The sequence below is a fragment of the Streptomyces sp. NPDC050164 genome, from assembly GCF_044459945.1.
GTDB classification, from domain to species: domain Bacteria; phylum Actinomycetota; class Actinomycetes; order Streptomycetales; family Streptomycetaceae; genus Streptomyces; species Streptomyces coeruleorubidus_A.
The window spans coordinates 1-53798 of record NZ_JBITJK010000032.1; the positions used below are offsets into that span (position 1 = coordinate 1).

Sequence of the window (53798 nt, forward strand, 5' to 3'; positions counted from 1 at the left end):
CATCGACACATCACATCAACGACCACACCGACAACCAGACACCGCACGTGCCTCGTTCCAACCGATCGAGGCACGTGCGAAATCCGGGTCTAGACCGATTCAGGCGCCCCGCACCACTTGGCTCCTGCGCGGCCTGCTCAGCGGCCTTTTCGCGGGCGACGCGCACCATCTCGTCCAGCCCGTCGGCGACCTCCCGCCTTCTCTGAGGACTGGCCGATCCGCACCATCGTGTCCTTCAGCGTCGCTCCGGCCCGCGTCGACAGGGTGTGCCCTGTGTGGCGAAGGTCGTAGAACCTGAACGACTTCGGCAGGCCGACCCTCAGCCGGGGTCGTAAGACGCACGTCGAAGCACTCGGGACGAGACGGCACGACGACGGCGAGGCGGCCCCGGCGTCACGCGCCCGCGACCCTGCGCGCTGGCGGAATTCGGACCTCGCTCCTCTGTACCCGGCCATTCACAGACGAGACATACCGAGGCTGCGCACCACCTCCGCGAGGGCGCGAATGAGGTCGTTCTCGGTCTCGCTGCGCCACACCAGGGCGTACGGCAGGGCCGGCATGTCGGGGAGCGGCAGCCACCGGATGTGGGACATGGCCCAGTACTTGGTGACGTGGGCAGGGAACGTGTGGACGATCTCGCCGGTGCCGACGAGATTGATCAGGGCGTCGGGGGTGGTGACGGTGTCGACGCGTTCGATGGATCTGCCTCGGGGGGTCTGGAAGGGCAGGTACGCGTCCTCCCAGTAGTCCAGCATCTGGGGGGCCGTGGCATGCGGGAAGTCGGCGACCGCCTCCAGCGATACGGAGGATCGTTCCGCCAACTCGTGGTCGCTGGAGACGGCGAGCACGCGCGGGTCGCGGAACAGGATCGGGCCCACGGTGAGGTCGGGTTCCTCCACGGGCAGCCAGGCGACCAGGACGTCCATCTCCCCGGCGCGGAGCCGGCCGAACGGATCGACGAAGGAGGCTTGGCGCACCTGAAGCTGCCATTGGGGGTGGCGAGCCCGGAAGACTCGCCAATGGGGATGCAGATCAGGCAGGTTGAAGGGCATCATGCCGATGCGCAGCGTGGCGGTGACGCCCTGAGCTGCGAGCCGGGCCCGTTCCAAGCTCGCCAGCAGATTCGCGTACACCGGCTTCAGATCGTCTCGCAGGAGTTGGCCCAGCGGTGTCAATCGGATGTCGCGACGGCTGGAGCGGTCGAACAGCTCGCCGCCGAGGCGGCGTTCCTGCTGCTTGATCGCCTGACTCACACGCGCCTGACTCACGTGCAGCCGCGCGGCGGTACGCCCGAAGTGCAGCTCCTCTGTGAGCGTCAGAAAGATCTCGATGTCCCGTACTTCCACGATGCCCCCGCCTCGCGTCCTCACGTTCCCCGACATAACCCTCCGGTTATCGGGGCCATTCCTGATCCGGCGTTGATCACGTCCACCGCCCCGAGGGAGCCTTGAAGCCACCGGAGAGCGACGCGTCGAACGACGCCTGCTCACAGGAGATTTCACCATGCAGACGCGTATGAAGGACCTCGCTGTCGTGCTCCCGGCCGGCAAGGCGCCCTTCTTCACCGACGCCGAGCGGGCGGCGATGCGTCTGGCGGAAGCGGTCACCCGCCCCGCGGGCACCACCTGGGGGCTGAGCTGGCCGACGGGACACGGGCGCGGTCACGAGCAAGGAACGAGGACACGATGAACGACCGGCTCGACATGACCGTGATGTACGCGATGCACCACGCGCTTCGGCGCGACCTCCAGCACGTCGCCCGCATCACCTCGCGCGCCGATCGCCACCCGGGCGAGGCCCTGCGTGCCGCCGCGGGCTGGGACCTTCTCAAGGTGGCTCTGCACGTCCACCACCGCGCCGAGGACGACGCCCTGTGGCCGGCCCTGCGCGGCAACCTCACCGGGAGGCCCGACGACCTCGCCCTCCTGGAGGCGATGGAGGCCGAGCACGCGGCCCTCGACCCGCTGGTCGAAGCGCTCGACAAGGCCCTGGCGGACCCGGGAACGACGCCTAACCTGGTCGGCGACCTCGCGGACTCCCTCGTCACGGGCTTGACCGGGCACCTCGCCCACGAGGAGGAAGCCGCGCTTCCGCTCGTCCAAGAGGTCGTCACGCCGGAGCAGTGGGCCCACTTCGGCCAGGTCCACGCCCAGCGGATCGGCCCCGCCGCGCCCCGGCTCCTGCCCTGGCTCCTGGACGACGCCGACGAGAGGACGATCACGAAGATGCTGGCCCCCCTGCCCGGGCCGGCACGCCATGCCTACGAGCACCAGTGGCGGCCGGCCTACACGGCGCTCGACCCGTGGGCCGGAACCCCTGAGGCCTGACCCGGCCCTGTGGAACATCAGCACCGCCCAGGCGGCGGACGCGAACTCGGCGGGTTCTGTCCCTTCCAGCGCTGACTCGCGGATGTTCTCCCGCTCGGTCTCCCTTTGTCTCCGCCATCGCGGCGAAGAACGCGGACAGCAGCTTCCCGTGGCCGGTGGGGTCGTAGATGCCGGGCAAGGGACCGGCGGCGCCACGCCGGGGCGGGTCTTGAAGATCGAACACTGTACGCAAGGAGATTCATCATGAGACAAAGCAACAGCGGCTTCTCCGAAGCAGGGCTGCGCAGGATGCGCGACGTGCTGGCGCGGTATGTCGAGTCCGGGAAGATTCCGGGGCTGGTCGCGCTGGTCAGCCGGGGCGAGGAGACGCACGCCGAAGCGCTCGGGACGATGCGCCACGACGGCGGCCCGCCGATGCGCCGGGACACGATCTTCCGGATGGCCTCGACGTCCAAGCCGGTCGGGATGTCGGCGGCGATGATCCTTCTCGACGAGTGCAGGCTGCGGCTGGACGACCTGGTGGATCCGTGGCTGCCCGAACTCGCCGACCGTCAGGTGCTGAAGCGGATCGACGGCCCGCTGGACGACACCGTGCCAGCGCGGCGGCCCATCACCGTACGGGACGTGCTGACCTCCACGTTCGGGCTCGGCATGGATATGACGTCGCTGGGAACTCCGATCATGAACGCGGTCTTCGAGCAGGGGCTCACGCCCAATCTGCCGACGCCGATGCCCGAGCCGGACGAGTGGATGCGCCGCCTCGGCACGCTGCCGCTGATGCACCAGCCCGGAGAGCGCTGGCAGTACCACATCGCCAGCGATCTCCTGGGCGTGCTCGTCGCCAGGGTCACCGGCCAGTCGTACGAGACGTTCCTGCGCGAACGCATCTTCGACCCCCTGGGCATGAAGGACACCGGTTTCCACGTGCCCGCCGACAAGATCGACCGGCTGCCGCCCCTCTACGCCCCCGACCCGCAGAGCGGAGAGTTCCACGTGTGGGACGAGGCCAAGGGCGGCCGCCACAGCCAGCCTCCGGCGTTCCAGGGCGGCGGCGGCGGACTGAACTCCACCGCCGACGACTACCACGCCTACTTCCGAATGCTGCTCAATGGCGGGATGCACGGGACCGAGCGGATCCTGTCCCGGGCCGCCGTCAACCTGATGACCACCAACCGACTCGCGCCCGAGCAGCAAGCCGCCCGACACGCCATGGCCGTCAACAACGTCCATGTGTCCTTCGGTCAAGGGCAGCACGGCGGCTGGGGCTTCGGGATGGCGGTGCGCACCTACCGCGGCGACTACGCGCCCGTCGGCCAGTTCGGCTGGGACGGCGGAAGCGGCACCTCAACCTACGCCGACCCGGAAAACCAGATCACCGGAATCCTGCTCACCCAGGTCGGGACGTCCGTCCCGGACCCGGCGCGGCTCTTCCACGATTTCTGGACCACGGTCTACCAGGCGATCGACGACTGACACCGAGCCGGCGTCCCGGTCCCGGTACGCCCGAGGGTGAGAGATCCCCTCGGGCGACCCCGACCTGAACGATCCATATACCCCGGGCACCACAGACCGCATACCCGACCACCCTCGGCGAACCACATCCACCGTTCCACCGCAAGAGCCAGGGTGGGGCCACTTCGCCTCGCCACTACCCCTCAGTGCCCCCGAACGCCCCTCCCGCTGGAGCCATTTCGAGTCGCCTTGGTGGGGCCGCTGAACGTCGCCCTAGCCAGGCTCATGCGAAGTTCCTCGATGATGTCGTCGCGGAACGCCTCGGCGTAGAGGGAAACCCCTGGGGCGATCTGGTCTGGGCCGACGTCATCGAGCCGACTCCAGACCACGGTGCTTAACCCGCCGCACCACAAGCGCACCAGATAGAGCGGGGAGTAGCGGGGAACCACGGTCAAAGCCGCCCTGCCCGACGCCGCCATGCCCAGGGCGTTCGCCCAGGTCAGCGCCCGAACCAGCCTCAAAGATCGCAGCTTCCCAAGCTGAGATCATCAGCGCTTGGGACCGCCTCCTTCTTCACAGCGCGCAACAACGTGTGCTCAATACAGTCGTATGGACTGGACTGCACCTCTGAGCGCCATAGCCGGCGCACTCGCTGGCATCGTCGCGACGTTCGTTGTGGACCGAGACCGCTGGAAGCGTGCCCAACGAGCAGACGCGCAGACCGTTCTGCGCGAAGCCTTCGTGACCTACCTCTCTCACCTGGCCCGCGCGACAGAGAGCATGCGCTTCGCCTCAGAAGCTGCCTACGACACACCTGAAGATCGCAGGCGTGCAGTCCGTGCCGCCTTCTCAGAGTCCGGTCTGTTCGAGCAACGGTTCAGCCTGACGATGCTTGCCCCGCCTCGCGTGGTCGAGCTGGGCGTCGAAGCGTTCCGCACCGTCCGAACTCTGCGCGATCTACTCGCGGACGGCTCACACGTCACGGATGGCACCTTCCAGACCGCACAGCACACCTACTACAAGGCCGTTCAGGCCACCGCATCCGCCATGCGCCAAGAACTCGGCATCCCTGAACTACCCTTCGATCCCTTGGGGCCCAGCCACGACACCCGCACTCAGCGGCACCCCTGAGCACCACTCCAGGACGTGCCTCTGTGAGAGGAAGCCGACCTTCGGGGCAGCTCGGCGCGGCCCGGGCCCCCGTCTCAGTTCCCGTCTCATTCAGCGCCGTTCACGGCCGTTCATCAAGGACCGCGCGCTGAATTCGCCTCACGGGCCAGCCGCCCATGAACGCAGGTGAACGCCCTCAAACCGAGCCCAACACCCCACAAGCCCATCGACCTCGCGGAGGATCGTCCCGGGTGCCGATGGCGGCAGGCCATTGCGCATCTCGGCGCCCGCATCGAAGCACCGGCCGCGTGCCTGAGCGGGTGGGTTCAGAAGATCGGCGTCTGCGCTTCGATATCGGTGAGTCCTTCCTCCATGGTCAGCGACGGCAGCACGCGGACGCGGTTCCATTGGGGGAGGCGAGACTCCGTCAGCAAGCGGTCGACGTTCTCGACCTTGTCGGACTGTACGACCACGACAATCGTGTGTTCACGGTTGACGAAGGGGCCGGCCACGATCTCGACGCCTGCCTTCTGGGCGAGGTTCGGGATATCAGGGGCGCTCTGCAGCATCAGGTCGCGCGTTGTCGCGTTAGAGGTCGGACAGACTTCCGGGGTGTGGGTCGCGATCAGGACGAAATGCATCTCGAGGTCCCCTTCCACTCGCGGGCCCTTGATCTCAGCCTAAGCCGCCCCGAGGTGCTCCGCGACCGGCGATCCCGGCTCCGGCAGGCGGAGGGAGGGTTCACGCCCAGAGGTTCCGTATCGCGGATCGCATGGGTTGGTTCGAGGCACTGCGTAACGCGGTAAGCCGACGCTCATAACGGTGCTGGCTGGGCCGTCCCTGGGCCGTCCGAGGCCGCTCGGCAGTGGCCAATGACGACCAACGACGACCGCCAGGCGCACGATCCCACCGCCCCTGACCAGCAAAAGCCCAGCTCCCCAAGATCCCCGACAACGCCCAGGGCAAGAAGAAGTAGAGTTAGTGATCATGCCTCCCACCTGCGCGAATGGCGCGGATGGGAGGCATTTTTCCGCCCCGGAACCTATCTGGAACCTTAGAACTCGTAACACGATCTTGGTAGCGGGATTGGTGAGGTACGCCGGTCGCATGCGGCTGGGATGATTGCGGGCATGACACTGGACTGGTCCGGTCTGAAGCATGCTTTGGACTCGGCCCACCTGATTTGCGACGAGCGGTGCCGTGACCTGCTGCGATGCCTAACTCCCACAGGGCCTCCGGAGCCGTTGCGGTGTTGGTGCCGCGGAGTTCAGCGCAGGGACCGCCGCTCGTCTACACGACGTGCCGGCACACCCAGGAACACGTCAGGCATCGCAGGGCCATAAAGGATGTTGAACGTCTCCAGTCGATAGAACCAGGCCCCGTCACAACTGCCGACGAACCGGTAGTTGATCTGCCATTGCAGCCATTGGCCGGGAGCCAGACGAACGGCAGGTGGGCGCCGATTGCGTCGTGGCATGGCAACCATGCTCACCTCTGGCGGATCCACGCGCAGCAGCCCATCGACCTCGCGGAGGATCGTCCCGGGTGCCGATAGATCCCGCACCTGCATACGAGGCTCGAAGGAATCGGACTCCCGCATGGCGACCTCGTGGAGGGCAGAACTCAAGCCCGGAGGCAGCAAGAAGGCCGTTGGGACGGCGTTTCTGCGAGCAGCTTCAGAACCGCCGCGCGACTTCTTCGTCCACGACGTGCGCACCCGCTGCACCACAGCATCCATGGGCCTAATCATCGGGCGTGACGCCGCACTGCGGCCACAGAGTTACGTGTCGTGTCAGAACCGTGCCAGATCCGGCGGGAAACCACGGGGAACACCGGGCAACGCTTCAGCGCTAGCCCACGCGCGGTCTGGGCTCCGCCGCAGGTCATCCCAGCAACGGCTCCTAGATCACCTGAGCTTCCCAAGCTGAGGGTTCGGCCGCACAGCGCCTGAGTCCATAGAGTCACCGCGGAGGAGGGCGAGATGTCGTCTCTAGCGATCACGTGGACGTTGGGCAGTCAAGGCTGGGCCGTCGTCAAAGTGGCTGATGATCACGGCGAGGCGGAGGCCATCGCTTCTTACATTGCCGACGGACCCGAGCAGTTCCTCTACGCCGTTGCCCGGCTCGTCCTCGGTGACGAGGAAACACGCGCCGAGTTGGAGGGAGAGCCACAGGTGTACCGGTGGTTCTTCCACAGAGACGGATCTGTGGTCGACGTCCGCCTGGTCCTGGCCGACGACGCCCAAGCTCCGGACAGATCAGGGGAAGTTCTCTGGTCAGGCCGCCACACAATCACGGCACTCGCACGGTCCGCCGTCCGAGCCTTCGACCGAATCGATCACGAGCAGGGCGAAGAAACCTATGAGGCTCAATGGGGCCGGCCGTTTCCACGAACCGAACTCGAAGCTCTGCGAACCGCAATGCGGTCGCACTGACCCGGTGGACGCAGTCGACCGTCTACCCCGACATGTGGGTGGATCCGGACGACGACCCGCGGGAGACCGAGGCCGAAGTCGTCGATGAGCGCGACGTGTTGCTGGAGAACCTCCGTCACTATCGGCTCACTCTGGAAATGAAGTGCGCGGGGCTGGATGCGGAGCAGATGGCGCGGCGGTCGGCGGCGCCGTCCACGATGTCGCTGCTCGGGCTGGTGCGGCATCTGACCGAGGAGGAGCGGCACTTCCGGCGGGTGATGGCCGGGGAGGACGCACCGAAGCTGTACCGCACCGAGGAGGACCGGGACGGCGACTTCAACGGTGCGATCGCGGACCCGGCGGTCGTGGAGGCGGCGTGGCGGCAGTGGCGGGCCGAGGTGGAGCTCACCGACCGGTATCTGGCCGGTGTCACCGACCTCGCCACCCGGAACGCCGGGTACTCCGACCTCGGGCCCGAGCCTGGTGGGCAGCTTCAGCTCCGGGACGTCCTGGTGGCGCAGATCAGGGAGTACGCGCGCCACTGCGGCCACGCCGACCTGCTGCGCGAGCTGATCGACGGCCGGGTCGGGCAATGACGACGCCGTGAAGTGTCAAGTGTCCCGGGCTGCCGGCCCTCATTACTCCTCGGGTAATCGACCGCTCTTCCCCTCCCCCGGCAGGATCGGACACGTCCCCACGAAACCCGTCCGGGATCCGGTCGGCCGCAGTCGCGAGGAGAGTGCCATGTCCGTCAAGTCCAGCCCCGTGAAGCCGACTTCCGTCGCCGAGTCCACCCGGGCCGTCGTGCAGGAGTTCCTCGCCGCGCGGCTCGCCGGGGACACCGAGCGGCTCGTCGAGCTCTTCGCCGACGAGGTCGACTGGGCGCTCGCCGAGAACCCGGGTGTCCCCTGGATCCGGCCCCGGTCCACCGCCGCCGAATGTGCCGCGCAGTTCACGGAGTTGATGGAGCACACCGTGCCCGAGGACGCCCGCGCCTTTCTCGACGCCTTCCTCGTCGACGGCGCCGACGCCGTGCTCATGGGGCACTTGTCGGGGACCGTACGGGCGACGGGGAAGTCCTTCGAGGGGCCGTTCGCGCTGCGCCTCACCGTCGAGGACGGCCGGATCACCCGGCACCACCTCTACGAGAACAGCTTGTCGATCGCCGAGGCCTGCACTCCTTGAGCGGTGCGGCTGCGCCTCAGTTGTGCCGGGCCAGGCGCCAGTACTGCCGCTTCTCCTCGTCCCGTACGACCACGCCGAGCCGCAGCAGCTCACGGCGCAGCTCACGGGCGTCCTCGGCGTCGTCGTCGCTCTTGCGGGCCTGGGCGCGGGCCCTGAGCAGGGCGTCCGCGCCCTCGGGGAGACCGGGGGTGCTGGGGACCCAGCGGCGGAACTCGGCGCGGTACGGGTCCTCCTCCGCCCAGCGGTAGCCGTGCTCGACGAGGGCTTCGGCCAGGCGGGGCCAGGGCAGGCCGCAGTGCTCCCGGGCCAGTTCCATGCCGTCCGGGGCCAGCACCACGAGTTGCTTGCCGTCCCTGCACAGCACCGCGATCTCCTCGCGGATGAACTCCTGCGTGCTGTCCCTGATGGTCAGGGCCAGGTGCGTGTCGCAGACGCGGACCGACAGCGACTCGTGCACGGCGGTGAGGCCCAGCAGCAGGCCGCCGAGTGCGCCCACCGCGACCGTGCCGAGGGTGAGGGCGGGTTCCGGGATCGAGGTCAGCAGTTCGGCCGGGCCCTCCAGCGGTGCCCACGGCAGCTTCAGCAGCAAGCGGGCGAGGAGCGGGAGCACAGCGCCGATGCCGGCGCCGCAGGCCACGCAGAAAAGTGTGATCACCCAGGCCGACTCGGCCAGTTCCGTGTCCTTGCCCGTCGGCGGCACCTGCTTCTTCCCCGTCTGAACGTTTCTCGCGTCCTCCATGAGGAGAGTCTCGGCGGGCAGGGCCTGCGCTGTCGTCAGTCGTTGGTCTACGCGTCCGCGACTTTGGTCGCCGGCCACAGCCACTCCCGCCTCACGACCACGCGCCGCCTCACGGGTGCATCCGAGCCCCCTTCACCACCTTGTCCACCGCGTTCTTCGGGCCGTACACCGCGAGCCCGACCAGATCCAGATCCGCCGTCGGCACCGACCGTACGGCCGCGCGGTTGTCGCGGTCGTTGCCCGTGGCGAAGAGGTCCGACGTGAAGACCGCACGGGGCAGGGAGCGGGACAGGGCGCGGGCGTGGGCCGTGGTCAGGGTTTCCTTCGTGGCCTCGAAGACCAGGACCGGCTGGCGGAACATCGGCAGGTAGGGCACGCCGTCCGCGTCCTCGTACGGTTCGCCGATCACCTCGGGGAGCTGCGTTCCCAGGCCGCTGACCAGGAACGACGTCACGTTGAGGCGCTGCCAGGGCTCCAGGTCGGCGCGCAGCAGCACGGCGATCTTCGTGTCGAAGCGGATCGGCTCCGGAGCCGGTTCGGTGTGCGTGTTCATGATGCGAGCGTGCCCGGCGGCCCCTGCGAACGTCTTGTACGTTCTTTGCATGGCCTCACAGCCCGCCCGGATCGTCTCCGCCTGGCGGCCCGCCGTGCCCGGTGTCGTCGAGGTCTTCCACGCCCGTTTCACCGAGTACGCGTACCCGATGCACGTCCACGACGCCTGGACCCTGCTGATCGTCGACACCGGCGCCGTGCGGTACGACCTCGACCGGCACGAGCACGGCACCCCGCACGACACCGTGTCGCTGCTGCCGCCGCACGTGCCGCACAACGGCTCCCCCGTCACCCCGGAGGGCTTCCGCAAGCGGGTGCTGTATCTCGACGGGACGTATCTCGGGGACGAGTTGATCGGCGCCGCCGTCGACCGGCCCGATCTGCGCGATCCGCTGCTGCGGAAGCGCGTGGGGCAGTTGCACGGCGCGCTGGTGCGGCCCGGTGAGGAGCTGGAGGCCGAGAGCAGGCTGATGTTCGTCGGGGATCGGTTGTGCGGCCATCTGCGGGGCGAGGGGGACAAGCCCCGACCGGCGGATCCCGTCCTCGCGCGCCGGCTGCGGCAGTTGCTGGACGAGCGGGTCGTCGAGGGCATCGGGCTGCGTGAGGCCGCCGGGCTCGTGGGTGCCCATCCCGCCCATCTCGTACGGGCGTTCAGCACCGCCTACGGCATCGCCCCGCACCAGTACCTGACGTCCCTGCGCGTGGGGCGCGCCCGGCGGCTGCTCCTCGAAGGGCGCTCGCCGGGTGACGTGGCCGCGGCGACCGGGTTCTACGACCAGTCCCACCTCACCCGGCACTTCCGCAGGCTGGTGGGGGTGCCGCCCGGGCGTTACCGGGCGGGCTGAGTCAGCGCTCCGGGCGCTGTGTCAGGTGCGCGAACGCGTCCAGGTTGCGCGTCGACTCCCCGCGGGACACCCGCCACTCGTACTCCTTGCGGATCGCCGAGGCGAAGCCGACCTCCAGGAGGGTGTTGAAGCTGCCGTCCGCGGCCTGAAGGACCTGACCGAGCAGGCGGTCGATCTCGTCGGCGGTGACGGCGGACAGGGAGAGGCGGCCGGTGACGTAGACGTCGCCGTGCTGGTCGACGGCGTAACTCACGCCGTAGAGCTTGAGGTTGCGTTCCAGGAGCCAGCGGTGGACGCCCTGCTCGTTCTCGTCGGGGTGGCGGATGACGAAGGCGTTGAGCGAGAGGGAGTGGCGGCCGACGATCAGGGAGACCGTCGTCTTGAGCTTGCGGGTGCCGGGGAGCTGCGCGACGTAGGTGCCGGGCTCGGGGCTCTCCCACTCCAGGTCGGCGTCCTTCAGCACTCCCTCGATGACCTGTGCCGCACGCTGTTCCAGATCGGTTTCACCCATGCTGCGAGCGTACGCGACGGCGGTGGGCCTGCATCGCGGCCGTGTAGACGTCCGCCGTGCCGGCGGCCGCGGTGTCCCAGCCGAAGGACTGGGCGTGGCGGGCGGCCTGCCCGCCCAGCCGGGGCGACAGCTGCGGGTCGTCGGCGAAATCGCGCAGCACGCGCGCGTAGTCGGCGGGATCGTGGCCGCGTACGAGGAAGCCTGTGTGGCCGTCGCGCACGGCGACCGGCAGGCCGCCGACCGCTGCCGCCAGCACCGGGGTGCCCGCCGCCTGCGCCTCTATGGCGACCAGGCCGAACGACTCGCTGTAGGAGGGCATGACCAGGACGGAAGCGGCGCGGAACCAGTCCGCCAGCTGGTCCTGGCCGACCGGCGGGTGGAACCGTACGACGTCCGCGATGCCGAGGCGTGCGGCCAGCTTCTGCAGGCCCTCGGGCTTGGCGAGGCCACTGCCGCTGGGGCCGCCGACGACGGGGACGAGGACGCGCGAGCGCAGCTCCGGGCGCTCGTCGAGGAGGACGGCGACGGCGCGCAGCAGCACGTCGGGGGCCTTCAGGGGCTGAATGCGGCCCGCGAAGAGCGGGATCAGCGCGTCCTGGGGCAGGCCGAGACGGGCCCGGGCGGCGGTGCGGCCGTCGGCGGGCGAGAAGCGGCTGAGGTTCACGCCCGGGTGGACGACGGCGACCTTGTCGGTGTCGGCCGCGTAGTGCCGTACCAGTTCGTCGGCCTCTTCGGTGGTGTTGGCGATGAGGCGGTCGGCGGCGGCGACGATCTGGGTCTCGCCGATGACGCGGGCGGCCGGTTCGGGGGTGTCGCCGTCGGCCAGGTTGGCGTTCTTGACCTTGGCCATGGTGTGCATGGCGTGCACGAGGGGAGCGCCCCAGCGCTGGGCGGCGAGCCAGCCGACGTGGCCGGAGAGCCAGTAGTGGGAGTGGACCAGGTCGTAGTAACCGGGGCGGTGGCCGGCCCAGGCCTGCATCACGCCGTGGGTGAAGGCGCACAGCTGGGCGGGGAGGTCCTCCTTGTTGAGGCCCTCGTAGGGGCCGGCATCGACGTGCCGGACGAGGACGCCGGGGGCCAGCTCGACGGTCGGCGGGAGGGCGGCCGCGGTCGCGCGCGTGAAGATCTCGACCTCGATGTTGATCGCGGCCAGGCGCTGCGCCAGCTCCACGATGTAGACGTTCATGCCGCCGGCGTCGCCGGTGCCCGGCTGGTGGAGCGGGGAGGTGTGCACGGAGAGCATGGCCACCCGGCGGGGCCTGCGGTGCAGCCGGAGGCGCGCGGGCGCGGCGGCGGAGCGCCGCCCGAGCCTGCCGATGTACTGGCTCACGTGGCGTTCCTCCTCGCTCCGGGCATGCCTGGGCAGGGCGGACGTGCCCTCCAGGGGGCTCCAACGCCGGAGGGGCAAATTCCATTTCCTGATTCGCGAGTTTTACCGAATCATTACCGCTTCCCGCTCAACCGCTCGAGACGCGCGGGCTCCCGCATCCACCGAGTCCGGGAGCGCGACAGGCAGCTGAACGCGATCGGAAATCGCAGGTAGGACGCGCTGTCTGCGCAGTGAAAAGGCTGACGAATCCGGCTCTGCGGACAACCGGGCGCATGCCTCACAGGTCACACCATGCGAAAGCATCCGCCACCCCTCACGGAGGTTATGCAATGCCCTCTCGCCTCGTCAGCCGCCGCCTGTTACGCACCTCATCGGTTCTGGCGTCGGTTCTCGGCATAGGTCTGGCCGTTCCGATCGCCGTGGCCGGCCCGGCCGGTGCCGCGGAGCCGACCGCCACCGCCGCGGTGAACGAGTACGGCTGGCACCTCACCTACACGGCCGCCCCCGGGCAGGCCAACAAGGTGACCATCACCCAGGCCTTCACCGGCGACCGCTCTCGGTTCACCTATGTGATCGACGACGTCGTCCCGATCAGCGCCGGCACCGGTTGCAGCCACCCCGACAGCGCGGACACCACCAAGATCTCCTGCACGGTCGAGGCCCCCGAGAGCCAGTCCCCTCTCAACTCCATGGAGATGGACCTCGCCGACGGCGCCGACATCGCCTCCTTCCACAACGCCACCGACCAGGTCTACTACTTCAACAGGGTCGAGCTGGGCGACGGCAACGACAAGTGGACCGGCGCCACCGGCGACCGAGTCGACGGCAGTTCCGCCCTGGGCGGGGCGGGCGACGACATCATCAGGGTGGGCGCGCTGGGATACGCCGGCGGCGGTGACGGCGACGACACCCTCCACGCCGGCATCGACGGCGAGATCGTGGACGGCGGCGCGGGCGACGATGTCCTCCGCGGCGGCGCGGGCGACCAGGTCATGCGAGCCGACGACGGTGACGACACGGTCCACGGCGGGGCCGGCGACGACGAGATGTACGGCGGCAGGGGCAACGACATCCTGCACGGGAACGGCGGCGCCGACCGGATCTGGGGGAACAGCGGCGACGACGAGCTGTACGGCGGGCCGGGCGCGGACACGCTCTCCGGGGGCCCGGGCAAGAACATCGTCCGCCAGGACTGACAGCGACGGCATCGTCCGCCAGGACCGACGCTTCTCACCGTCCGGGGAACCGCGCTGTTCCCCGGACGGCCCACCGATGAGTTTCCACCTCCCCCGGCGTCGGAAGTACCGGTGACGACGAGCGAGAAGAGAGTGGTGCGTGATGAAGCTGGTGGTGCAGGAGTTCCTGTCGCTCGACGGTGTCTCCCAGGGGCCCGGCGCCCCGGACGAGGACACCAGCGACGGTTTCGAGCGGGGCGGCTGGTTCGTGCCGTATCTGGACGAGGAGTTCGAGCGGCTGGCCGGCAGCTGGCTCGGCGAGGCGGACGCGTTGCTGTTCGGGCGCCGCACGTACCAGAACTTCGCCCGGGACTGGCTGGCGATGACCGACCATCCCCTCGCCCGGATCATGAACGGCCTGCCGAAGTACGTCGCCTCCCACACCCTGACCACGGCCGGCTGGGACCCGACCACGATCCTGTCCGGCGACGTCCCCGCCCAGGTGGCGGAGCTGAAGCGGCAGCCCGGCCGGGAACTCCAGATCCACGGCAGCGCCCGGCTCGCCCAGTCCCTGCTGGCCGCCGGCCTGATCGACACGCTGCGGCTCGTGATCGCCCCGGTCGTGGTCGGCCAGGGCCGCCGCCTCTTCCCGGACAGCGGCGCACCGGCCGGGCTGCGGCCGGCCGGCCACCGGACGACGCCGGGCGGTCTGTCGGTGCATGTGTTCGAGTCGGCGGGGGTTCCGGTGTTCGGGACGTACGGGGGCGGGAGCGGGTCCGGGGCCGGGTCCTGAGGAGCCGTTCAACCCTGGGGCCGTTCACCTCTGGGGGCCGCTTAACCTCGTACGCATGACATCCCGCGCGGCGACCCTCCCCCACTCTCGGCTTCGCTCGAGCGGGGGGACCCCCATCCTGGGAACGGTGACGCGCGGGACGACCAACCCCAACCGTCTGCGCCGTATGGACCGCTGGATCGCGGCCACGCACGGCGCCGAACTGCGCCGTGCCGCCGATCCCGTGGCGGTCGACCTCGGGTACGGCGCCGCCCCCTGGACGGCCGTCGAGCTGCTGCACCGCCTCCGTACGGTCGCGCCACGCGCGCGCGTGGTGGGTGTCGAGATCGAGCCGGCCCGGGTCGCGGCGGCACTGCCCTACGAGCGGACGGGGCTCGTCTTCCGGCACGGCGGCTTCGAGATCCCGATCCCGCAGCGGCCCCTGCTGGTCCGGGCGGCGAACGTGCTGCGGCAGTACGAGGAGGGCGAGGTCGCGGCCGTCTGGCACCGACTGTGCGGGCGGCTCGCGCCGGCCGATCCCGCGACCGGTGCACGCGGCGGGCTGCTGGTCGAGGGGACCTGCGACGAGATCGGACGCCGGCACGTGTGGGTCGCGCTCGGCCCGGAGGGACCGCGCACGGTCACCTTCGCGACCCGGCTCGGCTCCCTGGAACGCCCCTCGGACCTGGCCGAACGCCTGCCGAAGGCGCTCATCCACCGCAACGTCCCGGGCGAGCCGGTGCACGCCTTCCTGCGCGACTTCGACCGCGCCTGGGCGGCCGCCGCGCCCTACGCGTCCTACGGCGCCCGCCAGCGCTGGATCCGGGCGGTACGGCACCTGACCGCCGACTGGCCGGTGGCTGACGGGCCGGTGCGGTGGCGGCAGGGCGAAGTGACGGTGCGGTGGGAGGCGTTGGCGCCGCGGGGCTGAATCCCCCTGGCCCGCCCCGGGTCGGCCCGACCTGGCCCGACCCGGCCCGCCGGGAACGATCACTTTGAGTCGTTCGTCACACAGACGGGGAGATCTCATGCCGGGGGCATACCGGGGCGGGGACCGCGGGAAGTACTACCCCTGTCGCTTCGCGCGCCGACGTGGCAGCATCCCCGGGCGAGCCGGACGTTACTGACGGTTAATCAGTTTGGGGGCTGAAGTATGGGAACGGGCAAGCGTGGCCTGATCGCGACGGCGGTGACCGTGGTCTGCGCGGTCACCGTGCTGGCGGCACCGGGCACGGCGTTCGCGAGCCCCAGTCCCACACCCACCCCCAGCGCGGGCCCCACACTCGCGCCCGGCAAGGACCTGGAGGCCGTACGCAAGAAGCTCGACACGCTCTACCGCGCCGCGGCCCGCGCCACCGACGAGTACAACGCCGCCGAGGAGAAGGCGGACAAGCAGTCCGCCGAGATCGTCAAGCTGGCCAAGAAGATCGTCAAGGGCCAGGAGAAGCTGGAGAAGCTGCAGGACCGCGCGGGCGCCTCGGCCGCCGCCCAGTACCGCGGCGGCGGACTGCCGCCCGAGGCCCATCTGATGCTGAGCGACGATCCGCAGGAGTTCCTCGACGGGGCGGGCCGGGTGCGCCAGGGCCAGCACGCGGCCAAGGGCCTGATCGGCGAACTGACCCGCACCCAGGAGGACTTGAAGCAGTACGCGCAGGACGCCTCCGCCCAGTGGAAGAAACTGGAGGCGGGCCGCAAGGCCAAGGCCGCCGCACAGAAGAAGATCGAGAAGCAGATCGCGCTGGCGGAGAAGCTCGAGTCCGAGCTCCAGAAGGAGGAGCAGGAGCGCCTCGCCGAGCTGGAGAAGGAGGCGGCCCACAAGGCGCAGACCGCCTGGCTCGACTCCGGCATCCTCGACGAGATCAGCACAAAGGCCTCCGAGCAGGGCAAGAAGGCCGTCGCGTACGCCACGGCGCAGATCGGCAAGCGGTACCAGTGGGGCGCCGAGGGCCCGAGGACCTACGACTGCTCCGGCCTGACCTCACAGGCCTGGATATCCGCCGGACAGGGCATTCCGCGCACGTCGCAGGAGCAGTGGAAGCAGTTGCGGCACATCGACATCCAGGACATGCGACCCGGCGACCTCATCATCTACTTCGACGACGCCAGCCATGTCGCGATGTACGTCGGCGACGGGGCGATCGTGCACGCGCCGCGGCCCGGGCGGACGGTGACCATCGCTGGGGCGGGGACGATGCCCATCCTCGGGGTGGTACGGCCGGACGCGGACGCCGGCACCGACTGAGCGGAACCGACACCGGCCGGGCGGGTCTCGGCACAGCACCGGACGCCGGATATCGGACAACAGGTCGCAGTCCCCCTGCCGGTGACCTGGCGCACGTAACCCAGCCCACCCCGCCCCCGCCGCCAAACCGCGTGCCGACGTGACGTTCGTCATCCCCACAGCATCCCGGCGGTGTCCAACTGCGGGGCATATCGCGGCATATGACACTGGCCGATGGCGCAGCGGCGTGGCTCACACCATTCCAATGCGGCGCCGACACCCGCTATGGTCCCGGTCGGTGGGTCGAGGTCCCTCGCCCCCGCCGTGCCCTCGGGGGGAGGGAAGGAACCCAAGACGATGCCCGTACCCATACCGCGGCAGAGAGCGATCCCGGCCGTGGAGAGTGGTCAGGCGCAGGCCGAGTCCCCGTGCGACGGCCCCGCCGAGCAGTCCGTCACGGACGCCTCGACAGCGGCCCCGCGCACGCCGGACACCACCGGGAACACCACGGACCAAGCTGGGAGCACCAGGGACAAGGCCGGGAACACCAGGGACAAGGTGGAGAACAACACCGCCCACAGCAACCTGACCCTGCTGCTGATCGAGGACGACCCGGCCGGTTCGCCGATCGTGCCCGACATGCTCGACCAGGCAGGCAAGCCGATCCGCGTCCGCACGGCCCGCAACCTGACCGAGGCCGGGCGGCTGCTGACCGACGACGTCCACTGCATCCTGCTGGACCTCGCGTTGCCGGCTCCGGGCCGCAGCCACGCCGATGACGAGCTCGCCGTGCTCAAGCACGTGCTGGAGCTCGCGCCCCGGCATGCCGTCCTGGCGCTGACCGCCTCGGGCGACGCCGAGCGCGGCGCTGAGGCGGTGCGCGTGGGCGCCCAGGACTATCTCTTCCGCGACGAGCTGGACGGCCGGCTGCTGAGCCGGGCGATCCGCTACGCGGTGGAGCGCAAGCGCTCCGAGTCGGCCGAGCGCCGGCTCGCCGAGGGCAAGCTGCGGGCCCAGGAGAACCGCCGTCTGGAGCGCGGTCTGCTGCCGACCCCGCTGCTGGACGGCTCCCCGCTCCGGTTCGCCGCCCGCTACCGCCCGGGCCGCTCGCGCGCCCTGCTCGGCGGCGACTTCTACGACGTCGTACGCACGCCCGACGGCACCGTGCACGCCATGATCGGTGACGTCTGCGGTCACGGCCCGGACGAGGCCGCCCTGGGCGTGGAGCTGCGGATCGCGTGGCGCGCGCTGACGCTGGCGGGCCTGTGCGGGGACCAGCTGCTGGGCACGCTCCAGCAGGTGCTGGAGCACGAGCGGGCCGACGACGAGATCTTCGCGACCCTGTGCACGGTGGACATCGCGCCGGACGGCCGCCGCGCCGGCCTGTGCCTGGCGGGCCACCCCTCGCCGCTGCTGGCCCGCCCGGGCAAACCGGCCCGCCTGCTGCCGTACGACAACAACGGGCCGGCCCTCGGGCTGCTGCCGGGTGCCCGCTGGCCTCGTATGCAGGTGGAGCTGGGCGCCGAGTGGAGCCTGATGCTCTACACCGACGGCCTGATCGAGGGCCATGTCGGCGAGGGCCGGGAGCGGCTCGGCCAGGACGGCATGACTCAGATGGTGCGCCGCCAGATCGCCGAGGGACTGCGGGGCGAGCAGCTGCTGAGGGCGGCGGTGAACGAGGTGCGCGATCTCAACGGTGGCGAGCTGACGGACGACGTGGCGGTACTGCTGCTGGACCGGGTGCCGTAGCCCCGGCTCCAGTGTTGTCAGGGGGGCTTACCGGCCGCCGTTCCAGGGGCCGTACGGACCGTCGCTGCTGGAGCCGCGCCGGCTGCGGCCGCCGCCGGGGAGCGCCCGGATGGCGGGCCGGACGTCGACCATGTACACGATCGTCGCGATGAGCCCGATGATCGGCAGGAACGACAGGATCGGGAAGAGCAGGTTCACCACGAAGGCGAGCCCGAGGATGATCAGCCAGAACGGCTTGGTCTTCTTGTCGGCGGCGCGGTAGGCGTCCTCCCGGCGTACAGCCGCGTCGATCAACGCGAAGCCGCTGAAAACGATCAGGGCCATGCTCAGAAGCCACATCAACCCTGCGAAGCCCTGCATCAGCACTACGTCCACCACCTGACTCGGCTCGTCCCTACGCGGTCACCGTACCCGTACAACGGGCCGGACACCCCCAGGGTGCCCGGCTCGCTCGGTCGTGCTCCGCCCTTGGCCGTCCTACTTGACCGGCGGGGTGGTCTTCTTGGCGGTGGTCTTGCGCACCGGGGCCTTCTTGGCGGGGGCCTTCTTCGCCGGGGCGGTCGTGGCACCGGCGGGCTTCGCCGGCTCCTCCTTGACCTCGACCGGCTCGGCCTTCGGCTCGACGGCCACGGCCAGCTCCTCCACGCCCTCGGCGACGTCCTCGATGCCCTCGGCGGCCTCGCCGCGCCAGGTCCGCACGGCCTGCTCGCCGTGCTCGGCGACCTTCTCGTAGGTCTCCCGGGCCTTGACGGCGTACTCGGCGGCCACGCCGACGCTGCGCAGCGCGATGTCCTGGGCGGTCTCGCCGATCTTCTTCAGGTCCGCGTCGATCGTGCTGCCGAGCTTCTTGATGTCGACGTCGATGGAGCCGATGAACTCCGTGACCTTGTTCTGGAGGGTCTCCTGCGTCTCCTTGACGCGGGTGGTGGCCTCCTTGGCCCGGGCGGAGGCCTTCTCCTGGACGGCCTGGGTGTCGGTGTTGCGTACGGCCTCGATCCGCGCGGGGGCCTCGGAGCGCAGCTGCTCCACCAGGGCCGGCACCTTCTTGGCCTGCTGAAGGGCGAGGTCGGCGGTGCCTGCGGCGAAGTAGAGCGGGGTCGGGTCGCTGAGGGTCTTGCGCAGGTCGTCGGTGATGGCCATGGTGATGGTCCTCCCGGATTCTGTTTCGCTTGAGGGTTCGGCTGAGGGTGGTGTGATCCGCGGCAGTACGGCCGGTGCCCTGGTCCGGCTCAGCCGGCCGTCTGCTGCGGGTCGGTGTCACTGCCGCCGGTGTCCTTGCGGGCCCGGCGGGCGGCTGACGTACCGCCGTTGCCCTTACGGGCACGACGGGCGGGCGACGGTGACGTACCGCTGTCGTCCTTGTCGTCCTTGCGCGTACGGCGAGTGGCCGGCGGTGACGCGGACGCAGCGCCGTCGCTGTCGCGGGTGCGGCGCTCGGCGGGCCTGCCGCCGTCGGCCGTGCGGGTTCGTCGTATCCCGGTGCCGCCGTCCGGAGCGTCCCCGTCCCTGTCCGCCTCGCCTTCGGCGACCACGAGGTCGACGACCGCGGAGCCATCGCCGGTCCCGAACCCGTTCTCCTTGCGGAAGGACTCGTAGATCTGCAACAGCACCTGTTTCTGCCGCTCGTTCAGCGTCGGGTCCGCGAGGATGACGGCACGCGTCTCGACCTCGTCCCGGTCCCGCTCTGCGTCGAGGATTCCGGCCCGGACGTACAGCGTCTCGGCGGAGATCCGCAGGGCCCTGGCGACCTGCTGCAACACCTCCGCGCTCGGCTTGCGCAGCCCGCGCTCGATCTGGCTCAGGTACGGATTGGACACCCCGGCGGCGTCGGCGAGCTGCCGCAGCGACAGCTGCGCGTTGCGCCGCTGTTCGCGCAGGTAGTCACCGAGATTGCCGACGTTGAGCGATGCCATGGCTCCACAGTGCCGCACCGCGCTAACTATTGCAAGCACCCGCTTGCAAAAGTGCGCCACGCCACGCACCGCGGGGCGCGTCACGCAAACTGCCCGTTCCCGCGGCCCGCGCAGCGCTAGCGTGGGGTCCCGTGATCGTATGGATCAACGGCACCCACGGCGCGGGCAAGACGACGACCGGTGCACTCGTGCAGCGGCTGACCCCGGATTCACGGGTGTTCGACGCCGAGAAGGTCGGCGAGACGCTCATGGACATCAAGCCGGGGCTGCCCGGGACGGACAACTTCCAGCACTGGCCGCCGTGGCGGCCGCTCGTGGTCGAGACCGCCCGCCGCGTACTCGACTACACCGGCGGCACTCTGGTGATGCCCATGACGGTCCTGGTCGAGCAGTACTGGCGCGAGATCAGCACGGGCCTCGCCCGACACGACATCCCGGTGCGGCACTTCGTCCTGCACGCCGACCAGGACACCCTCCGCGGGCGCATCCTGGGGGACACCGTTCTCGGCCCCTCCCCCTTCCGTCTCAAGTACCTCGAGCCCTACGCCGAGGCGGCCCGCACCTGGCTGCACAGCGAGGCCGAGGTCGTCGACACCACGCACCTCACGCCCGCCCAGGCCGCCCAGCGGATCGCACAGGCCGTCAAGGGCTGACGATCAGTGCAGTCCCTGGGCACGTCCTGGCCGGGCCGGCAGGCTTGGAAGTGACCGACCGGCCCCCTTGGAAGTGACCGGTCCTCAAAACCGTTCGACGAGCCGGGCCCTGCCCAGTCATGATCCGCACTCGTGACGACTTCACAGCAGCCCCTCGTCCGGGCCGCCGCCCGTAACAACGCCGAGTGGTGTGCGGCGATGTGCCGGGCGCACGGGGTGGCGGGGGAGTTCGGGAGCGAGGCGTGGGCCGCCGCGGGGCGGGCGCCGCTCTTCTACCCCGACGCCGTGACGCTGGAGCCGGGCGCCGACCCGGACGCGCTCGTGGCACGGATCGACAGGGGCTCGCCCGGCGCCTCGGTCAAGGACAGCTTCGCCGATCTCGATCTGACCGGGGCCGGTTTCCGGGCGCTCTTCGAGGCACAGTGGATCCACCGTCCGGCGGGTGCGGACGCGCTCGCCCGCCCGCCGGAGCCGGCGGATCTCGCGTGGGACGTGGTGGGCGGTCCGGACACGCTGCGGGCCTGGGCGCTGGCCTGGGACGGCGGCGCCGGGCACGCCGGCCTCTTCCGGGACGGGCTGCTCGACGACCCGGAGACCTTCCTGATCCTCGGGCGGTCCGATGACGGGCGAGTCGTCGCGGGAGCGGTGGCCGGCCGTGGCGAGCACGTGGTCGGCGTCTCCAACGTCTTCGGGCGGGACGGCGGACCCGGCGCGGCCTGGCCGCTCGTGCTGCACGCGCTCGACTGGCTCTTCCCCACCCTGCCCGTGGTCGGCTACGAGAGCGGCGACGATCTGGAGACCGCCGTCCGGCACGGATTCGAGCCGGTCGGTCCGTTGCGGGTGTGGCTGCACGGCGGGTAGCGGAGGCGGGGCCCGGGTCCGCTACCGCGGCTTGTACGCCAGGAACGTGCCGGTCTGCCTCTTGGTCCCCTCCTCCGGCTCCTGCACCACACGCGTCGTGACGACCAGCCCGGCCCGGTGGAGCAGTTCGGCGATCCGGTCCGGCGGCAGCAGGTACGACTCGTAGGACACCGGGTGGTCGCCGTAGGCGTGCGTCGGGCGCAGGTGCTCGCCGTGGCCCACCGGGCCCGCCAGCATCAGCCGGCCGCCGGGCGCGAGGGTGCGGTGGAACTCGGCGTACACGGTCGGCAGCCACTGCGGCGGGGTGTGGTGGGTGGCGTAGTACGCCAGGATGCCGCCGAGTTCGCCGCTGCCGATCTCCAGCGCGGTCATCGAGCCGACGGTGAAGCGCAGATCCGGGTACGCGGCCCGGGCCACTTCGACCATCTCCGGCGACACGTCCACGCCGAACACCGGCACTCCCAGCGCGGCCAGGTGTGCCGTCACCTTGCCCGGGCCGCAGCCCAGGTCGGCCACCGGCCCGGGGTGCGGCGGCCGTACGAGCTCGGCGAAGGCGACCAGCATCGCGCGCGATACCGGGTCCAGCTCGGCCGGCTGCTTGACGAGTCGGGCGTACTCGGCGGCGACGGTGTCGTAGGACTGTCGGACGGCGGCGACGTGGGAGGGTTCGGTCATGCCGTGAAGCTAGACGACGCCGCTGACAGGGCTGGGCCGTCACGCCGGGCGAGTACGTGCTGGTACCCCACCCGTACGCCGACGCCAGTACGCCGGTTTACTCCCGCCGTCAGACGCCTTCACCACCCCCCTCCCGGCACGGTGGCAGCGTGAAGCCGAAGCAGAAGCCCCACACGATTCCGAACCTCGGCCGCCGGGCGCGCCGGGCCGTTCTCGTCGTCCACGTCACCGCCTCCGCGAGCTGGCTCGGGCTCACCCTCGGGCTGCTCGCGCTCGGGACCACCGCGGCCACCACCGGGTCCGCCGTGACCGTGGAGGCGTCCGTCCGGGCCATGAAGCTCTTCGCCGACCGGCTCCTGCTCCCCGTCGCGTTCCTCACGCTGCTCAGCGGACTGGTGCTGTCCCTGGGCACGCCGTGGGGACTCGCCCGGTACCGCTGGGTCTGCACGAAGTTCTGGCTGGCCCTCGCCACGACCACCGCCACGGTGTTCGCCCTGCGCCCCGGGGTGAACTCCGCGGTCACCGCCGTCGTGGCGGGCGGGCCCCTGCCCGACGCCGGGGACGTCCTGTTCGGGCCGGTCGTCTCGCTGTCCGCGTACGTCTTCATGACGGTGATCTCCGTCCTGAAGCCCTGGGGTCTGACCAGGCGGGGCAGGAGGCTGCGGGCGGCCGCCCGGCGTGCTCCGCAAGACGCCTGAGGTCGCACACGAACACCTTAAGGTCGCACCCGCACCCCTAAGGCCATACGCTATTTGCCTAATACTATTAGGCAGATGCACACTTCCTTCTGGCAGAAGGGAGCGCCCATATGGCACGCGTAGGACTGACACCGGAACGCCTGACCCAGGCAGGTGCCGAACTGGCCGACGAGGTCGGCTTCGAGCAGGTCACCGTCTCGGCGCTCGCCCGCCGGTTCGACGTCAAGGTCGCGAGCCTGTACTCGCACGTGAAGAACTCCCAGGACCTCAGGACCCGGATCGCGCTGCTCGCGCTCACGGAACTCGCCGACCGGGCCGCCGACGCCCTGGCCGGGCGGTCCGGCAAGGAAGCCCTGTCCGCCCTCGCGAACGTCTACCGCGACTACGCCCGGGAGCACCCCGGCCGTTACGCCGCGGCCCAGCTGCGGCTCGACCCGCGGACGGCGGCGGCGAGCGCCGGCGTCCGGCACGCGCAGATGACCCGGGCGCTGCTGCGCGGCTACGACCTGACGGAACCGGACCAGACCCACGCGGTCCGGCTGCTGGGCAGCGTCTTCCACGGGTACGTCAGCCTGGAGATGGGCGGCGGGTTCAGTCACAGCGCTCCCGACACCGACGACACCTGGGCCCGGATCCTCGACGCCCTCGACACGCTGCTGCGGAACTGGCCCGCACCCCCCACCGACTCCCGAGGCTGACACCATGCACACCGAGCACGACTGGATCACCACCCCCCTCACGGCGGACCTGCTGCGCGGCGCCCTCGACCTGGAGCGCACCGAACACGGGCTGCTCCCGCACCGGCTGCCCGCCCGGGCCCGCGCGCAGAACACCAACGCCCAGCTGGCCATGGCCGAGGCCCAGCCGTCCGGCGTACGGCTGGCGTTCCGTACCGCCGCGACCGCCGTCGAGCTGGACACGCTGCGCACCAAGCGCGACTACGCCGGCTTCCCGCCCCGGCCGGACGGCCTGTACGACCTGCTCGTCGACGGGCGCCCGGCCGGCCAGACCGCGGGCACGGGCGGCAACGTCCTCACGATCGACATGGCCACCTGGGACGGCGAGGTCACGCCGGGCCCGGTCGGCACAGTCCGCTTCACCGGCCTGCCCGCGCGCGAGAAGGACGTCGAGATCTGGCTGCCGCACAACGAGACCACCGAGCTCGTCGCCCTGCGCACCGACGCGCCCGTGGCAGCCGTGCCGGACCGGGGCCGCCGGGTGTGGCTGCACCACGGGAGTTCGATCAGTCACGGCTCCGACGCCGCGAGCCCCACCGCCATCTGGCCGGCGATCGCCGCGTCGCGCGGTGGCGTGGAACTGGTCAACCTCGGTCTGGGCGGCAGCGCGCTGCTCGACCCGTTCACCGCGCGCGCCATGCGGGACACCCCGGCCGACCTGATCAGCGTCAAGATCGGCATCAACATCGTCAACGCGGACGCGATGCGGCTGCGCGCGTTCGGTCCGGCCGTGCACGGTTTCCTCGACACGATCCGCGAGGGGCACCCCGACGCCCCGCTGCTGGTCGTCTCCTCCATCCACTGCGCCATCCACGAGGACACGCCCGGCCCCACGGCCCCGGACCTCAGCGGGCTCGGCGAGGGCCGGTTGCGGTTCTCCGCCATGGGCGACCCGGCGGAGGTGGCCGCCGGGAAGCTGACGCTCGGTGTCATCCGCGAGGAACTGTCGCGCATCGCCAAGCAGCGCGCCGCCGAGGACCCCAACCTCCACTACCTCGACGGTCTCGACCTCTACGGCGAGTCGGACGCGGCCGACCTCCCCCTGCCCGACGAGGTCCACCCGGACGCCGCCACCCACCGCCACATCGGCGAGCGCTTCGCCGACCTGGCCTTCGGCCCTGGAGGGGCCTTCGCTTAAAGAGGGCTGAGCGGGGCGCGTGTCAGACCCGCCTCCTATGCTCCCGGTCCATGACCGCCGACGCGCTCGACTACTCCCGCCCCGGCCCTCACACCCGTCTGGAGGCCGGGCAGTCGGCGCTCCTGGAGCGGCTCCCGGACGACCCGGTCGAGATCTGCGCCGCCGTCACGGGCCTGGTCATCCAGCCCTCGGACGCCGCTCGGCTCGGGCTTCCCGAGGCGCGGATCGCCGAGAAGGACATCCGGCCTGCCGTCGGGCTGGTCGCGGCCCTGGCCGCCCTCGACCCCGCCCCGCTGCACCACCCCAGGAGCCCGGAGCAGCGGGTCGTGGGCACCTGCCGGCACTTCGCCACCCTGGCCTGCGCGTTCCTGCGGGCCAGGGGTGTTCCGGCCCGGGCCCGCTGCGGCTTCGGCACCTACTTCTTCGAGGGCCGCGGCCTCGACCACTGGATCACCGAGTACTGGCACACCGCCGAGGCCCGCTGGGTGCGCGTCGACACCGAGCACCTCGGCAGCAGCTACGTCGAACACCCCGAGGACCTCGCGCCCGGCGAGTTCCTGACCGGGGGTGAGGCGTGGGTCCGCTACCGCGCCGGTCTCCTCGACCCCGGACTGTTCGGCGTGGCCGGCACCGAACACGCCTGGGGCCCCCACGAGATCAGCGGCAACGCCGTCCGCGACCTCGCCGCCCTGTGCAAGCACGAGATGCTCAACTGGGACGAGTGGGGCCGGATGACGGAGGCGTACGAGGGCCGGACGGGCCCCGCCTACGACCGCCGCATCGACGTGCTCGCCGCCGCCTGCGCCGCCGACGAACCGGCGGCCCTGGTCAGCCTGTTCACGGACCCGCACTTCGCGGTGCCACCGCACCTCACCCCGTAGCCGGCCGGGCGAACACCCACTTTTTTGTGGGTACTGGGCAACGCCCGGACGCCCGGGGGATGCTGGTCGCAGGGCGGCCGGAAAGACGCCGGAGCGGGCAGAGGACGGAGGTGACGTACGGGTCAGGAGGCCGGCCGGGCGGCCTCGGACAGTTTCTCCAGGCGACGGTGGCCCCAGTCGGACAGCGGGGCCAGCGCCTCGGCCAGTTCGCGGCCGAACCCCGTCAGGGAGTAGACGGTCTTCGGCGGCCGTACGTCGTACACCTCCCGGTGCACCAGCCCGTCCGACTCCATCTCCCGCAACGCCTCGGTCAGCACCTTCTCGGTGAGACCGGGCAGTTGCCGGCGCAGTTCCCCCGGGCGGCGCGGACCCGACTCCAGGAGCCAGAGCAGGGTCGTCTTCCACTTGCCGTCGATCACGGCGATCGCGGCGGTCACTCCGCAGACGTTCGCATCCTGGCGCCGGCGCGTCATCTTCGCCCCATTCGTCATCCATTCGTCGTCCATGGTCATGGCACTCGAAGGAGTTCAAGCGTGTCCACGTACAGCACATCCCCGGCCCCGGGCTATTCCGGTCGCCCGCCCGCCGGAGGCGCCGCCACGGTCACCGTCCTCGGTCTCGGCCCGATGGGCCGGGCCCTGGCCGGGGCGTTCCTGGACGCGGGCCTGCGCACCACGGTGTGGAACCGCACGCCGGGCCGGGACCGGGAGCTTGTCGACCGCGGTGCGGCGGGCGCCGCGTCGGCGGCGGAGGCGGTGGCCGCGAGCGAGGTGACCGTCGTCTGCGTGGTGAACTACGACGCCGCCGACGCCGTCCTGCGCCAGGACGAGGTCGCCACCGCCCTCAAGGGCCGCACGGTCGTGAACCTGACCGCCGACACCCCGGCCCGGGCCCGGGACACCGCCGGCTGGGCCGCCGCGCACGGCGTCCGCTACCTGGACGGCGCCATCATGACCCCGACGACCACCATCGGCACCCCCGACGCCGTCTTCCTGCACAGCGGACCGGCGGACCTCTACGCCGAACTGGCCCCCGTCCGGGAGGCGCTGGGCGGCACGCACACCCACCTCGGCGAGGACGTGGGCCGGGCCGCGGCCTACGACATCGCCCTGCTCGACATCTTCTGGACGGCGATGGCCGGCTACGCGCACGCCCTGGCGGTGGCCCGGGCCGAGGGCGTCACCGCGAGCGAACTCGCACCCTTCGCCCAGGGCATCGGGGCGATCCTCCCACCGATGTTCGCCGAGACCGCGGCGGACGTGGACGCCGGCACCTACACCGGCGAGGGCAATCCGCTCACCTCGGCCGTGTCGAGCATGTCCCACGTCGTCGATGTCTCCGAGGCCCACGGCATCGACGCCGGCGTCATGCGCGCGGCCGAGGGCATGGCCCGCCGCACCATCGGTCTCGGCCACGGAGGGGACGGTTTCATCCGCATCGCGGAGGTCATCGGGCGGCGCTGAGGCGGGAGTCGTGGTCAGCTCCGGGGCCCGGCCGCGTGCGGCACCGGCACCCACAGCGGCCGGATGCCGATGTCCGGCGCCGGTCCCTAGGGAGTGTCCGCAAAGTCCCGCCCGTCCTCCGGGCGGACGACGGGACGTTGCGGACACCCCCTAGAACGGCAACGGCCTCCCCCGCACCACCTCCAGCCGTGACACCGCCCGCGTCAGCACCACGTACAGCCGGTGCAGCCCCCGTTCCTCCGCCTCGGCGATCGCCGCCGGCTCGACGGCCACGACATGGTCGTACTCGAGGCCCTTGACGACGCTCGCGGGTACCAGGGACACGCGGGCACCGAGTTCGTCCGGGCCCGCGGCCTCGATGCCGGCCGCCTCCAGGGCCGCCCGGACCCGGGGCACGTCGGCGTCCGCCGCGGCGACCCCGACGGAGCCCTCCCGCCCGAGCGCGTCCCGGACGGCCGCCACGACCGCCCCGGGCACGCCGTCCACCGTGGTCTCCCGCTCCCTCAACTCCCCGTCCCCGCGCAGCGAACGGGCCGCCGGGACGTCCACGTCCAGCCGCTCCAGCAGCCGGTTGGCGAGACCGACGACCGCCTTCGGCACGCGGAAGCCGGTGGTCAGCTCGACCACGGCCGCGTCCGGTTTCCCCAGGTGCGACAGGACCGTCCGCCACGACCGTGCCGCCCACGGCGTCGTCCCCTGCGCCAGGTCGCCCAGCACCGTCAGCGAACCGAAGCGCGCCCGGCGGGCGATGGCCCGGCACTCCATCGCGGACAGGTCCTGCGCCTCGTCGACGACGACGTGCCCGTATCCCTCCGGGTGCTCGATCAGCCCGGCGACCTCGTCGAGGAGCACCAGATCGGCGGCCGACCAGCGCGCCGACTTCCACGACCGGGGCGGCCTGGCCCACAGCAGCGCCCGCTGCTCACCGGCGCCCAGCAGCCCCTCGGCAGCCGACGCCAACGCCGCCTCGCCGCCGAGCAGTTCGGCCACGACCTCCTCGGGCCGCACCCGGGGCCAGACGGCATCGACGTACGCGGACACGGGCCGGGCCCGCTCGACCCGGCGCACCCAGGCCTGGCCCGGCGGACCGGCCCGCCGCTCGACCTGCTCGCGCAGACTCCGCACGATCCGCGCCCGCACCCGCTCCCGCCCCACTCCGTACGGCGGTTCCTCCTCCCGCACGCCGGCCACGATCCGCGCCAGTTCCGCCTCCGGCACCCGCCACCGGTAGGACCCGTCCGGCACGGCGAGCGAACCGGCCCCCTCGGTGCGCACCCGCGCGTACAGCGCCCGCCGCAGCACCTCCGCCATCCGGACGTCGTGCTTGACGACGGCGGCGGCCTCGTCGTCCACACCACGGACCGGCCACCGCGCGACCTCCTCCCCCAGGGTCGACTGCCGGACCCCCGTCTCGCCGAGCGCGGGCAGCACTTCGGCGATGTACGACAGGAAGGTGCGGTTGGGCCCGAGGATCAGCAGACCGCCGCGCCGGATGCGCTGCGGGTGCGTGTACAGCAGGTACGCCGCCCGGTGCAGTCCTACGGCGGTCTTGCCGGTGCCGGGCGCCCCCTGCACGCACACCGACACCGCCAGGTCCCCGCGTACGAGGTCGTCCTGCTCGGGCTGGATGGTCGCGGCGATGTCCCGCATGGGCCCGACGCGGGGCCGTTCGATCTCCCGGGCGACGATCTCGCTGTCGCGGACCTCCCCCTGCCCCAGGTGCTCGTCCTCCAGGCCGGTGAGGTCGCCGGAGTCGCCCCGGCTGCCGGGCGCCCACCCGAACCGCCGGCGCACGGCGACGCCCTGCGGGTCACGGGCGGAGGCCTGGTAGAAGGCGCGCGAGACGGGTGCCCGCCAGTCGACGACGAGGGGCGGCTTTGCCGGGTGCTCGGAGATCCGCAGCCGCCCGATGTGCAACTGCCCGTCCCCGCCGTGCAGGGCCCCGAAGAACAGCGGCCCCTCGGGCAGTTCCCGCAGCGCCTTGGCCCTACTGCGCAGCCGGTACCCGAGGACTTCGGCATCGGCACCGGACGCGGAGACGTCCTCCCCGATGACGACCTGTTCACCGGCGCCCTCGACCATCGCGGCGAGGGCGGCCCGGCAGCGTTCGTGGTGGGCGCGTTCCTGGTCGAGGACGTGCTGAAGGGCAGGCTCGGTCGACGTCATTCCACCGAGCGTACGCGAAAAACGTGACCGAGTTAAATTTGTTACTCTGTCACGCCTGGCTGGCCCTGCCGCCCCTGGACGGTCGGCGGCAGCCCCGCCGCCAGCCACCCGAACGCCCGCTCCGCCGCCGCCACCGCATCCGGCCGCACGTCCGCCACCCGCTCACCCGCCGCGATCCGCCGCCAGTTCTCCAGCGCGAGCACCCGCAGCACGGCCATGATCTGCCCGGCCGCCAGCCGCGCGTCCAGATCCCCGCCCAGCACCTCGGCGAGCTCGGCCTCCGACCGCTCCTGATGCGTGTGCGCCCGGGCGACCAGGGAGGGCGTGCCGTAGAGCAGCCTGTGGAAGGCGAGCACCCGGGGGTCGTCGTTGAGTCCGGTCACGGGATCCCCCCGCTCCAGCCCCTCCAGGAAATGCCGCCGCAAGGCCTCCACGGGCGGCTCCTGCGCCCCCGCCACCACCCGCGCGGCCTCCCCCTCGTGGTCGGCGATCCGGTACAGCACCAGATCCTCCTTCGCCGGGAAGTACCGGAACAGCGTCGGCTTGGAGATCTCGGCCGCCGCCGCCACCTCGGCGACGGACACCGCGTCGAACCCCTTCTCCAGGAAGAGCCGGATCGCGGTGTCCGACACGACCTGGTACATCCGCTGCTTCTTGCGCTCGCGCAGCCCGATCTCGCTCATGCGGCGAGCCTACGCAGTACGGCGAGAGGGGAGTCCGCCTCAGGAAGTGCCCGACTCGGTGAGCACGGGCCGGTCCCCCTGCGCCGCCTCCATCTCGCTGTGCCAGCGGATCAGTGCGGCCATGATCTGCGCACGGCTCGGCACCTGCGCCAGGCCGAGCGGCTGTGCGGCGGCGGCAAGGATCCTCTGCAGCTTGCCGGCGGCCACGGGCAGGGCCACCCAGTTGAAGCCGGCGTCCTCGCGCAGGGACAGCGACACCCGGATGACGTCGGTGAAGACCGACTGCGCCCGCTTGAAGCCGAGGATCAGCGGCAGGTCCCGCTCCCACCCCGACGAGCTGCCCGGCCGGATCCGCTCGACCAGGTCGCACCATTCACGGACCATACGGCTCTCCTGATCGCCCGGATAGCGCATCAGGTAGAGGTGGGTGGCCAGGTCGTAGAGCGGATCGCCCAGCATCGCCAGCTCCCAGTCGATGGCCCAGAGCCGGCCCTTCGGATCGAGGACGAAGTTCTCACGGTGCAGATCCGCGTGCAGGAGACAGAACGGGCGCTCCTGGAGCCCCAGCACGTGCTTCCTCAGCAGGGTGAACGATTCCTCCGAGATACCGAGCGCGCGGAACAGGCCGGCGAACGCCGTGTGGTTCTTCCGGTAGACCTGCTCCTCGACGAAGACGATCAGACGTTCCAGAAAGCCGGCGCTGTCCCCGTCCTCGGCGCGGTCCCGGTGCTCACAGCGCCGCTCCACGCTCAGCATCTCCGGCGTGACGCGCACCATCTCCCGGAAGAGATCGACGATCTGGTCGAACGCCGCGTCGGGAACGCGCCGACCCGGCCGCCGCTGCTCACCGAGCGTCCGTCCCTCGATGAAGCCCTGCAGCGCCATGCCGGCGACGTCGACGATGCCGGGGACCCGGCTGATGTGCCCCTGGAGGGCGCGGAGCAGTTCCTCCTCCGACCTGAAGCACCTCCGGTCGAACCACAGGATCTCCGAGCGCGGCTCACGGACCTTGACGGTTCGTGTCCCACCGGGCAACGCGAGGACGTAGGTCTCGTGGTGGTACCCCTTGAGTGGCCCCTGGACCAGGTTCGGGTCGCCGCTCATCTCGACTGCTCGCTGCCGAGCCCCGGAGACCGAGGGGGGTGTCATTGGGTGGTTCAGCCTGCCCCGGTGGTGCGGATGGTGTAAGGGGGAAGGCACGTTACTCCACCGCACGCCGTGATCAGGGGAGAACCCGGCTATCGAGCCGAACTCGTCCCCTCCCAGGTGATCCCAGGTGAACCGGCGCCCGCCCCGGACAGCAGCAGGCCTAGCCGCGCCGCAGCAGCCCCAGTACGGGCTCCAGGGATTCGACGACGGTGCCGGCTCCCGCTTCCCTCAGGATCTTGGCTTTCCGGGGGTTGCGCGCGTACCCGAGGAACGGCACCCCGGCCTGTGCCGCGGCATCGCGGTCCGAGGGGGTGTCGCCGATCATCAGGGCGTCGGCGGGGGCGGCGCCCATGGCGCTCAGCGCACGGTTGAGGCAGTGGGGGTCCGGCTTCAGGTGGTGGAGCTCCTGGGTGCGGCCGTAGACGTGAGGGGCGAAGCAGCCGACGAGGCCGCGGCTGTCGAGGTACTTGCGCACCACCCGCGGGGAGTTGTTGGTGGCGATCGCGAGGCGGGAGCCCACCGCCGACCAGGTGCGTATCAGCGGATCCGCGTACGGGGTCGGCATCGCCGAGAACGCGGCCCGCAGTTCCTCCTGGGTGAGGCGTTCCTCCAGCTCGGCGACGAGGTCGCTGCCGGGATGCCGGCGGTCCACGGCGCGCAGGACGACATGCGGGTCGAGCGACTCGCGTTCCGCGTCCGTCAGCAGGCCGTGCAGACCCCGGCCCTCCAGCCAGGACACCAGGTCGCTCGCCACCCGGTCCGCCGAGTGCCCGGCGAACAGACGGCATATGGGCCCGTCGAAGTCCCAGAGCACGACACGGGCGCCTTTGATCAGAGTCAGGAGATGGTGCTGATCGTTCTCGGTCTCGACTGTCACCGAACCAGTCTGCGTCGTATCAGAAGTCACTAGGAGAGTGTCAGGTCCGAGGTGATGGTTTCCCAGAGGGCGTCGAACCACTTCTGGGATTCCTGTACGAACGCCGCGTCCCGCAGGCCCGCCCGTCTCACGAAGGAGAAGAGGAGCGACTGGGAGCCGAGGACGTCGTACATGTCCAGGGTCTGGCTGCCCCACTCCTCCGCCCGCCTGGTCAGCATGTAGTAGCCGATCAGCGCCTCCTCCTGGTTGAGCAGGTACAGCTTCACCGGCGGGGTGAAGGGCAGCGCGCGGAACGTGACGTGGACGTCGATGCCGTGCGTGGAGCGCAGGGCGAGCAGGTTGTGCTGGAGGACCTGGCCCTGGGCGTTGCGCATGGCCAGCCAACGCTGGTGGACCGGGTTGTCGTCGCCGTGCGCCTCCACGGGGACGGGGAAGGCCAGTTCGATGTCCCGGGAGGGGACCAGGATGCGGACGTCGATCGACTCCGGGTGGATACGGCCCTCGTGGATCAGGCGGAGCGGCTCGCCGATGGCGATCATCAGGGTCTCCGCGGTGTGGCAGACGACGTCGACGCGGACGCGGCGGGCCGAGAACGCCTCGGTGAGCCGCGGTGCCAGGCCCACCATGGTCGGCTGGGGCTCGCCGCGGGCCGGGGCGGGCGCGGCGATCCGCGGCGGGCTGCCCTTGCTGACGTTGGTGAGGAGGCCGTCCTCCTGGAGTGCCCGCAGGGCTTGACGGACGGCACCGCGTTCCACGCCGAACTCCTCGGCCAGTTCGGCCTGGGTGGGCAGGCGGTCCCCCGGCTTGAGGTCTCCGGCGCGGATGCGGTCCCGCAGGATGCCGGCGATCTCCTGGGGCGAGAGCCTGCTGCTGCCGTTCACTGCCACGTTCTCCGCCACATTCTCCTGGGTCACGACCAAACGCTACAACTCTGATCCATCTGACGGGAGTTGTTTGCGAGTTGTTTATAACTAGGGGCCAAGTGGGGACAACTTAATCATAGTTGGTTGCCAACTTACCCAAGTTGGCGGAAGTTTTGCCTCCGAACTTCCGAAGGGGGAAGACCAATGCCCGCCCTCGCTCTCCTCTCCGCCGCCTTCGTCGTCGCCTTCGAGCAGCTCGTCCAGTGGAAGTACGGCCCGGCCGGAATCGTCGGCCTGATCCTTCTCACCGTAGGCATCAAGGCCAAGAGCCCGGCCGTCAGCTCCGCCGGAGCGGTCGTGCTCGCGCTGCTGATGACGGGCCCTGCCCGATAAGTCAGCTGGTGAGCACCAGCTCCGAACTGATCGTCTCCCACAGCGCGTTGAACCACAGGTGCGACTGCTCGACGAACGTCGTGTCGCGCAGGCCGGGGCCCTGCTGGAAGGAGAACAGCATCGACTGGGTGCCCTGGGCGTCGTACATCTCCAGGCGCTCGTGGTCGATCTCGGCCTCCCGGCGCATCAGCGTGTAGTACGCGAACAGCGCCTCCGCGTTGTTGAGCAGGTACAGCTTCACCGGCGGGGTGAAGGGCAGCGCCCGGAACATGACGTGCACGTCGATGCCGTGCGTGGAGCGCAGGGCCAGCAGGTTGTGCCGGAGGACCTGCCCCTGGGCGTTGCGCATCGCCAGCCACCGGTCGTGTACCCAGTCGTCGCCGCGCCCCTCGACCGGCACCGGGAAGGCGAGGTCGATGTCCCGGCTCGGCAGCAGGACCCGGACGTCGACCTTGGCCGGTTTCAGCCGTCCGGCGTGGATCTGCCGCAGCGGCTCACCGATGGCGAGCGTGAGGGAGATGGAGGTCAGGCACACGGCGTCTATCTCGACGTGCTCCGCCGCGAAGGCCGCCGCGATCCGGGGCGCGAGGGCCACCGTGGTGGGCAGGGGCGGAGCTTGCGGGCCGGTCAGCGCCCTGGCGAGGTCAGGGGCGACGGTCGCCGGGCTGCCCTTGGACACGTTGGTGAGCAGCCGCTCCGACTGGAGGATGCGCAGGGCCTGGCGTACGGCACCGCGCTCGACGCCGAACTCGTGGGCCAGCTGGGCCTGGGTGGGCATGCGCTCACCGGGCCGCAGCACTCCTGACCTGATCCGGGCGCGCAGTTCGTCGGCCACCTCGTGATGTGTTCTCTGTGGCCGTTGCGACCTCTTCCGTCCATTGACGGAGGCGTGTTCCGGGTCCACAACCAAACAGTACAACTTCCCGCCATCTTTCGGCAGTTCAGCACTAGGTGGTTATGAGCCGCTTCCAAGCGGAGATAAGTACAGTGAAGTTGGTCGCCAACTTCAGCGACATGGTCAGACCTTCAGAGGGTTGGCCATCCGCCGTGGGGCTCCCTTCCGGAGGGGAGCCGGGAGCCCCGGCCGGCCGGCACCACCGCCGGCAGTCACCACCGCACAACAACCACAACCGAACAGCTCGCTACGGATGCGGGATCCCTGTCGTCGGCGGAAGGGAGCGGTTCAGAACAGGTCCGGGCACCAAGGCCGCCTGGACGTACGCAGCAGGGCGTCGGCCTTCCGGGCGGCGCCCGCTCGTTCTTCCCGCACCCCGCCCAGCGCCGCCAGCCGCACCGCCGACTCGTCCCCGAGCCACAGCGCCCCCAACTCGACCAGTCCGAGCGTGAGTTCCGCACTCTCGGTGGTCGGCGTACAGGACGCCCCGTCGCCCGAGGCCTCCAGCCGGTAGCGCCCGCCGGTCAGACCGTCGACGCCGGCGACCTCCAGCACCAGCGTCCCCTCCCCGTCGTACGTCCGCGCCTGAAGCGCGCCTGCGACGTCGAGGATCCGCACCCACAGCCAGTCCGCCAGTGAGGTGATCCTGGCCGCCCGCGGATCCGGCAGGACGTGCGGGAGCAGGTCGTCGGGGGCCCGCCAGCCGCTCTTGACCTGCACGACCCAGTCGATGGAGCACAGGTACTGCCACAGGGCGCGCTCCGCGGCCGGCGTGACGCCGATCAGCCACCTCACCGTCGCCGTGTTCAAGGGCTGCTTGCCATCGCCCCAGTTGTCGTCCACGTCGTAGGCGGCCATGCCCTCGACCTCGCCGGACGCCGAGCGGTACACGGCGAAGAAGGGCTGCTTCCAGGACGGGTCGACCCGTACGGCGCCGGTGTTCCACTTCCACCACAGCTCGTCACGGTCGATGGCGCCGGGCTGGAGGCGGCACAGCCGCTCGTGCAGGTCGGGGCCGAGCTTGCGGACGTCCTCGCCGTCCACCAGGTCGATCCGCCCGCCGTCCGCCGGGCCCGCCCAGCGGGCGTCGAGACCGGCACGCGGCACGTCGACCGTCCACTCGGACATCCAGGTCGCCGGCCCGAAGCCGTACCGGCCGTAGATCGGGTACTCGGCGGCGATCAGCGTCGCGACGACGTCCCCGCGGTCCTTCGCGGCGGCCAGGTCCCGCGCCATCATCCGGCTGAGCAGCCCGCGGCGGCGGTGGGTGGCGTGGACGGTGACGCCCGAGACGGCGTCGGCCGGGACCCTCGCCCCGCCCACCACCGTGAGCTCCTGGTCGAAGGACCGGAAGGTCGCCACGCACCGGCCGCCGTCGAAGGCACCGAGGTAGCGGCCCGGGACGAACCGTTCACGGCGGCCCTCGATCTCCTCCTCGGACAGGGCGGGCACCCGCAGGAAGCCGGTGTTCACGGCACGCAGCCAGTCGGCGAACTCGGCTTCGGTGATGGGGCGTACGTCGATGCCGTCGGCGCGGGGAGTGGCGGTCATGGCATCACGCTAGGCGGAGGGCCGGTCGGTGTCGCGTAAATATCGACCGGCCCTCCCCAGACCCCCGAGCGACTTACACGAGCAGGTCGTCGACCTGCGCCTCCCCCTCGCGGTACCGGCGCGCGATCTCCGCGCTGCACTCGTCGGCCGTGCGCTGGAGCCGCTGCCGCCGCTGGGAGACCTGCTGCTCGTAGCGCACGAGCCGCCGCATCGCGGTGTTCAGCTCCAGGTCCGTCCGGGCGTCCAGATCGGACAGCTCGACCTCGGCGAGCATCTCCGCGGCCAGCCGCCGGTACTCCTCGCCCTGCGGCGTCCCCAGGGTCAGGTGGCGGGCGGAGGAGCGGTGCCGGGCCGGGGCGTCCCGCAGGATCTCCGCGAGCCGCTCGACGACGGACGCCTGAGCGGGTACGGCGACGGAGGCCGTGCCCACCGGGGTGCGCCGCGTCAGCTCCGCCCGCAGGATGTCGATCCGCCCCTGGAGCAGCCGCCGTACGTAGCTGAGGTCGGCTTCGTCGCGCTGGGCCTCGCGGCGCAGCGAACGCAGCTCGGACAGGTTCAGCGCGGTCAGATCGTGCTCGGGAGCGTCCGAGGGCAGCGGCGGGCTGTCGGTGCGCTGTGTGGGCGGCCGGTGGTACTCCGACGCCCCGATCCCCGTGTGGCTCGACCAGGCAGCCTCCAGCGGATGCCCGGTACTCGATGTGCTCATGTGCCTCAACCGTCCCCTCGACCGGTGTGTGAAAGCATCGTGCCACCCCAAGTGGCCGCTATGGGAACGAGTGCCCCTGATAGGCCCCAGATGGGCGGGTAAGCAGCAAAATACGGCCGTGCGCGGCCTGTTGGTGCCCCGCACAAACCACCCTTTCGGGCCATGCGCGAACCGCCCGCGATCGCGCGTTCACCGCCCTGCATGATGGACGTATGCGAGCAGTGGTGCAGAGGGTGGACGGCGCGAGCGTCGTCGTGGACGGCGAGACGGTAGGGGCGATCGAAGGCGAAGGGCTGTGCGCCCTGGTCGGGGTCACGCACGAGGACACCAAGGAGAAGGCGGCCCAGCTGGCCCGCAAGCTCTGGTCGATCCGCATGCTCCACGACGAGAAGTCGTGCAGCGACATCGACGCCCCGCTCCTGGTGATCAGCCAGTTCACCCTGTACGGCGACGCCCGCAAGGGCCGCCGCCCCACCTGGAACGCCGCCGCCCCCGGCGACGTCGCCGAACCGCTCGTCGACGAGGTGGTGGCCCAGCTGCGCTCGCTGGGCGCGACGGTGGCCACGGGCCGCTTCGGCGCGGCCATGCGCGTATCACTGACGAACGACGGCCCGTTCACCGTGCTGATCGAGATCTGACCCGAAAGAACTACAAGCTCTACGGCTCGACGACGACTTCCTGGGCCGCGGCCGTGTCCCCGGCCACCAGCGGCGCGTCCACGGCCACGTTCCGCTTCACCAGCGCGAGGGCGACCGGCCCGAGCTCGTGGTGGCGTACGGAGGTCGTGATGAAGCCGATCTTCCGGCCGTCGGGGCCGTCGTCCGCGAGCCGGAGCTCGGTGCCCGCCACCGGCAGGTGGACCTCGCTGCCGTCCAGGTGCAGGAAGACCAGCCGGCGCGGCGGCTTGCCCAGGTTATGCACCCGGGCGACCGTCTCCTGGCCCCGGTAGCAGCCCTTCTGCAGGTGCACCGCAGAGCCGATCCAGCCCAGCTCGTGCGGGATGGTGCGGTGGTCGGTCTCGAAGCCCAGCCGGGGCCGGTGCTGCTCCACGCGCAGCGCCTCGTAGGCGAGGATCCCGGCGGGCGGCCCGGCCTGCCCGGCGTACGCCTCGAGGTCGGCGCGCGCCAGGAACAGGTCCCGGCCGTACGGCGTCTCCCGTACGACGACGCCCTGAGGCACCTCGGCGATGGAGCCGGCCGGCAGGTGCACCACCGCGATGTCGGCCGTCCGGTCGGCGACCTCCACCTTGTAGAAGAACTTCATCGACTCCAGGTACGCGATCAGCGCCTCCTGGGTGCCCGGCTCGACATGGGCCCAGACCGTCTCGCCGTCGTCGACGAGGTAGAGGGAGTGCTCGATATGGCCGTTCGCGGACAGGATCAGCGCTTCGGTGGCCCGGCCCGCCGGGAGGTCGCTGACGTGCTGGGTGAGCAGCAGGTGCAGCCAGGCGAGGCGGTCCTCGCCGGTGACGGTGACGACCCCCCGGTGCGAGAGGTCCACGAAACCGGTGCCGTCGGCGAGGGCGCGCTGTTCGCGGAACAGATCGCCGTAGTGGGCGGCGACGCCTTCGTCCACGCCCTCGGCGGGGACGGCGCCGGGCAGGGTCAGCAGGGGGCTCTTCATATCCGTAAGCCTACGACTCGGTAGTTGAAGCCTTGAGCGTGCAGTCCTCGCACCGGCCGAAGATCGCGAAATGCTTCATGTCGGTGTCGAAGCCGAACGTCTGCCGCAGCTTCGCGGTGAACTCGGCGGCCACGGCGACGTCCGCCTCGATGACGTCCTGGCAGTCACGGCAGACCAGGTGGAGGTGGTGGTGCCGGTCCGCGAGGTGGTACGTCGGCGCCCCGTGCCCCAGATGGGCGTGGCTGACCAGGCCGAGCTCCTCCAGCAGCTCCAGAGTCCGGTACACCGTGGAAATGTTGACCCCCGACGCCGTCTTCCTCACTTCCACGAGGATGTCGTCGGGGGTCGCGTGCTCAAGGGTGTCCACGGCTTCGAGCACGAGTTGCCGCTGCGGGGTCAGCCGGTAGCCGCGCTGCCGCAGATCGCTCTTCCAGTCGGTGCTCACCACAGCACCCAGTGTAGAAGCGCCGGCCCGATCACGGATACGGCGGCAGCCGGCCCGACATCAGGAGATCCGAAAGAGTGTCGCGCAGGACACCAGCGGTCCTGACAATGTCCTCATGGGCCCGGATCTTCTCGTCGACCGCCGCCAGGGCAACTCCGATGTCCCGCTGCTGATCGACCGGGGGGAGCAGGACCGGCAGTTCCGACAGGGTGCGTACGGTGATCGATCTCATGCCGGTCGTTCCCACGGCTCGGCTCCCCAGCCAGTCGGCCGTCGCCCGGCGGGCGAGATACGCGACGAGGTACAGCGCCTGCGCCGGATCGTGCGGTCGCACGCGCAGCAGGTGGGTGTTGTAGAGCCACTCCTGCTCGTGCTCCGTGACCAGTGCCGCCCGGCCGACCGTCCCGGTACGGCTCACCAGGATGTCGTCGGCGACGAGCCGGTGTCTGCGGAGTTCGCGCGCCCGCTCGGGGGACAGGTGTGGCATCCCCGGCTCCGGCGAGATCCTCCGGTTGCGGAGATCGGCCGGACGGACCAGAGGAACACCACCGGTCACCTCCTCGCTCCGGCGCAGTGCCGGCCCGCCCGACTGGATGTCACAGATGTCGCCGAGGGGGACCGGCTGCCACCCTTCCGGGATGCCTTCGCGACTGTCCGCGCTCACAGGCCGTACCTCCTCAGCAGCTCATCCACCGCGGTGTCCGCGGCACGGGCCCGGCTGTGCGCCTCCGCCATCCGTCCGGCCAGCACGTTCAGTTCGCTCGGGTCCACGGCCGACGCGTCTGTCGGAAGGTCGCTCGACAGGTAGACGGAAGGGCTGAGCGTGTGGTCCCGCTCCCTGATCTCGGCGAGGGGTACGGCCCTGCTCACCCCCGGGATGCCCGGGTAGGGGCGCCCGGCCGCCCGGGCCGCCCACCAGGACTCGTACTCCCGGAAAATGCTCTGCGTCTCTTCCGGGGCGAGCGCTCTCTGCACCCGGGAGGCCATCGATCCGAACCGCCTGGCATCGACGAAAAGGACCTCGTCACCGCTCCCCTCCGGATACCGCAGCAGCCAGATCGTGACGGAGATGCTGGTCGTGGTGAACAGGTGGGAGGGCAAGGCAATCAGGGCCTCCACCGCGCCGTCCTCCACCATGGCGGACCGGATCCGCCGTTCGGAGGGGTTGGAGGAGAAGGCCGCGATGTCGGGCATCACCACGGCCGCGCGCCCGCCTGCAGCGAGCGAGGCCACGACGTACTGGAGCCAGTCGAAGTTGGCGTTGTGCCGGGGCGGCTTACCGTAGCGCCAGTGCGCGGGGTCGCCGGGATACTCCGGAAGCCGGGTGTTGAACGGCGGGTTCGCGACGACGCGGTCGAACGCGCGGCGCCCGGGGCCGAGCCCTGCGGACGGGGCGGTGTGCCCGGGCCGCAGATCGGCGTCGGTCACGCCGTGCAGCGCGAGGTTCATACCGGCGAGGGCCAGCGGGTGTTCCCCCACTCCGGCCCCACTGGCCTCGGGCAGCGCCCCCTCCCGGGCGTCCGCCACACCGTCGAGTGCGGCGGCCAGCAGCTCACCCGCGCGCACGAAGGGATCGTGCACACTCCTGACGCCCCGAGCGTCGTTGGTCATGAGCTTCGACACGAGGTCGACCGCGGCACGCGGCGTGAAGAAGTCACCGGCCGTCCTGCCCGCGAGTTCGCCGTACCGGGCCAGGAGCCATTCGAAGGCCTGCGCGTACTCCGCCCGCTCCACCGACCCCGTCTCGTCCAGCAACTGCACGGTGTCGGCTACCCGGGAGTCGCCGAGCCTCCTGGAAAGGGCGAGGAGCAGTTGGCCATGGCCGGGGCCCAGACCCTGTTCGACAGCGCGCGCGAGGAAGCGGACGAGCAGCTCACCGGAGTGCGGGAGCTGATCCCTGCTCGCATCAGCCGTCACTCTCTTCCATTCGTCGGGCAGGCAGCCCCGCACGTAGACGAGCGAGAGCAGCACGGTGAGGTAGTCCGCCACGGAAAGCTCCCCGCGGAAGCGTTCCGCCTCCGGGCCGCCCAAGCGCTGCACGACTTGAAGCAGCGCCCCGGCCCGCGCCCCTCCCAGACCGGCGCGGAACCGGTCCCCGTAAGTCGTCCCGGCCGGCTCCTCGGGCCGCCGCGCGTTCGCCGGAACAGTGCGCCGCTCCAGCCATGCCAGGATCTCGGCGGCCCGGAACACCTCGATCTCGCCAAGACCGTCGGCGCGGTCCACGACGGCCGGATCGGGAAAGTCCTGGTGCCTCCGCTCCCAGTTTGTCACCGCGGGCCGTCGCACCCCCGCGAGCCGCGCGATGTCGGCCCGCGAGACGAGTACGTCGTCGATGTCACTCACAGCGCCTCCCCGAGGAGTCAGAAGCGGGGCGGCCTCGAACCGCTCAGCACGTCCCCGCGGCTCGCAAGGACAACCGGGAAACGGTCCATGGCCTGCGCTTCCTTGGCCAGCTGCGGGTCGATGTAGCCCAGCATGCGGTAGATCTTTGCATGGTCGGCCGCGAGGTCCCGGTGGTGGATCGGCTCGTGGTGCATGATCCGGTTCCGCAGCAGGACCAGTGACCACAGACCGTCGTAGAGGGCGTCGCGTCGGCCCGAGTAGTGCGCGAATGCCTTATGCACGGTGGGCACCCAGAACAGACGGTCGTAACGCGATCCACCGCTGACCAGGGAGGCCCAGAAACCAAAGGACAGCTCGGCCACGATGTCGTCCGCCGGTGCGGGAACGAGCCCGCGGCGCTCACACTTGCTCCGCGCCTTGCCCACGAGCCGCTGTCCGTTGGGACTGAGCGGTGCCACAGCCCACCAGTCGGCCCTGCCGTAGGCGAGGCAGAGTTGATGATGGAGGGCATTGCGCAGGGCGAGCTCCAGACAGTGCAGTGAGCCGTACAGCGCGGCGGACGCCTCGACGTTCCACCAGTACAGCCGCCCGGCCACCACGGCGTTGCCGCGCGCCGCGCCCACGTAGCGCGCCAGCCTGAACTTGGAAAAGGCGCGCAGCATCCACTCCGGCAGCTGGTCGGTCACTGTGATCCCCCTCTTTTGGGCATGGCTTCGCCCAGCATGGTCCAGGTACGGGAAGACCCACCGTGATACGGTGAGATACGAACGCCCTGGGCTCGCCTCTGCACAGCACGCCACCCGGGGCACGGCTTTCGAACCCCCGGCCGCACTCCGTGCGCGGCCGGGGGTTTTGCTTTTCACACACCGCGCGAGGATCACACCACTCGGCGCTGCGGTCTCCACCGTAGCCACAAAGGCAACTGTTCGCAACCGCAGTGAACTGCTAGAGCGATCTGTTAACCCCTCCCGGCGGATTCAGAGAATGGCCCTGACGCACGTGGAGTGGCCCCGGCCATGTCCGGCCGGGGCCACTGGGAAGCGAGGGGCGCGGGGACTACTTGAAGAAGGCGATGCCGTCGTCCGGCATATCGTCGGGCAGGGCCTTGGCCCAGCGCTCGACCTCCTCCGGGGTGACGACCTTCTTCAGGTGGGCCGACATGTAGGGGCGCAGCTCGACCTCGGGGGTCTGCTTCTCGCCGACCCACATCAGGTCGCTCTTGACGTAGCCGTACAGCCGCTTGCCGCCGGTGTACGGCTGGGAGGCGGCGGTGCGGGCCACCGCGTCCGTCACGAGGTCGATCTGCGGCTTCTTGTCGGCCAGCTCGCCGTACCAGATCTCGATGACGCCGTCGTCGCGGGTCATCGTCACCTCGACCTTGCGGTCGGCGTCGATCCGCCAGTAGCCGTGCTCGGACTCCAGCGGCCGGACCTTGTTGCCGTCCTTGTCCAGCACCCAGCTGTGGGAGCGGTACTCGAGGAAGTCCCGGCCGTCGTGGGTGAAGGCGACCTCCTGCCCGAAGTTGCACTTCTCGGAGCCGGGGAAGTCGTGCACACCGGCACCGGCCCAGTTGCCGAGCAGGAAGGCGAGCGGGACGAGGTCTTTGTGGAGGTCGGACGGGATCTCGATCATGAGAGGTTCCTAGACGTGGGTCAGCGCTGGCCCTGGTACAGCTTCTTCACGGTGAGCCCGGCGAAGGCGAGGACGCCGACGGCGACCAGGACCAGCAGGATTTCGAAGAAGAGTTCCACGGGGTGCTCCTTGAGCGGGGTGCGGATGTGTGCACAGGGCCGGGCCCAGCTTACGCGGCCGGACCCCGGGCCTCTTTGTGAGGTGGGCCCGGGGCGGGAGTCAGCCGAGCAACTGGCTCTGCAGGGTCACCGTCTGCTGGAAGGGCACGGCCCGCGCACCGCCCTTCCGGGACTGCACGACCAGCGCGAGGGTGTCACCGGCGGCGAGGTAGGCGTGACGGACCTGTTCGACGCCGTGCGGCCTGGCCTCGTCGTAGACCACGCGCTCGACGTCGTCCACCACGGCGTCGTCGGGGAACGTCTTGTCGTTCGCGGACGTCCCGGCCCCGCGCAGGGGAAACTTCGGCGCGCTGTAGGGGGCGAGGTAGGGCGCGAGCAGCCCGTCGACGACGGCCGCGGTGTCGAACCGGAGCAGGTAGATCCGGGTGCGGGTGCCGTCCGGCATCGTCCAGCCGCGGGCGGCGATGTGCCGCAGACCGTGGTCGGTGAGGTGCTGCCCGAGTTCCTCGCGGTCGTCCTTCGTGGCGTACTCCGCCAGGAGGTCCTTCTTCGCCGCCCAGCCGGCCGAGCCGCGCAGCGCCTTGTCCTCCCTGGCGCCCTTCGGAGCGGGCAGGAGGAGGGCACGCGGGTCGGCGTGGTGCGTGCCGGCCGTGTTCGCCTCGGCGAAGGGGCCCGCGCTGCCGGAGGGCAGCGGCGGGCGGGTGAGCACCGGGTACTCCCAGCGCCCGTCCGGCTCCGTCGCGAGCCCGGGTACGTCGGTCCGGTCCATTCGCGTGATGCCGAACGCCGTGGCCGCGCCGACCGCCGCGCAGACGGCCACGGCGGCGGTCCAGCGCAGGACGGCCCGCAGGACCCGGCGGTCCTTGCGCACCAGGCCCGACGGCACGTCCGGCCGCGCCACGGGCACGGGCGGAACGGCGGTCTGCTGCTGCTCGGTCATACCGCCTCCCCCGGCTCGGCTATACGGTCGAGCTGCTCGCGCAGCAACATCGCGGCCCCCTTGGTGTCGAGTGGATCCGCGCCGGCCGCGACGGCTGTGACCAGGACGTTCCCGACATAGGCCGAGCAGTACATCGTCTCCAGGTCCCCGTCGGTGTCCTTCGGCGGCAGGAAGCAGTGGGCGTTCTTGTGGCCCTTGATCTCCGGGCCCTTGCGGAAGGCGCCCAGGGCGTCGGCGACCTCACTCCGGAAACGTGAGGCGTCCCGGACTGCGGCCCTGTTGTCCATCTGGGCGAGCTCGACGCGCACCGTGTAGGCGTCGTCGGTGTAGGCGTCGGAGAGCTTGGTGGTGCTGAGGTAGCTGCGCATGGCGATGCCGGTGATGCGCAACCGGTCGACCGCCTTCTCCAGCCGCTTGCGCTGGGTGCGCGGCAGGCCGCTCAGGGACTCCTTGCGCAGGGCCGTGGCCTGCTCCCCGCTCAGCGCGGCGTCCGAGCCGTACGCACCGAGGTCCGGACCGCGCCCCCACCCGTTGGTCCCGGGGGCCCCGTACGGCACGAGCATGCCGGCGAGCCCGGAGGGGGCGGCCTTCTCGTCCGCCTCGGCCTTGGTCTTGTTCCGGGGAAACGTCCAGACGGGGGCGCCCGCGTCCCGGTCGGCGCCGTTCACGGCCACGACGGTGTAGCCCGCGCCGCCGGCGACGGTGACCGCCAGCAGGACGGAGGCGGTGACGGCGGCGACACGACCACGGCGTGCGGGCTCCTTCTGCGGCTCGGAGACGGGCTCGGACATGGCCGTCGACTCCACCGGCTCCACCGGCTCCAATGTGTCGCTCACAGCCGCTCCATCTGCCGCTCGGCCAGATTCATGATCTTCGCCTTGGGAATCGGCTTGGTGTCCGTCACCCAGATCTCCACGGCGATGTCGCCACGCCAGGCGTGTGCCTCGGCGGTGTACACCGGAACGTAGCCGGGCTCGGTCTCGGGCCGGTCGTGGACGTACACCCGACCGTCCCCGGTGCCGGGCACGGCCCAGCTGTCGGTGCCGCCCTCGGCCTCGGCCCAGTACTGGCTGTTGCCGGTCCTGTCGGCGGCGGCAAGCACCTCTTCCTGCCGGTACTGCACCAGGCGGATCTCCACGTGGTACGTGCCGTCGACCCGCCAGCCGGTGACGGCAGCGCGCCGGAACTCGTTGCTGACGAGCTCGCCGAATATCTCGCCCGGCTTCTTGTAGTACGCCGCGTAGCCCGCGAGGTCCAGCCAGCCTTCGTCGCCCATCAGATACTCGGCGTCCCGCGCCCCGCGCGGCTTCTTCAGCAGCAGCTTCCGCAGGTCACCGTCGGTCTTCACACGCCTGTCCCGCGCGGCCGACAGCGGCTCGGGACCGTCGCCCGTGGCCTGCGCGAGCGACGGCTGCGAGAGCGAGGGCAGCTTGGTGGGCGCGCGGTCCACCTGTACGAGGTAACCGGCGCAGGTGCCGGCGACCAGTCCGAGCACGGCGGCGGCACCGATCAGCGTGACCGTACGCCCCCGCCGACGGCGACGCGGCCCGGACTCGGCCACGGACTCGCCGGCCACTTCTTCGGGTACTTCCAAGACGTCCCCCACAGAACGTGAAGCGCGCATTCCGTATGCGCGCGCACAGGAGACCTTCAGGCAGTGCCCGGAGTTGTAGGGGCGTTGATTACGATTCGGCCATGGCGAAAAAGCTCGTGATCAAGGTGACGGCGGGGGCCGATGCCCCCGAGCGGTGTTCCCAGGCGTTCACGGTGGCGGCGGTGGCCGTGGCGAGCGGCGTCGAGGTCTCCGTGTGGCTGACCGGCGAGTCCGCCTGGTTCGCCCTGCCCGGCCGGGCCGCCGAATTCGAGCTGCCGCACGCGGCCCCGCTCCCCGACCTGCTCGACTCGGTCCTGGCCGCCGGCCGCGTCACCCTGTGCACGCAGTGCGCGGCCCGCCGCGAGATCACGGAGCAGGACGTCATCAAGGGCGTCCGGATCGCCGGCGCCCAGGTCTTCGTCCAGGAGGCGATGGCGGAGGAGACCCAGGCGCTCGTCTACTGAGACGGCTCAGCCGCCTCCGTGAAGAGGCAGAAGGGGTGGCCCGCCGGGTCCAGGAGCACCCGGACGCCGTCCTGCGGCTGGTACTCGGCCAGACGCGCGCCCTCGGCCAGGGCCCGTGCGGTCTCGGCTTCCAGGTCGTCGACCTCGATGTCGAGGTGGATCATCAGCTGCTGCCGGTCCGGCGTGCTCGGCCAGACGGGCGGCCGGTAGGCGGGCTCGGTCTGGAAGGACAGTCCGGTACCACCGTCCGGCGGCCGGATGTGCACCCAGTCCTGCCAGTCCTCCCCGCGCCACACCCGCCACCCGGGCAGCAGCCGCAGGTAGAAGGCGGCCAGCTCTCGGGCGTTCGGGGCGTCCAGGGTCGCCGCCGTCAGACGCACGCTTCCTCCCCCTCGCCGGTTCACTACCGGCGCTTCTTGCCGTCCAGTTCGTCCCACCACTCGTCGGACTTGGGGTCGCCGGAGGGGTCGTCCCACCAGCGGTCGTCCGGGCCCCGGCGGTTCGCGACCATCGCCGCGACGGGCGGGATGACCATGGCGACGAGGCACATCCCGACGGCGACGGGGACGGACCACAGGCGTACGACGCCCCAGGCCAGGACGAACAGGGCGATGCAGCCGCCCATCATCGCGAAGTACGTGCGCCGCCGTCGTGCGTACATACCTCCAGCGTAGGTCCGGGCATGCCGAAGGGCCGCACCCCGGGCGTCCAATCCGTGGGATGCGGCCCCTCCTGGCACTGCCGCCGTCAGACGGCGATCGCAACCTCCGCCAGGCCGCCCTTCTGGGCGACGACCGTGCGGTCGGCGGTGGCGCCGGGCACGAGGGCACGGACGGTCCAGGTGCCCTCCGCCGCGTAGAAGCGGAACTGTCCGGTCGCCGAGGTCGGCACCTCGGCCGTGAACTCGCCGGTCGAGTCCAGCAGACGGACGTAGCCGGTCACCGGCTCGCCGTCCTTGGTCACCTGACCCTGGATCGTGGTCTCACCGGGCTTGATCGTCGAGGCGTCCGGGCCGCCGGCCTTCGCTCCACACATGTCGTACTCCTGAAGAGAGGTCAGATAAGGTCGGTCGGTTTGCTTACTTGTTGGCGCCGAGCTCGATCGGCACACCGACGAGGGAGCCGTACTCGGTCCAGGAGCCGTCGTAGTTCTTGACGTTCTCCACGCCGAGCAGCTCGTGCAGCACGAACCAGGTCAGCGCGGAGCGCTCACCGATACGGCAGTAGGCGATGGTGTCCTTGGCCAGGTCGACGCTCTCCGCGGCGTAGAGCTCCTTGAGCTCCTCGTCCGACTTGAAGGTGCCGTCGTCGTTGGCGTTCTTGGACCACGGGATGTTGCGGGCGCTCGGCACGTGGCCGGGGCGCTGGGACTGCTCCTGCGGCAGGTGGGCCGGGGCGAGCAGCTTGCCGGAGAACTCGTCGGGCGAGCGCACGTCGACGAGGTTCTGCGAGCCGATGGCCGCCACGACGTCGTCGCGGAACGCCCGGATGGACGTGTCCTGCGGCTTGGCCTTGTAGTCGGTCTTCGGGCGCTCCGGCACCTCGTCGCCGGCGACCAGCTCGCGGGCGTCGAGCTCCCACTTCTTGCGGCCGCCGTCGAGGAGCTTGACGTTCTCGTGGCCGTACAGCTTGAAGTACCAGTACGCGTAGGAGGCGAACCAGTTGTTGTTGCCGCCGTACAGGATCACCGTGTGGTCGTTCGCGATGCCCTTCTCCGACAGGAGCTTCTCGAAGCCCTCCTGGTCGACGAAGTCACGACGGACCGGGTCCTGGAGGTCCTTGGTCCAGTCGATGCGGATCGCGTTCCGGATGTGGTTCTTCTCGTAGGCGGACGTGTCCTCGTCCACCTCGACGATGGCGATGGTCGGGTCGTCCAGGTGCTCCTGGAGCCAGTCGGCGTCGACCAGGACGTCGCTGCGGCTCATGCTCTTTCTCCTCCGGGGCAGTTGCGGCGGGGCGTGCGAGATCTGCGGGGCGCGCGCCCATGACGAGGGCGGCGCACGGGTGCCCTTGGTGCAGGGCGGCGGGGATGCGCGCGCCGGCGCATGGGCCGACGCGGTCGCTCAGAAGGTGCGACAGAGCATGGCGGCGACGCGGCACAGGTCGACTGCCCGCCGCTTCGTGAGATCCGCCTGTCGCTTCATGCCGTCGATCGTAGGGACGGTCAGGCACGCGTGTCACCGGCGTGTCGCATACTGAGACGAGAAAATCCACGATGTGGGATCGAGGGGCTTCGCGGAGGCGCGGGACAAGGGTCGTGCCCGAATGTATCCGCCGTCACCCCTGAGCTACGGACATCACTGTCTCGCCCACCGGACACTCCAGGTCCGGCCCGCCTGGCGCCTGTCCTACCCGGCCAGGCGGACGTTGGAACCCTTCACCGTGATCTCGACGCCGCCCGGCGCGGCCTGGACCTTGTCCAGCCGGATGCCACCGGGCAGGCCGTCGATCTTCTGCTGGAAGTCGGTGATGGCCCGGACCCGGGACTCGGCGATCTCGACGCCGCCGAACTTCGGCAGGCCGTCGGCCTTCACCCGCACGGTGTCGCCGTCGATCACCGTCACGGAGCTGAGCACGGAGACCGGTTCGGGCAGCTTGGTGCCGAGGACGGTGGCCTCGACGGTGACCTTGATCTTGCCGTTGCCGCCGTCGGAGAGGCCGACGATGTTGGCGGTGACGCCCGGGGCGACCTGGGTGGGCTCGGACTTCGCCGTCTTCAGCAGCTCGTCGTAGGCGATGGCCGCGGAGCCGGTGGCGCTGGTGGCGATGGCGGAGGTGTAGCCGCCGGAGAACTCGACGCCCCGCATGTCGGCCCGGAGGTCGTCGATACGGATCTTCTCGGCGCCGTTGCCCGCGGCGGCCTCGTAGTTCGTGATGCCGACCTCGATGTCGTCCAGGGAACCGCCGACGACCTGGGTCAGGAACGGGAAGCCCTTGATGGACACGTCCGGAGTGGCGGAGAGGTTCTCGGTGGTCTTCAGACGGTCGGCGGCCTCACCCTCGGCGAAGTTCACGGCGACGCGGTCGGCGATCACGAAGAGTCCGCCCAGGATCACGACGACGATCAGCAGTATTCGCAGTGCGCGCATGCGGTGTTTCCCCCACCTAGGCGGTTGGACGGCGGTCCGGTGTTCGACGACCGAGCGGTCGTCCTTGCGTGAGGGTAACTCCGCGTGGGGTGGGGGCCCTGGGTTTGTCGATCATCTGTGACAGGGCAGACGCCCGGCGTCGTCATCGCCCACCGGTGCCGCCCTCAGCGGCACGATTGCCCGCAGCTATGGTCTGTCGTTTGGATCAGGTCGCAGGGAAGCGACTGTTCTGCTCGACCCCGCGTCTGCGGCGTGATCCAAACGACAGGCCCTAGCCCCCTAGACCAGGGCCCGCCCGAGTACATAGACCACCGGGGCCGCGGCGGACAGGGGCAGGGCCACGCCCGCCGTGAAGTGGACGAAGCGGGACGGGTAGTCGTAGCCGGCGACTCGGTGGCCGATCAGGGCGCAGGCTGCCGCGCCCGTGCCCAGGAGGGCGCCCGACGTGCCCAGGCCCGTCAGCGAGCCGGCCGCGACGCCGCCGCCCGCTCCCGCGAGCAGTGCCACCACCACCGACGCCGGGGTCGGCAGCGGCAGGGCGCGGGCCAGGACCGCGACGGCCACCGCGATCGCGCCCACGGTCACCGCCTCCGCGTCGGCCGCGAGGTACCCGCCCGCCACGATCGCCAGGGCCGACGCCGCGACCGTCGCCATCAGGCCGTACATCCGCTCGTCCGGGTCGGCGTGCGACCGCAGCTGGAGCACCAGCGCCAGAAGCACCCACACCCCGAGCGTGCCGAGGATCGCCGAGGGTGAGCGGCCCGAGGCCAGCAGCGCCGCGTCCGCGGCCAGCGCGCCCGCGAAGCCCAGCGCGATGCCCTGCCGCGCCGGCCACATCCCGTTCAGCCGGAACCAGCCGGCGGCGGTGACGGCCTGGAGGACGACGAGCGGCACCAGGAGCGCATACGTGCCGACCGCCGCCGCACCCGCCAGCAACAGCCCCAGCAGCGCCGTCAGCGCGGCCGGCTGCATCCCGGGCTCGATGATCGGTGACCGCCCCTCCGCCCGCGCCCGCTGCGCGTCCGTGACCCGCGGGTTCCCGGCGACGGTGGCCGGGCCGTACCCGGCGGCGGAAGGAGGAGTGGGGGCAGAAGCATTAGCCACGTACCCCTGCGGCGGCAGATACGCCGTCTCCTCCGCCGCCGTCACCTGCGCGGACACCGGCGACTGCGACTGCGTCTCCCAGGTCTGGCCCTGCCACTGCTGTGCGTACTGCTGGGCGGCGTACGGATCGTCGTACCCCTGGTGCCCCTGCTGATAGCCCTGCCCGGGCCACCCCTGCGGCGTCTGCGGCTGCTGCCCGTAGGGGTCATAGCCGTCGTACGGCTGGTTGGTCATCGCTCACCCTCCTGCGAACGGCGGGAGCACCTCGACCGTGCCGCCGTCGGCCAGCCGTACCGTCTCATGTCCGCGGGTGCCCACGGGGTCACCGTCCACGAGGAACGAGCATCGCCGCAGCACGCGCTCGAGTTCGCCGGGGTGTCGCGCGCGGACCCCGTCGAGCGCCTCGGCGAGCGTGGCCGCCTCGTACGGCTCCTCGGCCACCCCGGCCGCGGCCTTGGCGGCGGCCCAGTAGCGCACCGTGACCTTTGGCATCTGCTTCCTCGATTGCTTGTCGGTGAACCCCGTCAGGCTAGCCCGCCCGGCCCACGACCCACTCCCCGATCCGCTCCAGCAGTTCGTCGCTCGCCGCGTGCTCGGCATGCCCCATGCCCGGTTCCAGCCACAGTTCGCCCCGGTCAGCGGCGGCCGCGGCCAGCATGCGGGGATGGTCGACGGGGAAGTAGCCGTCGGCGTCGCCGTGCACGATCAGCAGGGGCGTGGGTGCGATCCTCGGCACCGCCTCCACCGGAGAGAGCGGGACCGGGTCCCAGTCCCGGTGGTGGATGCGGGTACGGAAGCCGTACCTGCTCACCACCCGGCCCTCCGGCCGCGTCACCAGCCAGTGCAGCCGGCGCATGGGGGCCGTCCCCCGGTAGTACCAGCGTGCGGGGGCGCTGACGGACACCACCGCGTCCGTGCCCTCCTCGAACAGCGCCGCATGGCGCAGCACCACCGAGCCCCCCATCGAGAACCCCACCGTCCCCACGCGCGCGTGCCCGAGCTCCCGGGCCCACCGCACCGCCGCCGCCAGGTCGAGCACCTCCCGGTCCCCGACCGTCGACCGCCCGCCGGACGCCCCGTGGCCCCGGAAGGAGAACGTGACGACGGCCCCGTACCGGGCGAAGGCCTGAGCCACCCGCCGCACGTGCGGCCGGTCCACGGCACCGGTGAAGCCGTGGGCGACGACGAACACGGGGTGATCGGCAGGCGTCCGGGAGATGTCGCATACGACGTCATCCCGGTCGTATGCGACGGCACCCGGGTCGTATACGGCGTCGATCGTCACACCGTCGGACGTGCGCAGAAACCTCCGCAAATGTGATCGCACGGACGTTCCCCGAGTCGTCTCGGAGTGCGGACGATCGGTGGAACGCGCCACATGACCTGCCGGACCAGTGCTCATGTGGGCTATTCTGCTGGGCAGAGGACTCGGGCAGCGTAGCCCCCGGGTCCTTTTGTGCTTTCGGAAGCGTTGTATACGACGCGGGAAACCGCAGGTGTACGGGGCCTTCGGGATCGCAGAGCTGTGCTGTGCCAACAAACGTCCTCGCAGGGACCGAGGAGGAACCAGACGTATGAGTTCTCTGCTGCTCCTGACCAACGCCCTCCAGCCGTCGACGGAGGTGCTCCCCGCCCTCGGCCTGCTCCTGCACAACGTGCGGGTGGCCCCCGCGGAGGGCCCCGCCCTCGTCGACACCCCCGGCGCCGACGTCATCCTCGTCGACGGCCGCCGCGATCTGCCGCAGGTCCGCAGCCTGTGTCAGCTGCTCCGTTCGACCGGCCCCGGCTGCCCGCTCGTCCTCGTCGTCACGGAGGGCGGTCTCGCCGCCGTCACCGCCGACTGGGGCATCGACGACGTCCTGCTCGACACCGCCGGCCCGGCGGAGGTCGAGGCGCGGCTGCGGCTGGCCATGGGACGCCAGCAGATCGTCAGCGACGACTCCCCGATGGAGATCCGCAACGGCGACCTGTCGGTCGACGAGGCGACGTACTCCGCCAAGCTCAAGGGCCGCGTCCTCGACCTCACCTTCAAGGAGTTCGAGCTCCTGAAGTACCTCGCGCAGCACCCCGGCCGCGTCTTCACGCGCGCCCAGCTGCTCCAGGAGGTCTGGGGCTACGACTACTTCGGCGGTACGCGCACGGTCGACGTGCACGTACGGCGGCTGCGCGCCAAGCTCGGCCCCGAGCACGAGTCGCTGATCGGCACCGTCCGGAACGTCGGTTATCGATTCGTTACGCCGGAGAAGGTGGAGCGCGCCGCCGAGGAGGCGAAGGCCAAGGCGGCCAAGGAAAAGCCGGACAACGAGGACGAGTCGGTCGCTTTTGACGCCACCGAGGCGCGTACCAAGGCGTAAAGAGGCGTATCGCGGTGCCCATCTGGGCATCGCTATCCGCACGGAGTGCGCGGGCGGCCGCCGGACGGCGGTCGGGATGTCGTACGTAAGTACGGAAGCTCCCTTACGCCCTGCCCAGAGCGGGTATATCCGCGTAGACTCCGCGCGTGGCCAAGGTGACTCGGGATGATGTGGCGCGGCTGGCAGGGACTTCCACTGCCGTGGTCAGCTATGTCATCAACAACGGACCCCGGCCGGTCGCCCCGGCCACGCGCGAGCGTGTCCTCGCCGCGATCAAGGAGCTGGGGTACCGGCCCGACCGGGTCGCGCAAGCGATGGCGTCCCGGCGTACGGATCTCATAGGCCTGATCGTGCCGGACGCGCGCCAGCCCTTCTTCGGGGAGATGGCGCACGCGGTCGAACAGGCCGCGTCCGAGCGCGGAAAGATGGTGCTCGTCGGGAACTCCGACTACGTCGGCGAGCGTGAGGTCCACTACCTGCGGGCCTTCCTGGGCATGCGCGTCTCCGGGCTCATCCTGGTCAGCCACGCGCTCAACGACCTGGCCGCCGCCGAGATCGACGCCTGGGACGCCCGGGTCGTGCTGCTTCACGAGCGGCCCGAGGCCATCGACGACGTCGCCGTCGTCACGGACGACCTGGGCGGCGCCCAGCTCGCCGTACGGCACCTGCTGGAGCACGGCTACGAGTACGTCGCCTGTATGGGCGGCATAGCCGAGACCCCGGCCGTCGGCGACCCGGTCTCCGACCACGTCGAGGGCTGGCGGCGCGCGATGGACGAGGCGGGCATCTCCACGGAGGGCCGCCTCTTCGAGGCCCTCTACAACCGCTACGACGCCTACCAGGCCGCCCTGAAGATCCTCTCCGGACCCGAGCGCCCGCCCGCGATCTTCTGCTCCACCGACGACCAGGCGATCGGCCTGCTGCGGGCCGCGCGCGAACTGCGGATCGACGTGCCCGGCGAGCTGGCGGTGGCCGGCTTCGACGACATCAAGGAAGCGGCGCTGACCGACCCGCCCCTGACGACGATCGCCTCGGACCGTTCGGCGATGGCCCGCGCGGCGGTGGACCTCGTCCTCGACGACGGACTGCGCGTGGCGGGGGCCCGCCGGGAGCGGCTGAAGGTGTTCCCGTCGCGGCTGGTCGTACGGCACTCCTGCGGCTGCGCGTAGCCCCTTCCGGGGCGCCTGACGCGCCCCTTCCGAGGTGCCTTTATATCGGGCATACGAGGTTCTGTCGGGCTTCTCAGGATGGACTCAGGAAGCTCTCATGGTCGGGTTCCAAGCTCTGAGACATGACCGAGAGCTTCCACCGCAGTGGCGAGTACGAGAACCCTTACGAGGGTCAGCAGCAGGCCCCGGTGAACCCCGAGTGGCCGCCTCCGCCGGCGTACAGCCCGGCACCCGCTCCGA

The 53798-nt window shown here is 70.7% G+C and carries 64 protein-coding genes and 1 pseudogene (1 of these 65 running past the window's edge); 26 read left to right on the plus strand and 39 right to left on the minus strand.

Features of this window, described 5'->3' with window-relative positions:
* Positions 1-121 precede the first annotated feature (121 nt).
* Positions 122-332 (minus strand): annotated as a pseudogene (locus tag ACIBNA_RS32315) (site-specific integrase); the annotation flags it as partial.
* A 123-nt stretch (positions 333-455) separates the two neighbouring features.
* On the minus strand, positions 456-1346 hold the full coding sequence (locus ACIBNA_RS32320) for a LysR family transcriptional regulator (RefSeq protein WP_399168725.1): 891 nt from the start codon (positions 1344-1346) through the stop codon (positions 456-458).
* Positions 1347-1503: 157 nt separating this feature from the next.
* Between ACIBNA_RS32320 and ACIBNA_RS32325 the strand changes: the two genes are divergently transcribed.
* The 4 genes from ACIBNA_RS32325 (at position 1504) to ACIBNA_RS32340 (ending at position 4910) form a co-directional block, all read left to right on the plus strand.
* Complete coding sequence (locus tag ACIBNA_RS32325) at positions 1504-1689, plus strand: hypothetical protein (RefSeq protein ID WP_399168727.1); 186 nt, start codon at positions 1504-1506, stop codon at positions 1687-1689.
* A complete protein-coding gene (locus ACIBNA_RS32330) occupies positions 1686-2327 on the plus strand; it encodes a hemerythrin domain-containing protein (protein ID WP_399168728.1) in 642 nt (213 codons plus the stop codon). The genes ACIBNA_RS32325 and ACIBNA_RS32330 overlap by 4 nt, the downstream gene beginning before the upstream one ends.
* A gap of 243 nt (positions 2328-2570) precedes the next feature.
* On the plus strand, positions 2571-3800 hold the full coding sequence (locus ACIBNA_RS32335) for a serine hydrolase domain-containing protein (RefSeq protein ID WP_399168729.1): 1230 nt from the start codon (positions 2571-2573) through the stop codon (positions 3798-3800).
* A gap of 588 nt (positions 3801-4388) precedes the next feature.
* Positions 4389-4910, plus strand: coding sequence for a hypothetical protein (locus ACIBNA_RS32340; protein ID WP_399168730.1), 522 nt, complete (start codon positions 4389-4391; stop codon positions 4908-4910).
* A gap of 305 nt (positions 4911-5215) precedes the next feature.
* On the opposite strand, the gene ACIBNA_RS32345 is transcribed toward ACIBNA_RS32340, so the two are convergent.
* Entirely contained in the window at positions 5216-5530 is a 315-nt protein-coding gene (locus ACIBNA_RS32345; protein ID WP_399168731.1) for a hypothetical protein, read from the minus strand.
* Positions 5531-6156: 626 nt separating this feature from the next.
* On the minus strand, positions 6157-6627 hold the full coding sequence (locus tag ACIBNA_RS32350) for a hypothetical protein (protein WP_399168733.1): 471 nt from the start codon (positions 6625-6627) through the stop codon (positions 6157-6159).
* Positions 6628-6870: 243 nt separating this feature from the next.
* On the opposite strand from ACIBNA_RS32350, the gene ACIBNA_RS32355 reads away from it, so the two are divergent.
* The 3 genes from ACIBNA_RS32355 (at position 6871) to ACIBNA_RS32365 (ending at position 8487) form a co-directional block, all read left to right on the plus strand.
* On the plus strand, positions 6871-7323 hold the full coding sequence (locus tag ACIBNA_RS32355; protein ID WP_399168734.1) for a hypothetical protein: 453 nt from the start codon (positions 6871-6873) through the stop codon (positions 7321-7323).
* Positions 7324-7355: 32 nt separating this feature from the next.
* Positions 7356-7898: a DinB family protein gene (locus ACIBNA_RS32360; RefSeq protein WP_399168735.1), complete on the plus strand. Its 543-nt coding sequence runs from the start codon at positions 7356-7358 to the stop codon at positions 7896-7898.
* Between the two features lie 148 nt (positions 7899-8046).
* Positions 8047-8487 carry a nuclear transport factor 2 family protein gene (locus ACIBNA_RS32365; protein WP_399168736.1) on the plus strand — a complete coding sequence of 147 codons (441 nt, stop codon included), beginning with the start codon at positions 8047-8049 and terminating at the stop codon, positions 8485-8487.
* A 16-nt stretch (positions 8488-8503) separates the two neighbouring features.
* On the opposite strand, the gene ACIBNA_RS32370 is transcribed toward ACIBNA_RS32365, so the two are convergent.
* Positions 8504-9226 carry a hypothetical protein gene (locus ACIBNA_RS32370; protein ID WP_399168737.1) on the minus strand — a complete coding sequence of 241 codons (723 nt, stop codon included), beginning with the start codon at positions 9224-9226 and terminating at the stop codon, positions 8504-8506.
* A 109-nt stretch (positions 9227-9335) separates the two neighbouring features.
* Positions 9336-9779: a DUF2000 family protein gene (locus tag ACIBNA_RS32375; RefSeq protein WP_399168738.1), complete on the minus strand. Its 444-nt coding sequence runs from the start codon at positions 9777-9779 to the stop codon at positions 9336-9338.
* A gap of 49 nt (positions 9780-9828) precedes the next feature.
* On the opposite strand from ACIBNA_RS32375, the gene ACIBNA_RS32380 reads away from it, so the two are divergent.
* Positions 9829-10623 carry an AraC family transcriptional regulator gene (locus tag ACIBNA_RS32380; RefSeq protein WP_399168739.1) on the plus strand — a complete coding sequence of 265 codons (795 nt, stop codon included), beginning with the start codon at positions 9829-9831 and terminating at the stop codon, positions 10621-10623.
* A 1-nt stretch (position 10624) separates the two neighbouring features.
* Here ACIBNA_RS32380 and ACIBNA_RS32385 read toward each other — a convergent pair whose 3' ends face one another.
* Both ACIBNA_RS32385 and mshA read right to left on the minus strand, forming a co-directional pair.
* Positions 10625-11134 carry a YbjN domain-containing protein gene (locus tag ACIBNA_RS32385; protein ID WP_399168740.1) on the minus strand — a complete coding sequence of 170 codons (510 nt, stop codon included), beginning with the start codon at positions 11132-11134 and terminating at the stop codon, positions 10625-10627.
* A complete protein-coding gene (gene mshA / locus ACIBNA_RS32390) occupies positions 11127-12464 on the minus strand; it encodes a D-inositol-3-phosphate glycosyltransferase (protein WP_399168741.1) in 1338 nt (445 codons plus the stop codon). The genes ACIBNA_RS32385 and mshA overlap by 8 nt, the downstream gene beginning before the upstream one ends.
* Before the next feature lie 329 nt (positions 12465-12793).
* Here mshA and ACIBNA_RS32395 point away from each other — a divergent pair, with 329 nt between their 5' ends.
* From ACIBNA_RS32395 to ACIBNA_RS32415, 5 genes are all read left to right on the plus strand, one after another.
* On the plus strand, positions 12794-13660 hold the full coding sequence (locus ACIBNA_RS32395; protein WP_399168742.1) for a calcium-binding protein: 867 nt from the start codon (positions 12794-12796) through the stop codon (positions 13658-13660).
* A 142-nt stretch (positions 13661-13802) separates the two neighbouring features.
* Positions 13803-14432, plus strand: coding sequence for a dihydrofolate reductase family protein (locus ACIBNA_RS32400; protein ID WP_399168842.1), 630 nt, complete (start codon positions 13803-13805; stop codon positions 14430-14432).
* Between the two features lie 118 nt (positions 14433-14550).
* Entirely contained in the window at positions 14551-15342 is a 792-nt protein-coding gene (locus ACIBNA_RS32405) for a class I SAM-dependent methyltransferase (RefSeq protein WP_399168843.1), read from the plus strand.
* A 222-nt stretch (positions 15343-15564) separates the two neighbouring features.
* Positions 15565-16653 carry an NlpC/P60 family protein gene (locus ACIBNA_RS32410; RefSeq protein WP_399168743.1) on the plus strand — a complete coding sequence of 363 codons (1089 nt, stop codon included), beginning with the start codon at positions 15565-15567 and terminating at the stop codon, positions 16651-16653.
* Between the two features lie 336 nt (positions 16654-16989).
* Positions 16990-18381, plus strand: a complete 1392-nt coding sequence (locus ACIBNA_RS32415; protein WP_399168744.1) for a PP2C family protein-serine/threonine phosphatase — start codon at positions 16990-16992, stop codon at positions 18379-18381.
* A 27-nt stretch (positions 18382-18408) separates the two neighbouring features.
* Here ACIBNA_RS32415 and ACIBNA_RS32420 read toward each other — a convergent pair whose 3' ends face one another.
* The 3 genes from ACIBNA_RS32420 to ACIBNA_RS32430 all read right to left on the minus strand — a co-directional run bounded on the left by ACIBNA_RS32420 (position 18409) and on the right by ACIBNA_RS32430 (position 20294).
* Complete coding sequence (locus ACIBNA_RS32420; RefSeq protein WP_190053800.1) at positions 18409-18741, minus strand: DUF2516 family protein; 333 nt, start codon at positions 18739-18741, stop codon at positions 18409-18411.
* A gap of 117 nt (positions 18742-18858) precedes the next feature.
* The gene (locus tag ACIBNA_RS32425) at positions 18859-19521 is read right to left on the minus strand and encodes a hypothetical protein (protein WP_399168745.1); all 663 of its coding nucleotides are present in this window, start codon (positions 19519-19521) and stop codon (positions 18859-18861) included.
* Between the two features lie 89 nt (positions 19522-19610).
* On the minus strand, positions 19611-20294 hold the full coding sequence (locus ACIBNA_RS32430; protein ID WP_399168747.1) for a helix-turn-helix domain-containing protein: 684 nt from the start codon (positions 20292-20294) through the stop codon (positions 19611-19613).
* 131 nt (positions 20295-20425) lie between these two features.
* On the opposite strand from ACIBNA_RS32430, the gene ACIBNA_RS32435 reads away from it, so the two are divergent.
* Together ACIBNA_RS32435 and ACIBNA_RS32440 are read left to right on the plus strand one after the other, a co-directional pair.
* Positions 20426-20947, plus strand: coding sequence for an ATP-binding protein (locus tag ACIBNA_RS32435; protein WP_399168748.1), 522 nt, complete (start codon positions 20426-20428; stop codon positions 20945-20947).
* Between the two features lie 132 nt (positions 20948-21079).
* The gene (locus ACIBNA_RS32440) at positions 21080-21808 is read left to right on the plus strand and encodes a hypothetical protein (protein ID WP_399168749.1); all 729 of its coding nucleotides are present in this window, start codon (positions 21080-21082) and stop codon (positions 21806-21808) included.
* A 21-nt stretch (positions 21809-21829) separates the two neighbouring features.
* Here ACIBNA_RS32440 and ACIBNA_RS32445 read toward each other — a convergent pair whose 3' ends face one another.
* Positions 21830-22483 carry a class I SAM-dependent methyltransferase gene (locus ACIBNA_RS32445; RefSeq protein WP_399168750.1) on the minus strand — a complete coding sequence of 218 codons (654 nt, stop codon included), beginning with the start codon at positions 22481-22483 and terminating at the stop codon, positions 21830-21832.
* A gap of 149 nt (positions 22484-22632) precedes the next feature.
* Here ACIBNA_RS32445 and ACIBNA_RS32450 point away from each other — a divergent pair, with 149 nt between their 5' ends.
* From ACIBNA_RS32450 to ACIBNA_RS32465, 4 genes are all read left to right on the plus strand, one after another.
* Positions 22633-23181, plus strand: a complete 549-nt coding sequence (locus ACIBNA_RS32450) for a DUF2269 domain-containing protein (protein ID WP_399168751.1) — start codon at positions 22633-22635, stop codon at positions 23179-23181.
* A gap of 110 nt (positions 23182-23291) precedes the next feature.
* Positions 23292-23879 (plus strand): TetR/AcrR family transcriptional regulator, encoded by a 588-nt coding sequence (locus ACIBNA_RS32455; RefSeq protein WP_399168752.1) that lies wholly within the window; start codon positions 23292-23294, stop codon positions 23877-23879.
* A gap of 4 nt (positions 23880-23883) precedes the next feature.
* Positions 23884-25056, plus strand: a complete 1173-nt coding sequence (locus ACIBNA_RS32460) for a GDSL-type esterase/lipase family protein (protein ID WP_399168753.1) — start codon at positions 23884-23886, stop codon at positions 25054-25056.
* Positions 25057-25106: 50 nt separating this feature from the next.
* On the plus strand, positions 25107-25937 hold the full coding sequence (locus ACIBNA_RS32465) for a transglutaminase-like domain-containing protein (protein WP_399168754.1): 831 nt from the start codon (positions 25107-25109) through the stop codon (positions 25935-25937).
* 122 nt (positions 25938-26059) lie between these two features.
* Here the strand turns inward: ACIBNA_RS32465 and ACIBNA_RS32470 are convergent, their stop codons facing one another.
* Positions 26060-26410 (minus strand): winged helix-turn-helix transcriptional regulator, encoded by a 351-nt coding sequence (locus ACIBNA_RS32470; protein WP_399168845.1) that lies wholly within the window; start codon positions 26408-26410, stop codon positions 26060-26062.
* A gap of 60 nt (positions 26411-26470) precedes the next feature.
* Here ACIBNA_RS32470 and ACIBNA_RS32475 point away from each other — a divergent pair, with 60 nt between their 5' ends.
* Positions 26471-27400 carry an NAD(P)-dependent oxidoreductase gene (locus ACIBNA_RS32475; RefSeq protein ID WP_399168755.1) on the plus strand — a complete coding sequence of 310 codons (930 nt, stop codon included), beginning with the start codon at positions 26471-26473 and terminating at the stop codon, positions 27398-27400.
* Between the two features lie 150 nt (positions 27401-27550).
* Here the strand turns inward: ACIBNA_RS32475 and ACIBNA_RS32480 are convergent, their stop codons facing one another.
* The 5 genes from ACIBNA_RS32480 to ACIBNA_RS32500 all read right to left on the minus strand — a co-directional run bounded on the left by ACIBNA_RS32480 (position 27551) and on the right by ACIBNA_RS32500 (position 33195).
* Positions 27551-29566 (minus strand): HelD family protein, encoded by a 2016-nt coding sequence (locus ACIBNA_RS32480; protein ID WP_399168756.1) that lies wholly within the window; start codon positions 29564-29566, stop codon positions 27551-27553.
* Between the two features lie 41 nt (positions 29567-29607).
* A complete protein-coding gene (locus tag ACIBNA_RS32485; RefSeq protein ID WP_399168757.1) occupies positions 29608-30249 on the minus strand; it encodes a TetR family transcriptional regulator in 642 nt (213 codons plus the stop codon).
* Positions 30250-30288: 39 nt separating this feature from the next.
* A complete protein-coding gene (locus tag ACIBNA_RS32490) occupies positions 30289-31353 on the minus strand; it encodes a phosphotransferase (protein WP_399168758.1) in 1065 nt (354 codons plus the stop codon).
* Positions 31354-31558: 205 nt separating this feature from the next.
* The gene (locus ACIBNA_RS32495) at positions 31559-32275 is read right to left on the minus strand and encodes an HAD family hydrolase (protein ID WP_399168759.1); all 717 of its coding nucleotides are present in this window, start codon (positions 32273-32275) and stop codon (positions 31559-31561) included.
* 29 nt (positions 32276-32304) lie between these two features.
* Positions 32305-33195: a winged helix-turn-helix domain-containing protein gene (locus ACIBNA_RS32500; protein WP_399168760.1), complete on the minus strand. Its 891-nt coding sequence runs from the start codon at positions 33193-33195 to the stop codon at positions 32305-32307.
* A 147-nt stretch (positions 33196-33342) separates the two neighbouring features.
* Here ACIBNA_RS32500 and ACIBNA_RS32505 point away from each other — a divergent pair, with 147 nt between their 5' ends.
* Positions 33343-33531 (plus strand): hypothetical protein, encoded by a 189-nt coding sequence (locus tag ACIBNA_RS32505; RefSeq protein WP_010036177.1) that lies wholly within the window; start codon positions 33343-33345, stop codon positions 33529-33531.
* A 1-nt stretch (position 33532) separates the two neighbouring features.
* Here ACIBNA_RS32505 and ACIBNA_RS32510 read toward each other — a convergent pair whose 3' ends face one another.
* From ACIBNA_RS32510 to ACIBNA_RS32520, 3 genes are all read right to left on the minus strand, one after another.
* Positions 33533-34441, minus strand: coding sequence for a winged helix-turn-helix domain-containing protein (locus ACIBNA_RS32510; protein WP_399168762.1), 909 nt, complete (start codon positions 34439-34441; stop codon positions 33533-33535).
* A 273-nt stretch (positions 34442-34714) separates the two neighbouring features.
* Entirely contained in the window at positions 34715-35977 is a 1263-nt protein-coding gene (locus ACIBNA_RS32515; protein WP_399168763.1) for a GNAT family N-acetyltransferase, read from the minus strand.
* 73 nt (positions 35978-36050) lie between these two features.
* Complete coding sequence (locus tag ACIBNA_RS32520) at positions 36051-36683, minus strand: aerial mycelium formation protein (RefSeq protein WP_399168764.1); 633 nt, start codon at positions 36681-36683, stop codon at positions 36051-36053.
* A gap of 212 nt (positions 36684-36895) precedes the next feature.
* Between ACIBNA_RS32520 and dtd the strand changes: the two genes are divergently transcribed.
* On the plus strand, positions 36896-37321 hold the full coding sequence (dtd, locus tag ACIBNA_RS32525) for a D-aminoacyl-tRNA deacylase (RefSeq protein ID WP_274817338.1): 426 nt from the start codon (positions 36896-36898) through the stop codon (positions 37319-37321).
* 19 nt (positions 37322-37340) lie between these two features.
* Here the strand turns inward: dtd and ACIBNA_RS32530 are convergent, their stop codons facing one another.
* The 9 genes from ACIBNA_RS32530 to ACIBNA_RS32570 form a co-directional block, all read right to left on the minus strand.
* Entirely contained in the window at positions 37341-38306 is a 966-nt protein-coding gene (locus tag ACIBNA_RS32530; RefSeq protein ID WP_399168765.1) for a YgfZ/GcvT domain-containing protein, read from the minus strand.
* A gap of 10 nt (positions 38307-38316) precedes the next feature.
* Complete coding sequence (locus tag ACIBNA_RS32535; protein WP_274817340.1) at positions 38317-38754, minus strand: Fur family transcriptional regulator; 438 nt, start codon at positions 38752-38754, stop codon at positions 38317-38319.
* 28 nt (positions 38755-38782) lie between these two features.
* Complete coding sequence (locus ACIBNA_RS32540; RefSeq protein ID WP_399168766.1) at positions 38783-39415, minus strand: restriction endonuclease subunit S; 633 nt, start codon at positions 39413-39415, stop codon at positions 38783-38785.
* Entirely contained in the window at positions 39412-41094 is a 1683-nt protein-coding gene (locus ACIBNA_RS32545) for an N-6 DNA methylase (protein WP_399168768.1), read from the minus strand. The genes ACIBNA_RS32540 and ACIBNA_RS32545 overlap by 4 nt, the downstream gene beginning before the upstream one ends.
* A 17-nt stretch (positions 41095-41111) precedes the next feature.
* Positions 41112-41780 (minus strand): hypothetical protein, encoded by a 669-nt coding sequence (locus tag ACIBNA_RS32550; RefSeq protein WP_399168770.1) that lies wholly within the window; start codon positions 41778-41780, stop codon positions 41112-41114.
* 370 nt (positions 41781-42150) lie between these two features.
* Entirely contained in the window at positions 42151-42726 is a 576-nt protein-coding gene (locus tag ACIBNA_RS32555) for an FABP family protein (RefSeq protein WP_399168771.1), read from the minus strand.
* A gap of 219 nt (positions 42727-42945) precedes the next feature.
* Positions 42946-43785, minus strand: coding sequence for a hypothetical protein (locus tag ACIBNA_RS32560; protein WP_399168772.1), 840 nt, complete (start codon positions 43783-43785; stop codon positions 42946-42948).
* Positions 43782-44621, minus strand: a complete 840-nt coding sequence (locus ACIBNA_RS32565) for a hypothetical protein (protein WP_399168773.1) — start codon at positions 44619-44621, stop codon at positions 43782-43784. Before ACIBNA_RS32565 ends, ACIBNA_RS32560 begins: the two co-directional genes overlap by 4 nt.
* Positions 44618-45379, minus strand: a complete 762-nt coding sequence (locus ACIBNA_RS32570; RefSeq protein WP_399168774.1) for a hypothetical protein — start codon at positions 45377-45379, stop codon at positions 44618-44620. Before ACIBNA_RS32570 ends, ACIBNA_RS32565 begins: the two co-directional genes overlap by 4 nt.
* 101 nt (positions 45380-45480) lie before the next feature.
* Here ACIBNA_RS32570 and ACIBNA_RS32575 point away from each other — a divergent pair, with 101 nt between their 5' ends.
* Complete coding sequence (locus ACIBNA_RS32575; protein ID WP_399168775.1) at positions 45481-45843, plus strand: DsrE family protein; 363 nt, start codon at positions 45481-45483, stop codon at positions 45841-45843.
* Here ACIBNA_RS32575 and ACIBNA_RS32580 read toward each other — a convergent pair.
* The 9 genes from ACIBNA_RS32580 to ACIBNA_RS32620 form a co-directional block, all read right to left on the minus strand.
* Positions 45837-46223, minus strand: coding sequence for a VOC family protein (locus tag ACIBNA_RS32580; RefSeq protein ID WP_399168776.1), 387 nt, complete (start codon positions 46221-46223; stop codon positions 45837-45839). The genes ACIBNA_RS32575 and ACIBNA_RS32580 overlap by 7 nt on opposite strands.
* Positions 46224-46246: 23 nt before the next feature.
* Positions 46247-46504, minus strand: coding sequence for a DUF3099 domain-containing protein (locus ACIBNA_RS32585; protein ID WP_274817347.1), 258 nt, complete (start codon positions 46502-46504; stop codon positions 46247-46249).
* A gap of 86 nt (positions 46505-46590) precedes the next feature.
* A complete protein-coding gene (locus tag ACIBNA_RS32590) occupies positions 46591-46878 on the minus strand; it encodes a DUF1416 domain-containing protein (protein WP_010036201.1) in 288 nt (95 codons plus the stop codon).
* A 43-nt stretch (positions 46879-46921) separates the two neighbouring features.
* Complete coding sequence (locus ACIBNA_RS32595) at positions 46922-47767, minus strand: sulfurtransferase (RefSeq protein WP_399168777.1); 846 nt, start codon at positions 47765-47767, stop codon at positions 46922-46924.
* Between the two features lie 138 nt (positions 47768-47905).
* A complete protein-coding gene (locus tag ACIBNA_RS32600) occupies positions 47906-47986 on the minus strand; it encodes a putative leader peptide (RefSeq protein ID WP_350310325.1) in 81 nt (26 codons plus the stop codon).
* Between the two features lie 204 nt (positions 47987-48190).
* Positions 48191-48931: a DUF2993 domain-containing protein gene (locus ACIBNA_RS32605; RefSeq protein ID WP_399168778.1), complete on the minus strand. Its 741-nt coding sequence runs from the start codon at positions 48929-48931 to the stop codon at positions 48191-48193.
* 279 nt (positions 48932-49210) lie between these two features.
* Positions 49211-50269 carry a hypothetical protein gene (locus ACIBNA_RS32610; protein ID WP_399168780.1) on the minus strand — a complete coding sequence of 353 codons (1059 nt, stop codon included), beginning with the start codon at positions 50267-50269 and terminating at the stop codon, positions 49211-49213.
* Positions 50270-50272: 3 nt separating this feature from the next.
* Positions 50273-50527, minus strand: a complete 255-nt coding sequence (locus tag ACIBNA_RS32615; protein ID WP_037671193.1) for a MoaD/ThiS family protein — start codon at positions 50525-50527, stop codon at positions 50273-50275.
* Positions 50528-50564: 37 nt separating this feature from the next.
* Positions 50565-51437 (minus strand): alpha/beta hydrolase, encoded by an 873-nt coding sequence (locus ACIBNA_RS32620; protein ID WP_399168781.1) that lies wholly within the window; start codon positions 51435-51437, stop codon positions 50565-50567.
* Between the two features lie 172 nt (positions 51438-51609).
* On the opposite strand from ACIBNA_RS32620, the gene ACIBNA_RS32625 reads away from it, so the two are divergent.
* The 3 genes from ACIBNA_RS32625 to ACIBNA_RS32635 form a co-directional block, all read left to right on the plus strand.
* Complete coding sequence (locus ACIBNA_RS32625; protein ID WP_399168782.1) at positions 51610-52389, plus strand: response regulator transcription factor; 780 nt, start codon at positions 51610-51612, stop codon at positions 52387-52389.
* Between the two features lie 146 nt (positions 52390-52535).
* Positions 52536-53558: a LacI family DNA-binding transcriptional regulator gene (locus ACIBNA_RS32630; protein WP_274817355.1), complete on the plus strand. Its 1023-nt coding sequence runs from the start codon at positions 52536-52538 to the stop codon at positions 53556-53558.
* Positions 53559-53680: 122 nt separating this feature from the next.
* Positions 53681-53798, plus strand: partial view of a S1C family serine protease gene (locus tag ACIBNA_RS32635; RefSeq protein WP_399168783.1) — the start only. The gene runs 875 nt beyond the window's last position; only the first 118 of its 993 coding nucleotides appear in the window; the start codon lies at positions 53681-53683; its stop codon lies off the right edge, out of view.

Excerpts from the sequence above, each read along its gene's own strand:
- ACIBNA_RS32325 (WP_399168727.1), top strand. The coding sequence starts at position 1,504 with ATGCAGACGCGTATGAAGGACCTCGCTGTCGTGCTCCCGGCCGGCAAG.
- ACIBNA_RS32330 (WP_399168728.1), top strand. The coding sequence starts at position 1,686 with ATGAACGACCGGCTCGACATGACCGTGATGTACGCGATGCACCACGCG.
- ACIBNA_RS32335 (WP_399168729.1), top strand. The coding sequence starts at position 2,571 with ATGAGACAAAGCAACAGCGGCTTCTCCGAAGCAGGGCTGCGCAGGATG.
- ACIBNA_RS32340 (WP_399168730.1), top strand. The coding sequence starts at position 4,389 with ATGGACTGGACTGCACCTCTGAGCGCCATAGCCGGCGCACTCGCTGGC.
- ACIBNA_RS32345 (WP_399168731.1), bottom strand. The coding sequence starts at position 5,530 with ATGCATTTCGTCCTGATCGCGACCCACACCCCGGAAGTCTGTCCGACC.
- ACIBNA_RS32350 (WP_399168733.1), bottom strand. The coding sequence starts at position 6,627 with ATGGATGCTGTGGTGCAGCGGGTGCGCACGTCGTGGACGAAGAAGTCG.
- ACIBNA_RS32355 (WP_399168734.1), top strand. The coding sequence starts at position 6,871 with ATGTCGTCTCTAGCGATCACGTGGACGTTGGGCAGTCAAGGCTGGGCC.
- ACIBNA_RS32360 (WP_399168735.1), top strand. The coding sequence starts at position 7,356 with ATGTGGGTGGATCCGGACGACGACCCGCGGGAGACCGAGGCCGAAGTC.
- ACIBNA_RS32365 (WP_399168736.1), top strand. The coding sequence starts at position 8,047 with ATGTCCGTCAAGTCCAGCCCCGTGAAGCCGACTTCCGTCGCCGAGTCC.
- ACIBNA_RS32370 (WP_399168737.1), bottom strand. The coding sequence starts at position 9,226 with ATGGAGGACGCGAGAAACGTTCAGACGGGGAAGAAGCAGGTGCCGCCG.
- ACIBNA_RS32375 (WP_399168738.1), bottom strand. The coding sequence starts at position 9,779 with ATGAACACGCACACCGAACCGGCTCCGGAGCCGATCCGCTTCGACACG.
- ACIBNA_RS32380 (WP_399168739.1), top strand. The coding sequence starts at position 9,829 with ATGGCCTCACAGCCCGCCCGGATCGTCTCCGCCTGGCGGCCCGCCGTG.
- ACIBNA_RS32385 (WP_399168740.1), bottom strand. The coding sequence starts at position 11,134 with ATGGGTGAAACCGATCTGGAACAGCGTGCGGCACAGGTCATCGAGGGA.
- ACIBNA_RS32395 (WP_399168742.1), top strand. The coding sequence starts at position 12,794 with ATGCCCTCTCGCCTCGTCAGCCGCCGCCTGTTACGCACCTCATCGGTT.
- ACIBNA_RS32400 (WP_399168842.1), top strand. The coding sequence starts at position 13,803 with ATGAAGCTGGTGGTGCAGGAGTTCCTGTCGCTCGACGGTGTCTCCCAG.
- ACIBNA_RS32410 (WP_399168743.1), top strand. The coding sequence starts at position 15,565 with ATGGGAACGGGCAAGCGTGGCCTGATCGCGACGGCGGTGACCGTGGTC.
- ACIBNA_RS32415 (WP_399168744.1), top strand. The coding sequence starts at position 16,990 with ATGCCCGTACCCATACCGCGGCAGAGAGCGATCCCGGCCGTGGAGAGT.
- ACIBNA_RS32420 (WP_190053800.1), bottom strand. The coding sequence starts at position 18,741 with ATGCAGGGCTTCGCAGGGTTGATGTGGCTTCTGAGCATGGCCCTGATC.
- ACIBNA_RS32425 (WP_399168745.1), bottom strand. The coding sequence starts at position 19,521 with ATGGCCATCACCGACGACCTGCGCAAGACCCTCAGCGACCCGACCCCG.
- ACIBNA_RS32430 (WP_399168747.1), bottom strand. The coding sequence starts at position 20,294 with ATGGCATCGCTCAACGTCGGCAATCTCGGTGACTACCTGCGCGAACAG.
- ACIBNA_RS32445 (WP_399168750.1), bottom strand. The coding sequence starts at position 22,483 with ATGACCGAACCCTCCCACGTCGCCGCCGTCCGACAGTCCTACGACACC.
- ACIBNA_RS32455 (WP_399168752.1), top strand. The coding sequence starts at position 23,292 with ATGGCACGCGTAGGACTGACACCGGAACGCCTGACCCAGGCAGGTGCC.
- ACIBNA_RS32460 (WP_399168753.1), top strand. The coding sequence starts at position 23,884 with ATGCACACCGAGCACGACTGGATCACCACCCCCCTCACGGCGGACCTG.
- ACIBNA_RS32465 (WP_399168754.1), top strand. The coding sequence starts at position 25,107 with ATGACCGCCGACGCGCTCGACTACTCCCGCCCCGGCCCTCACACCCGT.
- ACIBNA_RS32470 (WP_399168845.1), bottom strand. The coding sequence starts at position 26,410 with ATGACGCGCCGGCGCCAGGATGCGAACGTCTGCGGAGTGACCGCCGCG.
- ACIBNA_RS32480 (WP_399168756.1), bottom strand. The coding sequence starts at position 29,566 with ATGACGTCGACCGAGCCTGCCCTTCAGCACGTCCTCGACCAGGAACGC.
- ACIBNA_RS32485 (WP_399168757.1), bottom strand. The coding sequence starts at position 30,249 with ATGAGCGAGATCGGGCTGCGCGAGCGCAAGAAGCAGCGGATGTACCAG.
- ACIBNA_RS32490 (WP_399168758.1), bottom strand. The coding sequence starts at position 31,353 with ATGAGCGGCGACCCGAACCTGGTCCAGGGGCCACTCAAGGGGTACCAC.
- ACIBNA_RS32505 (WP_010036177.1), top strand. The coding sequence starts at position 33,343 with ATGCCCGCCCTCGCTCTCCTCTCCGCCGCCTTCGTCGTCGCCTTCGAG.
- ACIBNA_RS32515 (WP_399168763.1), bottom strand. The coding sequence starts at position 35,977 with ATGACCGCCACTCCCCGCGCCGACGGCATCGACGTACGCCCCATCACC.
- ACIBNA_RS32520 (WP_399168764.1), bottom strand. The coding sequence starts at position 36,683 with ATGAGCACATCGAGTACCGGGCATCCGCTGGAGGCTGCCTGGTCGAGC.
- dtd (WP_274817338.1), top strand. The coding sequence starts at position 36,896 with ATGCGAGCAGTGGTGCAGAGGGTGGACGGCGCGAGCGTCGTCGTGGAC.
- ACIBNA_RS32530 (WP_399168765.1), bottom strand. The coding sequence starts at position 38,306 with ATGAAGAGCCCCCTGCTGACCCTGCCCGGCGCCGTCCCCGCCGAGGGC.
- ACIBNA_RS32555 (WP_399168771.1), bottom strand. The coding sequence starts at position 42,726 with ATGATCGAGATCCCGTCCGACCTCCACAAAGACCTCGTCCCGCTCGCC.
- ACIBNA_RS32560 (WP_399168772.1), bottom strand. The coding sequence starts at position 43,785 with ATGACCGAGCAGCAGCAGACCGCCGTTCCGCCCGTGCCCGTGGCGCGG.
- ACIBNA_RS32575 (WP_399168775.1), top strand. The coding sequence starts at position 45,481 with ATGGCGAAAAAGCTCGTGATCAAGGTGACGGCGGGGGCCGATGCCCCC.
- ACIBNA_RS32585 (WP_274817347.1), bottom strand. The coding sequence starts at position 46,504 with ATGTACGCACGACGGCGGCGCACGTACTTCGCGATGATGGGCGGCTGC.
- ACIBNA_RS32590 (WP_010036201.1), bottom strand. The coding sequence starts at position 46,878 with ATGTGTGGAGCGAAGGCCGGCGGCCCGGACGCCTCGACGATCAAGCCC.
- ACIBNA_RS32595 (WP_399168777.1), bottom strand. The coding sequence starts at position 47,767 with ATGAGCCGCAGCGACGTCCTGGTCGACGCCGACTGGCTCCAGGAGCAC.
- ACIBNA_RS32600 (WP_350310325.1), bottom strand. The coding sequence starts at position 47,986 with ATGAAGCGACAGGCGGATCTCACGAAGCGGCGGGCAGTCGACCTGTGC.
- ACIBNA_RS32605 (WP_399168778.1), bottom strand. The coding sequence starts at position 48,931 with ATGCGCGCACTGCGAATACTGCTGATCGTCGTCGTGATCCTGGGCGGA.
- ACIBNA_RS32610 (WP_399168780.1), bottom strand. The coding sequence starts at position 50,269 with ATGACCAACCAGCCGTACGACGGCTATGACCCCTACGGGCAGCAGCCG.
- ACIBNA_RS32615 (WP_037671193.1), bottom strand. The coding sequence starts at position 50,527 with ATGCCAAAGGTCACGGTGCGCTACTGGGCCGCCGCCAAGGCCGCGGCC.
- ACIBNA_RS32620 (WP_399168781.1), bottom strand. The coding sequence starts at position 51,437 with ATGAGCACTGGTCCGGCAGGTCATGTGGCGCGTTCCACCGATCGTCCG.
- ACIBNA_RS32625 (WP_399168782.1), top strand. The coding sequence starts at position 51,610 with ATGAGTTCTCTGCTGCTCCTGACCAACGCCCTCCAGCCGTCGACGGAG.